The sequence below is a fragment of the Desulfitobacterium sp. LBE genome, assembly GCF_007830365.1.
Lineage (GTDB): Bacteria > Bacillota > Desulfitobacteriia > Desulfitobacteriales > Desulfitobacteriaceae > Desulfitobacterium > Desulfitobacterium hafniense.
The window spans coordinates 2376878-2434548 of sequence record NZ_VLKD01000001.1; the positions used below are offsets into that span (position 1 = coordinate 2376878).

Genomic DNA, 57671 nt, shown 5'->3' on the forward strand with positions numbered 1-57671 from the left:
AAACGCTGGATAATGCGCTTTTGATGTTCAAAGCTTTGCGTTTCCAACAGCATATGAACACGGGCTGAGCGCAGGGGAACGGCTAAATCATAGCGGGAGTGTTCGATGTTGATGATATTGGCCCGTTCCTGGGCTATAAGCTCGATCACTTTTTCCAAGTTGCCGGGTTGATCCGGCAAAAGAAGCTGACAGGCCATGGTACGCCCGGAACGCCTCAGTCCCCGCTCGATAATCTGGGCCAGGAAATTCACGTCAATATTTCCCCCGCTCAGGATGAGAACCGTTTTCTGCTCCTTAAGATCCAGCTTACCCTGAAGCGCCGCCGCTACGGCAACCGCCCCGGCTCCTTCAGCAAGGGTTTTGGTGCGCTCCATCAACAGGAGAATAGCTTGACTAATCTCTTCTTCTTCAACCGTCACCATCTCATCCACATAATGGCGGACTGCTGCGAAGGTTAGATCACCTGCCCTTTTCACCGCAATGCCATCTGCCAAAGTACTGGCCTGTCCTAATGGCTCGGGCCTGCCTATGCTCAGCGCGTGAGCCATGCTTGCCGCTCCGGCCGCTTGGACACCGATCACGCGCACGGAAGGCTTCAGGGATTTCAAAGCCACAGCAATCCCTGCGATCAGCCCTCCTCCCCCGATGGGGACAAGAACCGTATCCACTTCAGGCAGCTCCTCAAAAACTTCCAAGCCGATGGTTCCCTGCCCGGCCATAACTTCCAGATCATCAAAAGCATGGATAAACGTGGCTCCTGTTTCCTTTTGGATCTCTACTGCCTTCTGATAAGCATCATCAAAAACCGCTCCGGACAGAATGACCTGGGCTCCGTACCCTTCCGTAGCGGACACTTTGGCTAGGGGGGCATTTTCCGGCATGACAATTGTTGCGGGAATACCGATACGGGCAGCCGCCATGGCTACCCCTTGGGCATGATTGCCGGCGGAAGCGGCCAGGATTCCTTTTTTCTTCTCCTCTTCAGAAAGCTTCAAGGCTTTATTCATAGCCCCCCGAACTTTAAAGGAACCGGTCTTCTGCAGATTCTCCAGCTTAAGGTAGATCTCCGTCCCGGCCAGGGCGCTTAGATTGCTTGAATGATCCAGAAGTGTCCGGTGAATATAAGGGTGAATGGCCTGTTGTGCCTCTTGAATCTGTTCTAACGTCAGCAGTGTGGACATGATCAACGCTCCTTGATGTTCACAGTATGTAAAAACTTTCTATCATTTAGTTATTATGGCATAAAAAGCAGGGCTGATAAAGCTCTCCCAACAAGTCTTCATTGCCCTCCTTCCTAAACTTAGTATGTGCAGAAAAAGTCTGCCCCACCCATTATCGATCTAAATCGCTGCGTCTTGCCTATAAAAATGACACTCCCGCAAAGGAGTGCCAAATCGTCTGGAGATATTAAGAAAACCTTTAAACAGCTTCTTTCTTAAACGGCTTTTTGCGTACAAGGAGCACTTTTCCCGCCGCTGATGCTGTCCAAAAACATTTGATGAATTCTTCTGTCCCCGTTCAATTCCGGGTGAAAGGAAAGTCCGATTTGATTCTTGTAGCGGACGCCAACGATATCCCCGTTGACCTTAGCAAGAATCTCCACACCCTCTCCTACGGACTCAATATAGGGTGCTCGAATAAAGGTCATCGGCACCTTGCCCAAATCCCCGAACTGCTCCTCGGTGTAAAAGCTGCCCAATTGTCTGCCGTAGGCGTTGCGCTTGACCCTTACCGGTAAGGTGGCAAAGTAACGGGCCGAATCATTGGCAAGCTCCTCAGCAAGAAGAATCAGGCCGGCACAGGTAGCCAAAACGGGAAGACCGGCAGCGATTTTTTCCCGCAGAGGTTCAAACATATCCAGCTCCCTGAGCAGCTTGCCCTGGGTCGTGCTTTCCCCGCCGGGGAGAATCAGCCCCTCAACATCCTGGCGGGCATCTTTGCCGTTGCGCAGCTCAAGGCACTCTACCCCCAGATTCTGCAGGATCTTCTCATGCTCGATAAAGGCTCCTTGCACAGCCAGTACGCCTACCCTCATCTTACTTGCCCCGCTCTGCCATCAGCAGCTCGATTTCCTGTTCGTTAATCCCCACCATGGCTTCACCCAGATCCTCGGAAAGCTCTGCCAACACCTTGGGATCCTGGTAATTGGTCACGGCTTTGACGATGGCTTGGGCTCTTTTTTCCGGATCTCCGGATTTAAAGATGCCGGAGCCTACAAATACTCCTTCAGCACCCAGCTGCATCATCAGGGCCGCATCCCCGGGAGTTGCCACACCACCGGCGGCGAAGTTGACCACCGGCAGGCGTTTGTGTTCATGAACATAAAGCACTAACTCATAGGGAACCTGCAGCTCTTTAGCCTCCTGGAACAGCTCGTCTTCCCGCATACCGGCAAGGCGGCTGATTTGACGATTGATCATCCGCATATGGCGCACCGCTTGAACTATGTCTCCGGTACCCGGCTCCCCTTTAGTACGAATCATGGCAGCCCCTTCATTGATGCGGCGCAAAGCCTCTCCTAAATCCTTCGCTCCACACACGAAAGGCACCTTGAATCTGGTCTTATCGATGTGATAGACATCATCAGCCGGAGAGAGCACTTCACTCTCATCGATATAATCGATTTCAACAGCCTCCAAAATCTGGGCCTCCACAAAATGACCGATGCGGCATTTCGCCATCACGGGAATGGAGACGGCTTCCATGATTCCTTTAATCATTTTCGGATCGCTCATGCGGGAAACTCCGCCGACCGCCCGGATATCCGCCGGAATTCTTTCCAGTGCCATCACCGCACAGGCGCCGGCCGCTTCCGCAATCTTGGCCTGCTCCGGAGTGGTCACATCCATAATTACGCCGCCCTTTAACATCTGAGCCAGCTCTTTGTTCAATTCATATCGTTTACGATCCATTGAAAACCCTCACTTTACAACTAAGATATCATTGAGTATACTCAAAACTGGATATATTAAAATGTTCAATTCAAAAATAAATCATATGACCAATTCCATAAGGAGGAGCCCATTATGCTCACTTATTCCTTTGAAACCATAGGGTCAGAAAGCATGTATGAATATCTCTATCACTGCATCAAAACCGATATTCTGCAAAAAAAATTAAAGGCTGATGAAAAACTTCCCTCCAAACGGGTTTTTGCCAAAAATCTGGGGGTCAGCGTGATCACTGTCGAAAATGCCTACGCCCAGCTTGCTGCCGAGGGCTATATCTATACCCAGCCCAAACGGGGCTATTTCGTTGCCAACCTGGAAAAACAAACCCTCCACCCTTCTCTGGAAACATCGCAGAATGGGCTCCAATCTAAAAAAGAGCCGGCCTATTATGCCGACTTCGTCAAAAATTCCGTAGCCCCGGACTCTTTTCCCTTTTCAGTCTGGGCAAAACTGCTGCGGGATGTGATGGATACGGAAAGCCAGGCTTCCCTGCTTGCCGACACTTCTGTGGGTGGGGTCATGAAACTCAGACAAGCCATTGCCGAGCATCTTTATCAATTCCGGGGTCTGTCGGTAGAGCCGGAGCAAATTATCGTCGGCGCCGGAACCCAGTACCTTTACAGCGTTATTATTCAACTCCTGGGCAGAAAGCTCACCTACGCTGTAGAAGATCCCGGCTATACCCGGCTCTCCAAAATCTATGAAAGCAATGATGTCCAGTGCTGCCATATCCCTATGGATGACTGCGGGGTCATCCCGGAGTCCTTAAAAGAGTGTGGAGCCGATATTCTTCACATCACTCCCTCTCATCACTTCCCCACCGGCATCGTCATGCCGGTCAGCCGGCGCTATGAACTCTTAAGCTGGGCAGCCCAGGAGAACGAGCGCACTATCATTGAAGATGACTATGACTGTGAGTTTCGTCTCTTCGGCAAGCCCATTCCTACTCTGCAGAGCATTGACGTCATGGAGAAAGTCATCTATATCAACACCTTCTCCAAGAGCCTTGCCCCCACCTTCCGGATTAGTTACATGGTCCTTCCCAAGCATCTGGTAAACCGTTTTTATAGCCAGTTAGGCTTTTACTCCTGTACTGTCTCCACCTTTGAACAGTTCACCCTGGCAAGGTTTATTTCCGAAGGGTATTTTGAAAAACATATTAACCGCATGCGAACCTATTACCGCAAGCAGCGGGATGCCATCCTCAAGGCCCTCCGTCAAAGTGAGTTAAACCCCTATATCACCATTCAGGAAGAGGACTCAGGGCTGCATTTTTTAATGGAAGTGGCCACGGATGTGAATGACGCCCGGTTGATCGATGCCGCCAAAAAGTCCGGAGTTCGTATTTCCTGCGTCTCCCAGTATTATCACGGCACACCCGATCATAAAACCCACAAGATCATCATCAATTACTCAGGTTTAGAATCCGCAAAGATTGAAAACGCTATCCAGCGGCTGAGCCAAAGCCTTGTGGAAGGAGTTTTATCCCTCTGACAGCAAAACAGGGGTGGCTGATATTCCGAAACTATCAGCCACCCCCTTAAAATTTGCCTATTGTTATTTAACCTTTTTTCTCTTGCTAAACTCTCCAAAGCTCTATCTATACTTACTCAGCTGTTTATTCATAAACTCAGGAAGAGAAAAACAGCTGGCCATGATTTGCTCATTCACATACAGGGCGTCAAGCTCTTTCATGCGAGCTTCATTTGGTATAACATACCCCTTTGACCCTAAGGTAAAGCTCCACAATCCACCGGGATAGGTAGGCACCACAGCTGTAAACATCTTCGTCTTCGGAAAAATATCATGAACCCGTTCAAAAATCTGTTCCATAACTTCTCCATGAAAAATCGGGGACTGGCTTTGGCAAACCATCAGGCCATCCTCCTCCAGAGCATTGAATATACTCCGGTAAAAGCTCTTTTCAATCAAGACTTCCGCCGGCCCTATGGGATCCGAGGAATCCACAATGACAATATCGTACTTGGTCGGGGAGTTTTGGACATAGTTTACACCATCATCAAAAATGAAGTTCACCCGGGAATCAGCTAACCCTCCGGAGACCTCAGGCAGATGTCTCAGACAAACCTCCACCACCATAGGATCGATTTCCACTACATCAATCTGCTCAACACTGGAATATTTGCACACTTCTTTGGCAACGCCACAATCTCCGCCGCCAATAATCAATACCTTCTTCGGGTTGGGATGAATGCTTAAGGGTACATGGGAAATCGTTTCATTGTAGATATGACCATCCAGAGAAGTCGTTTGCACGGCCCCATCCAATACCAACATGCGCCCGAAACTGTAGGAGTCGAGAATCATTACATGCTGAAGGGTTGATTGGGCTTCAACTATGATCTCTTTAATCCGATAATCAATCTTCAGGTTTTCCCGTTCATCTTCCGTCATCCATAACCCATGCTCGTTTTCAGATAAAAAAGTCGGCAATTTCCTAGTCATTTTTTCCTCCATTCAAAAGAACATCTTATAACAGCCCCTGTTATTCCCTTTATTATACCATGGGACAGGAAAAAACTCGCCCCTTGGCCACTTACGAGATAAGCTTTAAGCCGATAACCGAACCTAAAATCATGGTTATAAACACTACTCTTCGCCAATCCTTTGATTCATGATAACGAATCATGCCAATGAGGGTACCGCCTACCACACCGATACCGGTCCAAACGGCATACGCTGTCCCCATCGGCAGGAATCGCAGTGAATAGCCCAATAAAGCAAGACTCGCCCCAAATCCCATAATCAAGAGGCCCACGGTTTTCCAAGTGCGGCTTATCTGCAATTGATTGATCATAGCCACCCCAAATGCTTCAAGCAAACCTGCTAAACATAAAGTGAACCAAGCCATTACGCATCAACTCCTTCTTTGCTCCGCTCCCCTGTAACCGCTTTTAAACCAAATACCCCTGTTAACAGGATTAAAATCAGCAGGACTTTTGCCCATTGAAAGGGCTCTTCAAAAAAGAAAATTTCCGAAATGACCGTACCGGCTGTGCCCAATCCTACAAAAACAGCGTAGACCGTCCCGGCAGGGAGCACCTGTCCCGCCGTAATCATCAAATAATTGCTCACAATCAGGGCAATCACCGTACCGCTCCATGTCCACACATCATGGGAATGGGCTAAGCCAATCACCCAGAACACTTCCAGGAAAGCAGCAACAAAGACTTTATACCAATGTTTATTCATAGAACATTTCCCTCCACTTTAGGTTTTTTCCAAATTAAAAAGCCCAGGAGATACTGTTCATCAGTCTCTCCCAGGCTTTTATCCCTCCGTGACACAGCCAGGCTGTGAGTTTTCTCTCGGACCAGACCAACAAAGCGTGTTGCGGAACCCTAGAAAACATTTTTTTATAAAATTATGGTGCGCCACCACGGATTCGAACCGTGGACCTGCCGATTAAGAGTCGGATGCTCTACCAGCTGAGCTAGTGGCGCAAGCATTATTATAATATACCCATCGGGAAAGTTTTGCAACAAAAATTTCTACCTGTCACCTTTACTGCGATCTCGATATTCTATAATTAAAGCGGTAATAATACCAAAAAATGCGGCAGCAAAAAGAAATACAGCCAGTATAAATTTCCCCAAATCTTCAAACCCCTCGCCGGCCCGAACAAACCTTGCCAAGTAATAATAGTAAATGGATAAGCAAAGGCATAAAGCCCCTGGCAAATATTTCAGAGATTTAATTCTTGATGCCACTTTTCCCAGCAGAACAGTTATCCCAATTGAAACCAGACCAACAGCCAGTATCATGAGTATTAATCGATCCATAGCAAAACCCTCTCTTTTCTTTCCTTAGTTTATCCGCGCCGGTTTGAAATAATAAGCCATCTCATACTATCACGAATAGCTTAAAAAAACTGACCTCAGTCAAAATTACAAAAAAATATTGGGTTATATTTTATTAATAAGGTACAATATTAAAGAGTAAACCTAATATGCATTAAAAGGAGAGAAAACTATGCTTACTGGTGCTGAAAAAATTACTGATGTTGTAGAGAAATACCCACAGTCGGTAGAAGTCTTCCAAAAATACGGCATGCATTGCTTTGGCTGCATGGCAGCCCGCTTTGAAAACGTTGAACAAGGCGCTATGGCCCATGGAATCGATGTCCCCAGCCTTATCAAGGATTTAAATAAGGCCATCGGAAATCAATCGTAACTTGAAATAAGTGGAGAACACAACGGCTGACACGGTTCATTGGAACGTGTTCAGCCGTTTTTACATTAATGGTTAACCTGTTATACTATTATTGGATTTTTTTTATGATAGCACTCTTTAGATAGCATGTTCATAAAATCATCATAAAATATTCAGCTTCTTTTCAGTTTCTGATCAGGTTTGACTCAGAGTAATGTCTTATACTTAGGTCATTAAGAGAAATCTTTGTTCAACGATTTTATACACAAGGGGGTTCAATCTATGAATGAGATGAATGAGAAAAAAAACCGGCTACTTCCTTTAGCAGCTTTATGTATTATCAGTGCTCTTCTCGGCGGAGTCTCATCTGTATCGCTTCTTCAATATGTCTATCCGGAGACTCTTAGCGCTATCGAGGCGCAAGCCACTCTAAATTCCCCGGGCACCGCCAGCCCCGTGACCCTTCTCGCCAATACCCAAACGGATGAATCCAATTCCCCTGTGGTTCAAGTAGCCAAAGACGTGGGCCCCGCAGTAGTGGGAGTCTCCAATTACCAAAATGTTTCCAATACCTATAGGTACGGATTCGGTTTAGGCTCCAGGAACAATACCCAGAGCTCCGAGTTAGTGGAAGCAGGAACCGGTTCCGGATTTATCATTGACGCTCAGAATGGTTATATCGTGACCAACTACCATGTTATTGAAAACGCCCAAAAAATCACAGTTAGTCTTAGTGATGGTCGCAACCTTGAGGCCAAGCTGATCGGCTCAGACTCCCGCACTGATTTAGCTGTCCTGCAGATCTCGGATACCAGTAATCTCACTGAAGTAAAACTGGGGGACTCTTCCCAAATTGAAGTAGGGGAATTTGTCGTCGCCATCGGGAATCCGGGAGGAAACAAGTTTGCCCGCTCTGTAACAGCAGGCGTTATTTCCGCCACCAATCGTACTCTCCAGATGTCCGGCGAGTCCACCCTTTATAATATGCTGCAAACAGATGCCGCCATCAATCCCGGCAACAGCGGCGGCCCTCTGGTCAATTACTCCGGGGAAATCATCGGCATTAACTCAGCCAAATATGCTGAAAGTGGATTTGAAGGTATGGGCTTTGCTATTCCCATCACTGAAGCCACTTCCATCATCACCCAACTTATTGAAAATGGCGCAGCAAAACATCCTGCTCTCTTAGTCTCGGTCAGCGATCAATACCTTCTTTATGCCAAAGAGCAAAATCTACCCCTGGGGGCCTATATCTATGAAGTCAATCCTGAAGGACCTGCCGGAAAAGCGGGAATCCAGGAAGGCGATGTGATTACTCATGTTAATGATGTCAAAGTGGAAAACTCCACCGAACTGATTGGAGAGATTTATAAGCACAATGTAGGGGATAAAGTGACCCTGACCTTTATTCGCGACGGACAGACAAAAGCGGTACAAGTCACCCTTGGGGAAATAACTACCTAATATAACCTAAACAATATGACCCGAAAAGAGCCCTCTTCAGGAAAAACCTGAAGAGGGCTTTATAAAAGGGTGTTGAAGGCAGGTTATGGTTATTTCATGACAGCCGTTGGCAACATAAGTGAAAGCTCGGGGAATACCACGAGGACAATCAGCATCACAATCATCACTAAGATGAAGGGAAGAACCCCCATGACCACTTCCCCAAGTTTTTCTTTGGCCATAGAGCTCACCACAAAGAGATTGAGGCCGACCGGTGGCGTAATCATTGCCAACTCCATATTCACCGTCATAACAATAGCAAAGTGAATTGGATCGATGCCGATACTTCTCATAATCGGAAGCAAAATAGGCAGGGTGATCAAGATAATGGACACTGCCTCTAAGAAGGTTCCCATAACAAAGAACATTAACTGGGTAAGTAAGAAGAAGACGAAGATATTAACGCTGGATTCACCGATCCAAGCAGCCACCTTATTAGGTACCTGATTATTGGTGAGGAATAGAGCAAAGACCATGGCTGCCGCAATGATCAGGAAAATCATGGAGGTTGTATTGATGGTTTCCACCAAAACCTTGCGAAAATCTTGCGGACGCAATTCCTTATAGACAAAAAGAGAGATGATTAGAGTATAGAAAACTGCCACAACAGCTGCCTCTGTGGGTGTACAAATCCCCGCATAAATACTGCCGAGAATTAAAACAGGCAGAAAACTGGCAGGTATAGCCCTTATCGTGGATTTCCAGCGCTCGCTCCAAGTCGCTTTCTCTGTCTGTCCATAGCCGTGTATTTTGGCATAAACAATGGCTATAATCACCAGAGTAGAAGCGAGGATGAGACCCGGAATGATGCCGGCCATAAATAGCTTGCCGATGGAAGTATCAGAGGTCACCCCGTACACGATCAAAGGGATACTGGGAGGAATGAGGATACCTAAGGTTCCAGAGGCAGCAATCAAGCCCATTGTATAACGCTTAGGATAACCACCCTTTAGCATAGCCGGCAGCATGATAGCTCCAATCGCCGCCGCTGTGGCTGGGCTGGAACCGGAAATCGCGGCGAAAAGGGTACAGGCAAGAATCGTGACCACGGAAAGTCCACCAGGCAAATGACCGATCCAAGCCTTTAAACATTCGATGAGATATTTGGATACCCCTCCCCGGGACATGAGTACTCCCGCCAGTACATATCCGGGTATCGCCATGAGCGGTGCTGTATTGATTCCGGCAAACATTCTTTGGGGTATCATCATGAGATTAAAGTCTGATGTAAGCGTGAAAATGAGAATAGTGGACATGGCCAAGCTAATCGCAATGGGGACATGCAGAAGGAAGAGAACAACGAAGATACTAAACAGTAAAGCTGTGGTCATCAGACTTCACGCTCCTTTCCTGCTCCGTCATCCAGTCCTTGCCGCCATTTTTCAACGTTTCATAAAGTTTAACCACAAAACGCATAGACAAAAGCGTTCCCATCAAAGGTAAGATAAAGTAAACAATATATAAAAATATTCCCGTATCCGTGGACTTCTGCCCTGTTTTGTGTACAAACGCTACCAGCTCAAAACCATAGCGAAGAACAAAGATACCAAAGAGAAGTCCTACCATATGGGCAAAAATAGTGACCATAAATCGGCCCCTTAAGGGTAGACGATCATAAAGCATTTCCACTGATATATGGTGATTATTCCTTAAGGCCACACTGGCTCCAATCAAGGTCCCCCAAATAATTAACCACTGCGAGATTTCATCCACCCAAGGTTGAGGGTCATTAAAAAAATAACGCATGATTACTCCGTAAAAGATGACGGTTACTCCGATGAACAACAATCCACCAGCAAGGATGTCCTCTAAAAAATTAAACGCCCGCCAAAACCGCTTCATTAAAACACCTCTCTTCTCTCTTAATCCATTGTCATTGCTTTATCTGTCATAATTTGCTTAAATTTATTTATTATTGTTTAAATTTGTCTATTAGCGCGATAAAAAAGGGACGGGGTAATCCCGCCCCAATTTTACCCTCTATGAATGTCTATCATTGATTGGCCGCACGAGCAGCGTCTATGATGTCTTTACCAATGACACTTTCAAACTCTGCAACCACAGGCTCCATAATTTTTACGAACTCTGCCCGTTGGGCTTCGTTAAGCTCTACAACCTCCATGCCGGCGTTTTTCAGATTCTCGAAACTCTTCTGATCTAAATCCTCGGCCAATTCAACGGCATAATCAGTAGCTTCAGCCATTGCTTTTTCCAAAGCTTCGCGAATATCGCCGGGCAGCCCATCCCAAAACTTAGTATTAACAATAATACAATAGTCAAGGCGCCCATGGTTAGACACTGTTAAATGCTTTTGGACTTCGGCGTATTTTTGAGTGTCAATATTGTTGAAGGTGTTTTCCGTCGCATCAACAGTACCTTGCTGTAAAGCGGTATAGGTTTCACCAAAGGGGATAGTAGCGGAGCCCGCACCGAGGGCCTTAAATTGAGCTTCCAGAACACTACCGGCTTGGACCCGGAATTTCAGGCCTTTGAAATCTGCCGGGGTCACCAAGGGATACTTTCCGTTGACAAATTGCTTAAAACCGTTAGGCCACATTGCCAACAACCGCACACCATAGTTATCCAAGCTGTTCATCAACTTCTTATTAGCATCACTTTCCCAAAACTTATACACAGCGTCATTATCTTTAAACAAGAAGGGTAAATCCACATATTGGAACTGGGGATTCATCCCTACCAATTTGGTAATAGAAGGAGCAATGATATGGACATTCCCTGCCTGTACTGCTTCTAACTCTTCTTTGTCGCCATAAAGCTGGGAAGAAGGATAGACTTCCACTGTAACCCGCCCATCTGTGTACTTCTCTGCCAGCTCTTTAAACTTCTCTGATGCCAGCCCTTTGGGGGAATCAATAGTGGTAACATGGGAGAATTTAACGATGATAGGATCGGCTTTTTTCTCTCCGCCATCGACAGCAGTAGCAGCGTTACCAGAGTTGCTGCTATTGGATGAAGATGAGCAGCCTGCCAAGGCTAACGCCATAATTAAAGTGATTACCATAAACAAGGTCAGGGATTTGTGATCTTTCTTGAAATAAAACATCATTCCGCCTCCTCAAAATTCTTTGGCCTATTTACTTAGGTTTTATCTCTATGTCTCCTCCTAAACTCTCTACCCCTTTGTAAACTAACCTCTTAGCCCCACCTCCTTTCAGGAATTACGCATTAGATCAACTAATTCAGTACCGATATCCTCAGCCAGCATTTCATAAACCGGTGCTAAGGCCTCTTCTAAAGCCTTCTGTTCCTCAGCATTTAAGTAGTGAATCTTAATCTCTCCCTCTCTTTCTAACGCCGCTAATTGTTGGGCATTGACCTCTGCAGCTTTTTCCCTTTCCCAAAGAGTCACTTCCGCCAAAGCCTCTTCTAAGATTTTGCGGATACCTTCAGGCAATCCTTCCCAAAACTCCTTGTTAACGATGACTATATAACCCAAATATCCGTGGTCACTAATTGTTAAGTATTTTTGGACTTGATCAAAACGCTGCGTGAAAATGTTGGATATGGTATTTTCTTCTCCATCTACTCCACCTGTCTCTAAGGCCGCATGAACATCACTGAAGGCGAGAGGATAAGCGACGGCGCCGAGAACTTCGAATTGGTACTTTAGGGTGTTTGAAAAAGGCATGATGCGAAATTCCAGTCCCCTGTAGTCCTCAGGTCGCTGCAAGGGATGTGAGCTATTGGTCATTTGCTTAAACCCATTATGCCAAACGGCCAACCCCAGCATGCTATGTTCCTCCAGTCGAGCCAATAGCATTTGACCAACTGGCCCATTTACGAAGTGAGGGATATTCTCTAAATTATTAAAAGCATACGGTAAGTCAAAAAGCTGCCACTCGGGGATCATTGCCGATAATTTGGAGGTTGCCGGAGCAATCATTTCTATTGCACCATTTTTTAAGGCATCAAATTCTTCCCCATCTTTATAGAGTTCAGAATTAGGATAGACTTGAACCTCCACGTATCCCCCGGTTCTTCTTCGCACCAGCGAGGCAAACCGCTCTGCCGCCAATCCTTTGGGAGAATTTTCAGCAACCACATGGGAAAACTTAATAACAATCCTTTCATCCTTAGTAACTTGTTGTTGATCAATCACATTTCTTTGGCAGCCAGTAATCCACAAGAGCAAACAACCCAGGATAATAGCATATATTTTTGTACTCATTGACCGCCCTCACCTTGTGATTATTGCAACTAATTATTTATATATTCTGAATATACTGACTTTTTAAGCTATTTTATGTTCTTCTTTACTAATCATCAATAATTTGACCATATTGGTAATAAAGTTCATTTTGGTCATAAACAATACCGTTTATTGACAGGTCGTCCTACCCTATACCTATTGACACTCTTAAAGTATTTGTCGTTCTTTTCCCAGCTATGTTATTTAAATAATTTAGAAAATAAAAAAGGACCCTGAGTAAAACAATAAACTCAAGGGTCCTCTTTTTTGCTTACAGCACATCGTCGCCTTTCTCTCCTGTGCGAATCCGGATTGCTTCTTCCACTGGATAGACAAAAATTTTCCCATCTCCTACTTCGCCGGTACGGGCAGCTTGAGTTATGATGGAAATCACTTGGTCAACATCCTGATCTGTAACAACCACTTCGATCTTCACCTTGGGAAGCAGATATACCTTATACTCTACCCCTCGATAGACCTGAGTATGGCCCTTTTGGTTACCGCATCCCAAAACCTGAGTTACGGTCAATCCACTGACGCCAAAGTCATCCAATGCCGATTGAACATCATCAAGTTTACCTGGGCGAACTATTGCTTCAATTTTCTTCATTAGGATCCCCTCCTTTAGGAATAAGTATTCACTCTGTAACCGTTGAAATCCTTCATATTCAACTTCGTTGAACGAAAATTCCCACAATAGCTAATAATCCCTTCCATCTTATAAGTATAAACACCCCTTCACAGTAGGTTTAGATCGTTTCACAGATTAGAGCTGACCAATTCTTCCCCTGATAAGCATTATAACCTCTGGTATGAGCATAACCATAAATTTTCGTGCTCTTTTGACCGTTATTCTCAAAGAGAAATCCATAGGTCTCTCCGTTAATGGCCCGCCTGGCAGCCTCTAAATGTTTAAGATTATCTTTAAGAACTCCTTTGCGATTACGGCTGGCTATCACATAGCCTTCTTTGTTTAGGACATAAACTTCTCCATTTTTCCCAATCCGGGCACTGTCGATGATATCATAGATAAAATCCCAATTAAAACGGGTGGAGAAATAACCTAAAACCTCTCCCTCGTCACTGACAATCGGGCATGTGTAGGCTACTGTATAGCGGTTTTCCAAAGGGGATAAATAGAGATCGCTTACAGAAATAGCATTGGCTGCCTTGGCTTCAATAAACCAAGGTTTATCGGCGAAATTCTTGCCGATGAGTTCTGTATGGACTCCTGCCGATACAATGGTTCCTTCCGGATCCAATACATAAAGATCTATGTAAACTTCATAAATCTCGACAAGGGATTTCAATAAAGTATTGCATGCGGCGATCCGCTGAGGATCGTCTGCGAGAAAACAATGCTTGACCTTATCAAATCTTGCCCAGGCTTGGGCATCACAATTCCGCTCGAATAGATTGCGATCGATTTTGTCTATGGTATCATAGGCCACATCGGCTGTCCGCACTGCCATAACTTCATTGGCCTTAATCTGGATATTCTCGACGATTTGAGTACTTTCCTTGGTTGAGGCCAAGCTCCGGGTAGCCAGCTTCTTAATCTCATCAGCCACCACACGGAATCCTCGCCCTGCTTCTCCTGCTCTGGCCGCTTCTATGGCAGAATTTAAAGACAGCAGGTTGGTATGCTTAGCAACCTCTTGGATGGATTCGATCACTTTCCCCATGTTTTGGTTTGCTTCTTTCAATTCGACCAACAGAATTGAGGCATCGATGCTTAATTCATTTACTTTCAAAAAATCGCCTCCCTTTGCATATTTTTCCATGCACAAAAGGCGCTTATAAAGATAAAGTCTTTATAAGCGCCTTTGCTTCCCTTATTTAAGTTTATGCATAGTTTTATTTTACACGGTATCGGTAAACTGACAATTGCTTTGTGAATAAAATATTGTATTCATTCTCGATTTTTCCATAGGCATCCCCAGGTACAATGACGGAAATCACCTGCGCGACAGCTTAAACTGAATCAACAAAAAGGAGGCCGGAGAGAACAATCCTCTTCCGGCCTCCGAGCGTTATACTTATAAAACAGTTTCTCCTATCTCACCGGTGCGGATACGGATAGCTCCTTCAACGGGGTAAATAAAGATTTTCCCATCTCCCACTTCGCCGCTGCGGGCCTCATCGGAAATGATTCTGACCACTTCATCCACCGCCTGATCGTTAACTACAACTTCAATCTTTACTTTGGGGAGAAGAAAAACTTTATACTCTACCCCTCTGTAAACCTGGGTATGGCCCTTTTGCTTACCGCAGCCAATGACATGAGTCACAGTCAGCCCGCTTACCCCAAAACGATCCAGAGCACTTTGTACTTCATCCAGTTTGCTCGGTCGGATAATCGCTTCAATCTTTTTCATTGAATTTCCTCCTTTATAATCAGATGCAGCTCAATGCCTATTTTCCCGGCTGACCGCTGGGTGTGGAAACACTGACTGCTTTGGCAGCCGATACAATTGTGGGAAGATAACCACTGCCGATAAAGTCGGGGTAAGCCTCTTCGCCATGGAGGGAGATGTCCAGGCCCATCTCTTCTTCTTCAGCAGTAACCCGCAAGGGTGTGAATATACCGACCAGCTTCATAATTATAAATGTGGCAACGACTGCCAGAACAATAGTTACAGCAACACCGATGGCTTGAATCCCTACCTGAGCTGCATTTCCATACAACAATCCGTCAGTTCCCCCCACAGAAGCCGAAGCGAAGATACCCGTTGCCAGAGCTCCCCAGATTCCACCGATTCCATGACAACCGAAAGCATCCAAAGAATCATCATAGCCAAGTTTTGCCTTAAGAACACTGACTCCGAAGTAGCAAATGGCTCCACCGACGAGGCCAATCACCAGAGAGGACATGGGAGTGACGAAACCTGCTCCTGGGGTAATCGCTACAAGCCCTGCAATGGCACCACTGGCTGCGCCCAAAATGGTGGGCTTACCACGGTGCATCCATTCTGTGGCCATCCAGGCTAAAGCACCGGCGGCAGCTGAAGTATTGGTCGTGACCAGAGCCATGGCGGCTAATCCATTGGCGCCTAAGGCACTGCCGGCATTAAAGCCAAACCAGCCAAACCAGAGCAGACCTGCCCCTAAAACCGTCATAGGCAATTGATGAGGAGCCATAGGTTCTTTGCCATGCCCTTTGCGTTTGCCCAGGATTAAAGCAGCGACTAAACCGGTAACCCCTGAGCTGATATGCACAACAGTTCCGCCTGCAAAATCCAATGCTCCCATTTCACGCAGGAAACCACCCACACCCCATACCGAGTGAGCCAGGGGATAATAGACAACCAACAACCACAGAACCATAAATCCCAGAAAGGCCGGGAACCGCATGCGTTCAGCAACAGAACCCGAGATAATTGCCGGAGTAATGATGGTAAACATCATTTGGAAGGCCATGAATAAGAGGAAGGGGATGGTCGAGGAGTAATCTCCATTAGGTTCCATACCGACACCGCTGAGGCCAATCCACTCTAAACTTCCGATAATACCGGCATGGTCTGTACCAAAGGCCAAGCTAAAGCCGATCAACACCCAAAGTACGGAAGATACACCCATGAGAATAAAACTATGCATCACCGTACTCAGAACATTCTTTTTACGAACCATACCGCCATAGAATAACGCCAGGCCGGGGGTCATGAGAAAAACCAGGGCCGCTGATAAAATAATGAAGCTGGTGTCCCCTGTATCCACCACAGCACCATCTTCCGCCAAAACTGCAACAGGCAGAGCCAACATGCTTATAATCGCTAATAATAATACCCATACTCTTTTCATTTGATATTCCTCCTTGCTATTACTTAAATAATTTTCAAATACAGTGGACGTTCTTCTGGTCCACTCCCCCCTTTCCTTGAAATGATTTTTATTCAGGTAGTAATGATGAACACCGGTTGAAAAAAAGAAGAGAGATCCCCCGGATATACTCCAACCTGGGTTTTCTCTCTTACTCTTACACACTTACCAAGTCCTCGACCTGGCACCCGAAAGCTATGAAATTATAGATGCATATACCCTAAACCCACTCGGCAATGCTCTGACAGAGCATGTATGGATGAACGCCCAAATATGGCGATGGCGATCCAGTCCCGATCACAGGCAATCCCCACTTTCAGGGCATAGCTGGCATTGCTGTTGGTATGAACAAAGATCCCATTGCTTGCTTCTAAGGTCGCATGCACAACAGCGTGTATGGCCTTCGGCTCCTTTTGAATGGCACCTGTGTTGATTGCTGCCGAAATGACAGAGTGGGTTAGCTTCCCGGTGGGTTGTAACGCGGAATACGTTCCTCCTAATTCGGTTACTGCACAATAGACGTTTTGGGAAAGCATCAACTTTTTCAACTCATTCTCTTTTTCACGGGTTTCCGTTAATGCTAAGGCCAGTGCAGTTCGTTCAAGAGAAGGCTTTTCTTGTTTCTGGCTTCTTTCTGGCATCAATAGCCTCCCTCCTTACAAAAAACCTGGCTTCGCCGCAAAGGCACTCACATAGCTGAAACAAGAAAGCGCCGTTGCAAGTAATCTGTCTTAGATTCTTGTAACGGCGCCATTGCCTTATTGATTTGATGTTTATAATTTACAGGAATTCAATCAAAATAACAAGTGTTTTTTCCGAAGAACACTGTATACTTCTTGTTAATTAATCAGAAAAGTTCAGATGGTTCTTTCGTCCCGGCTGAACTTTTATTGCTTGACTAATAGTTCTATTGCAGTTATATCAAGGGTTTCCGACACTCTCTCCGCTCCTTTGCCGCAGTTTAACTTTATGGCTTATCATAACCCAAGCAATCTGATTGTTCGAATTTTGTCCTAAGCATTGCGCAGTTGATTGAGACTTCTCGCCAGACTTAAGACATCTTCGGCCTGCAAAGGAATCTTTTTTATGCTGCTGTGCAGTCTCACCCGGATCAAAAGCTCTGTCAGCTGCTCTTGTGTGTAAGGAACTCGTTCTTCTTCCAGCAGTCTCACGAGCTCCTTTATTCCTGAGTATTTGCCAAAAACCATGGAATGCTTTCTGGAGATGCTTTCAGGCGGAAAAGGCTGATAATTTTCCACGTCCTTGCGAATTCCGTCCAAATGAACCGCCGAAGTATGAGTAAAGACATCGGACCCCACAACGGGCTTGGAACGGGGAACCTCCCGCTGGGTAATGTCACTGACCAAAAGGGAAATATCATTAACCTTCTGGATATCAAAGGCGGTGGGACGCTGCAAGATATGATGAATGGCCACCGAAATTTCTTCCAGAGGAGCATTGCCCGCTCTTTCCCCCAATCCCCCCACGGTGACACTGACAGCTTTGAAACCGATGCGTAGGGCGGTTAAGGCATTGGCCGTAGCCATTCCTAAATCATTGTGCGCATGAAACTCCAGAGGCAGCGCTGTTCTTTGCGGCAGAGGGGCAAAACGCCGCGCCAGCTCAAGGGGATCCAGGATACCCAGAGTATCGGCTAAACGTATCCGATCCGCCCTAAGCCCTTCCGCTACTTTAGCCATCTTAATCATGAAATCCACGTCGGCACGGCTGGCATCTTCAAAACCTACACAAACATATTTCCCTTCCTTTTTAGCCAGTTCAACGGCTTCTCCCATGCTGTCCATGGCCCAGGTCCGGCTTTTTCTGAGCTTGCGCTCTATATGTTGATCGGAAACCGGAATACAAATAGAAACCGCGCCGACACCGGTTCGGAAGCTGGCTTCCAGATCTTCCTTACTGGTGCGGTTCCAGGTGGCCAGACGCACCGGCAACCTTAAATCCACCAAACCCTTGATGATTTCCATCTCATCGGCCCCCACACTGGGAACACCGATCTCAATCTCATCGATTCCTGCTTCAGCCAGGCAAGTAGCGATTCGCGCCTTCTCTTTGAAACGGAAAGCGACTCCCGGGGTTTGTTCCCCATCCCGCAGGGTCGTATCACAAAGCCATACGGAATCTTTCATGCTAGGCTCCTCCCCTCTGAAACTTATTCTCCAACCAATAGGGTGGATTCTTATGGAACATCCGCTGCAGTCGGCAGGCTGCCTCCTCGATCAGTAGATTTTCCTTGGTCTGCATAGGGAAAATATTGTGGTTGATGAGCCTTGCCGCCGCTGGGCTCCCGATCTGGCTGCAATACAATATATCGCAATCCTGAATCGCTTCGATTCGTTCCGCAAGGCGTCTTTCATTGATCGTTTCGGTTTCTTGACCGGTTTGGGACTTAAAGCTTTTCGTTTTAACCCGATGAAATGAAGCAGGCAGGAATTCATAAATGACAATATTGGAACTTAGCGCAAAATGAGCATCGACATGCTGCATATCCTCACTGCAAAAAGCCACCTTAATCACCCTATCTCCCTCCCAACCATAATAATTTCAGATTTAGACATAAGTCCTTAGACAGATCAGCTCCGTAAACTGCCAGGCCATCTTTCTATAGAATGCCAAGGCTCTTGTATTGCTGCGGTCCGCTAAAAGCTGCAGGCGCTTAACGCCTCGTGCCGCCGCCCAGGCCTGAAGGGATAACAGCAATGCCCTGCCTGTTCCCTGCCCCTGATAAGGTTCCTCAACGACGAGATCCTCGACCCAGGCGGATAGTCCCCCTTCTGCCGTGGATACCAGCAGCTGCGATGTGACCATGCCGATCACCCGTCCGTTTTGCTCCGCCACCATCATGCACCGCCAGGCACCATCTTCCAGCATCATCTCAAGACCCCGGCGCTGTTTTGTCTCATCATAGGAGAAATCCGCCTCCAGAGAAAATAAGGTTTTCAGCAGCTTAGCCATGTCGGTGATGTCTGCCGGCACTGCTTCTCTGATTACAGGTTTCATCAGAACACTCCGATGGCATCGGCGCGGCATTGCTGACAATGGGTCATCTGGGGCAGGAGGGAGCTTAAACTGCTGCGTCTAACGGCAAGCTGCTCCCGGGAGGGCGGTATGATATGAGCTAATTTCCCCTGGGGAATGACCGGCATAATATTATGAAGATGTGCTCCCCTTTTCTTGATTTCCACAGCTAAGTCATTTAGGCCATGGTCATTGATGCCAGGCATCAGCACCGTATTTATTTTCACTGTCATCCCCGCCTTCGCGGCCATTTCCAGCCCGCTCAGCTGATTATGGAGCAGGGTTCTTGCCGCTTCAGCTCCGATCAAGGTTTGCCCCTTCCAGCGCACATAACTGTAGATTTGGGCACCAACCTGCTCCTCCAGGGTATTGATGGTAATAGTAATGTGAGATACTCCGATATCCGTCAATTCCTCCATCTTCTCCGGCAAGAGCAGGCCATTGCTGCTCAGGCACAGAATCATCTCCGGGAAATCCCGTTTTACCCCTCTCAGCGTTGTAAAGGTCCCCTCATTGGCTAAGGGCTCCCCGGGACCGGCAATGCCGACCACCACAAATTTATCTCCTTTACCGGAAGCTTTGACTTTCCGCACCGTTGCCAGTGCTTCTTCAGGGGTTTGCACCTTACTGGCTACACCTGGACGGGATTCATTGGCACAATCAAATTTGCGTACACAATAATTGCACGAGATATTGCAGCCGGGAGCTACGGCTAAATGGATGCGTCCCGTATTGCCATGTCCTTTGGTGGAAAAACAGGGATGTCCGAGATTCAGGCGGGGAGTATTCATATTTCCTTGTGTACATGTACATGCTTTATGCATATCAATCCCTCCAATCATTCTAATTTGAAAAAGGCTCTTTTTATGATTTGCTCTTAAAGGTGTAGCAGCGCCGCACACAGATGCTTCCACAGGATTGGCAGCCAATACAATGATCCTTATTGTCGATCTTGGCAATTTGGCGCTCAGTTCCTTCATCATCCTCATAGGTTTCCACGCCCAGAACTTTCTGCACACAGAGTTTAATACAGCGGCCACAACCAAGACATTTGTTCTTATCAAAGGTATCCACATACATGGGCGTCCAAGGGGAACCGCCAAAGGTTTCAAAAACTACGCTCATTTCCATCCTCCCCCAGTTTTTTATAGGTTGCTTAGTTCATTATTGCCGGCCTTTAATTCCCCTCTTGATTCAGCTTCTTTTTCAGCCAAGGCGGCAGCTTTTGAGAAGACAGCAGCTGATCCAAGCGTCTCACTTCATCGGCAATTGGGGTTCCTTCCGGTACTTTGATCGGGTGAATACCGCTCTGAACGAGGCGGGCTGCCGCCGGGCCGCCAATCTGAGTGCAATAGACAATAGCACACTCTTTGAGAATCTGAATCCGGGCATCCACCTTATCTTCGGATTCTGCCGGACCTTTGGCCCCCTGGGAATCCTGGTAAACTCCTTGGCTGTCCATGGTAAATACATACCTCTCGAAACCCGGGGCTGAGGCAAAATGGGAATCAATGGTCAATCCATCACTGCTGGCAAAGCCTACAAGCATGCTGTTCACTCCTAACTTACTGCATTTAACGTGGCAAAGAGGAAGCGCTGTGTCCCTTCATAGCCGATCCAACAGGTCTGGGGATAACCCGCCCGGTCAAAAACCGGCAGCCCTGCCCTCAGATGGGGCAGCTTAAGCTGTCCCGCCGCCTGACGGCCATTGGAGTTGGCAATGATGAGCTTGCTTTGGCCGGCCCGCTTCTCAAGGGTTTCCAAATCTCCTACCTCCATGGGGACAGGCAGGGACAAGCGGTCGGTACCTGCCTGGGATGCTGCCAAAGCCACCGTCAGCTCCGCTCCAACCTCCACCAGACTGGACCCTAAGCTATAGAGGAGATCCGTTTCCAAGGCGATGGCTACCCTAAGCTTACCCAGTTGATCATGATAATCGGCCAGGGTATCCAGCAAGCGGTTTCTTTGCCGGAGCTGCTTTTCCGGGATAGTTTTACCGGACAGCTTAGCCAAGGTCAATATCAAGCCATCGGTGGCCGTAAGTCCGCTTAAAGAAGGAAAATTATAGTGAGGAATATGATAGGCCTCCTTAAGGGTTTCCCCTGCTTTCTCCATGCTCAGGCCAAAGGATAAGCACGCCCTGGACCTGGGCAGAAGCTGAAAATCCTCCAACAAGGTGCCTCCCTGAACCACGGGGGCGGCCTCCAGCTCCGCATGGCCATCCAGAGAAACTGAGAGATCCGGCAGGGTAATGGGCCTGAAGCCGAAATCCCTGACAATCTCTTTCAGTTCATCCACATCAGCCGGAGTCAGATGACAGCCGGGCAATAAAGCGAGATAAGGAGCTTCCTGAATATCTGTCTTTAAAGCTGACGCTGGAGAATGATGATTTAAACCGATAAGGGCATCCACCAAGGCCTCGACAGTCCGTTGATACCCGTCCTGCATGGACCCTATATAGTCCGGGGTACTGGCCAATACCACAGGCAGATCCTCCAGGTCCGGTCTTTCCGAGTACAGGCTGGCTAAAGCGCTGGCCATATCATCCCCATAAGTTTCCGTGAGACCTGAGCTCATAACGCCGATGATTTGGGGCTTGTATTTATCCGCTGCCACGGCAATCCCTTTCTTCAAATGCTCCCATCCGCCGAAAATGACCGAGTCCTCCAGCAAAGCGGTGGAATTAAGAGGGATGGACTCTTTAAAATGCCGGTTCAGCTGCAGGCGGATAAAGGAGGAGCAGCCTTGGGAACCGTGCAGCAGGGCCAGCAGTCCGTTGATTCCCAGATAAGCCAGGGTGGCGCCCAGAGCCGGGCTGTTTTTTTGCGGATTTCCCTCATAATGCCGATGTTTCATCATCTCATCCCTCCTCTCGCGGGGGAAATTCCTGTTTTAAAAGTTCCCAAACCGGACTGTTCACCGTCCGGGCCAGGCTCCCGGCAAAGGTGACCATCCCCTCGTAACCTGCATAAGGCAGTTTCCGGCCGTGATTAATATCTAAAAAAGGAGTTCTTGTTTTGTGGGCCAGGTACTTTGTCTTCCCCCCGGCGACGATAAGATCGGGCTTTTTCTCAGCAATAATTTTAAGGAATCCCGCCGGACTGGTATCCTCAATGATCTGAGCCGTAGGATCCATCAGTGCTTTCATCCGTTGAAAATCATCGGGAGTGGAGTTTTGCGTCCCTCCCGCCAGAATGTTGATCCCCAGTTCAGCCAGTGTGGAGACCATGGACCAGGTTTTTACTCCCCCTGTAAACAAGATGGCCTGTTTATGCTCCAGGCATTTTTTATAGCCGGCAATCATCTCCCGTGTTTCCTCTTCCTTCTTTTGTACATAGGTTTTTGTTCTCTTCAGTAAATCAAGGTCTCCCAAGGCTTTGGCAATATTGATTAAAGTCTCCGAGGTGTCGTGGATTCCATAAAAGGAGCCCTCCATAAAGGGGATGTCGTATTTTTCTTCCATCTTGCGGGCCAGATTGGTCAGGCTTTTGGAACAAATCAGCACATTGAGACAAGCCCGGTGAGCGGAAGCGATGTCCTCGAATTTGGCATCACCCGTAATTGTTGCCTGCACCGTGATTCCCAGGTTCTCAAAATCCGGCAGGATACCCCAGAGATCACCGGCAATGTTATACTCTCCGATCAGGTTTACGGAAAGGGGCACCTTTTCATCCGGTCCTTCCCCGGTGCCGATGACCCGGTCGAAGAGAACTTCCCCGGCAATCCGGTTGCCGATGTTTTTATCGCCCAAAAAACCCGGGCAATTGACGGCGATGACGGGAATGGTCAATTCCTGCTCCGCTTGTTCACAGATTGCGCTGACATCATCGCCGATCAGGGCGGATACACAGGTGGCATAGACAAAAATGGCTTGGGGACGATGATGGGCGGCGATTTCCAGGATCGCCTCCTTGAGCTTCCGTTCACCGCCATAAACTACATCATTCTCCATCAGATCCGTGGTCAGCCCCCGGCGGAAAAGCTGGGAACCGGAGGAGCGGGCTCCCCGGTTATCCCAAGAGTTCCCTGCACAGGCAATCGGTCCGTGGACGAGGTGGGCCACATCGGTAATCGGCATCAGCACAACCCGCGCTCCGTCATAGGCGCAGCTGCGTTCTGCCCCTTCACCGGGCAGGGCCTTCATGCACAATTGGGGAGAACCTGCTCCCGCTGGGCACCCTTGATCTTTAAGATCCAGTTTGGTGAGATTGGTAAACATGGAGTCCCCTCCCTTCTTTAGCGAAGTTATTAACGCAGCAATTCGAAATAGGCATCGGTGGAAGCCCTGTCTTTCTCCTCCAAAAAGGTATTGACGATCATGGTGATCAGGTTGATTACCCCTGAATAACCGACAATCGGATAACGGTGGAGATTCACACGATCATAAAAGGGGAACCCTACTCTGACCAGGGGAATACCGGCGTCACGGGCTGCCCACTTGCCATGGGAATCGCCAATGAGCATATCCACCGGTTCGGTGACTAAAAGTGACCGCAGATGCCAAAGGTCCTTGTTGGGGTATAGGGTGGCGTCCTGACCATAAGGGCTGGAGGCAAGGAGCCTTTCCATGTCCTTTTTGAACAAAGGGGTGGAATTGGAGCAGACAATATGCACGGGTTCCCCTCCCATTTCCAGCAGGAAGGAGACTAAGCCCAGCAGGAGATCCGGGTCACCGAAGAGGGCAAATTTCCGGCCATGCATATATTGATGGGCATCGGTCATGGCATCCACGGCCAGTCCCCGTTCATAGGTGATTTCTTCGGAGACCTCTTTCCCTGTTAATTTCGCCGCGGCTTCGATGAATCGGTCCGTGCCCGCCATGCCGATGGGCATAGGGATCGCTTCCACCGGAATCGATTCACCTGTCAAATACTTTTTGGTATTTGAAGTTGAATAGGTCTGACATAACAGATAGCCCAACCCATTTAAAGCTTCCTTCATTTCCACAAGAGGGGTCCCGCCGGGATATAATTCGTATTTACCCAAATTCGGAGTATCCACCACATTGCTGTAGTCCGGCAGAAGGGTATAAGGTACATTCATCATGTTCAGCAGCCGCTTATACTCGCGAAGATTGGCCGGGTAGGTATCAAAACCCGGCACAACATATAGCCGCTCGTTGATTTGATCTTCCTGCCTCGGAGTTGCCAGGCACTCAATCAGTCCCTTGAGCATGATGTCATACCCGGCAATATGGGACATCTTGAAGCTGGGAGTATTGGCCAGGGCAACGGGAAAATCCATGGGGACCGCCCCCTGGTCCTTGGCATTGCCTAAAAAGGAGCTGATATCATCACCGATGACTTCCGCCATACAGCTGGTGTAAACGGCAATCACCTTAGGGTTATATACCGTATAGGCATTTTTCAGCCCTTCGATAAAATTTGCCTGACCGCCAAATACGGCCGAATCCTCGGTCATGGAATCGGAGACTGAGGCTACCGGCTCCCGGAAATGCCGGGATAAGGTGCTGCGGAAATAAGCGGTGCACCCCTGGGAGCCATGGGTAAAGGGCAGGCATCCTTCAATTCCTAAGGCACAAAGCAAGGCACCCAGAGGTTGGCAGGCTTTAGCGGGATTGATGACCAGCTTTTCACGGGCAAAATTCTTTTCACGGTATTCAACACTATTCAGCCATTCTTTGGTGGCTTTCGTACAACTCTCCATGTGCGTCATCCTTTCTGCCTGATTTTTATTTCATCCAAGGAGCTTTAATGGACTTCCAGGTGGGACTGTTCACCGCCATATCCATATCCCGGGCAAAAATGGGGAATCCATCATAACCGTGATAAGGTCCGGAGTAATCCCAGGAGTGCATCTGGCGGAAAGGCAGGCCCATTTTTTCAAAGACATACTTTTCCTTAATTCCCGAGCCCACCAGATCCGGCTTAAGATCCTTAACAAACTCTTCCAGTTCCAAAGCGGATACATCATCGTAAATAAGGGTTCCTTCCTTCAACTGGGGGTAAGTCCGTTCGTAATCCTCCTTATGGGCAAACTCATAGCCCGTACCGATAATCTCCATGCCCAAATCTTCATAAGCGCCCACCACATGCCGGGGGCGAAGGCCGCCTACATACAGCATGACCTTTTTGCCGGCCAAACGGGGCCGGTAAATGTCGATGACTTTTTGCATCTCGGCTTCATATTTGGCAATGACTCTTTGGGTGTTCTCCCTAATGGAGTCGTCAAAATGAGCGGCAATTTTCAGAAGTGATTCTTTAATCTTCGTGGGTCCGAAGAAATTAAACTCCAGCCAGGGGGTTCCGTAGGTTTCCTCCATATAGTTGGCCATATAGTTCATACTCCGGTAGCAATGGATTAAGTTCAGTTTGACCAGATGCCCGTTCTGAAGCATTTCCAGAGTAGAATCACCGGTCCAGATATTCACCACATTCAAGCCGATTTCTTCCAGGATTTTTTTGCTGGCCCAGGCATCACCACCGATATTGTAATCCCCGATAATCCCAATATCGTAGGGTCCGATTTCCCGCTCCGGCCCCTTGCCGATGATATGATCGCGAATTGCATCATTGGCAATATGGTGACCGAGGGACTGACTAATTCCCCTGAACCCTTCGCAGCGCACCGGCACCACAGGGCGCTGGGTTTTCTCCGTCATCCGGCGGGCGACACTTTCGATATCGTCTCCGATCAGCCCCACAGGGCATTCGGACAGTACGGAAACTCCTTTGGCATTGGGGAACAGTTCGACGACCTCTTCAATGATCTTCTCCAGTTTTTTGTCCCCGCCGTAGATGATATCGCTCTCCTGGAAGTCCGAGGTGAATTGGAAGGGTACGAAATTGTCTATGCCCACTTCACCTTCTGCCAGGTTCCGGCGGTTAGCCCAGGAATAAAACCCGCACCCCACCGGCCCGTGGGAAATATGCACGATATCCTTGACCGGCCCCCACACAACCCCTTTGGCTCCGGCGTAAGCGCAGCCCCGGGCGGTCATGATTCCCGGTACGGTTTTCCCATTGGACTTAACAGCGCAGCTTGAGCAATCACTTTCTTTGACAGAAAGATGCTGCCTGCGGTTTTTCTTAGCCTTTTCCGGATAGACTTCCAACACTTGATTGACCAGTTCTTTTCTGGCCTGGACCATTTCACTGATGCTCATAACGCTGTCCTCCTTCTTTCCTGCCTTAACTGAATTTGCTGAATTCACTGCATTTGCTGCATTGGCTACATCTCCATAATCCCATATTCCATCAGCAGTTCTTCCAGCTGCTCCATTTCCATCGGTGTGGGTATGGTCATCATAGTGTTGGCTTCAATCTTACGGGCCAGTGCTCTGTACTCATCCGCTTGAGAATGAGTGGGATTATACTGGATCACGGTTTGTTTGCGCAATTCCGCCCGCTGTACTTCATTATCCCGGGGCATGAAGTGAATCATTTGCGTATTGAGCGCTTTGGCCAGAGCCGAGATCAATTCGTATTCTTTATCCGTCTGCCGGCTGTTGCAGATGAGCCCGCCCAGACGGACCGTCCCCGTGTTGGCATACTTTAAGATCCCTTTGGAGATGTTGTTGGCCGCATACATGGCCATCATTTCACCGGAGGTGACGATATAGATTTCCTTGGCTTTGTTCTCACGGATCGGCATGGCAAATCCCCCGCAGACTACATCACCCAGAACATCATAGAAGACATAATCTGTATCCTCGGTGTAAGCACCGTTTTCCTCAAGAAAGTTAATGGCGGTGATCACACCCCGTCCGGCACAGCCCACACCCGGTTCCGGGCCGCCGGACTCCGCACAGCGCACCCCCAGATGACCTTCCACCAACACATCTTCCAGTTCCAGATCCTCCACCGTTCCCCGTTCACGAGCCAGGTCCATAACCGTGGTTTGGGCTTTACTGTTCAGAATCAGGCGGGTGGAGTCTGCCTTGGGATCGCAGCCCACAATGGTCACTTTTCTTCCCATCTCCGCCAGGGCAACCACTGTATTCTGAGTTGTCGTGGATTTACCGATTCCGCCTTTACCATATATCGCGATTTGTCTCATTTCTTACATCCCCCTATCTAGTCTCGATCTTTTCTGCCGTTATAGGACAGCTTCTTTGCCCACTTCACCTGTCCTAACCCGGACCACTTCATGCAAAGGGCATACAAAGATTTTTCCATCTCCGCAATGTCCCGTTTTATTGATTGCCGTAATAGTCTTGACCGCTGCTTCCACCTCCTGGTCCTGCACGATTAAAGTCAGCATCCGTTTGGGAATCCAGTTGATCCGTGACTCTGTGACTTGCTGAGGTCTGAGGACCTTATTGAGTTCCGGGTCAACCTCTGCTTCCCACCCCCCAATACCATATTGCTTTCCCCGTCCTTCGATGCTCTGAATCGTCAGGGCCGGGAAACCCGCTTCTTCAAGGGCGTTTTTGGTGGCGGGAACCTGGTGCCTGCGGATACAGGCGATAATTTCTTTCATGCCGACAACTCCTTTCTTATGAGCCTTTGTCAGGCCCGCTTATAAGCCTTTGGTTCCTGAGCTTATGGTATAAGCCTCTTCCACTTCGGTAATAAAGATTTTCCCGTCCCCCATGGTCCCGGTCTTGGACTTTTCCAGGATGATCTGGATGGCTTTTTCTAAGTTCTCATCTGGCACAACCATCAGAAGCAAGGTTTTCGGGAATTCATCATAAACCACATCACCGATGCGGATGCCTTTGGTACGGCCCCGTCCAAAAACATGCATTTTGGTTAAAGATGTCAGGCCTGCGTCTGCCAAAGCTTCGGCGACAACTTCAGCCTTTTCCGGTCGGATAATCGAGCGTATCATTTTCATTTCACAATTCCTCCTTAAATTTTCTGAGAGTGCTTTCCTCACTGACCCATCCATGCCTAGCGAAAGACTTCGCATCACCACCCTTCCCAAAAGAATGTAAAATAAAAAGAGAGCCCACAGCCTGATCGGTTATTCGATCAATGGGGGCTCTCTTATCCTCTTAAACACTCCAGATTGAAATCAATCCGGTGCCCATTTTTATTTAATTGGCGGATTATGATGGAATCTAATTTTAAAATAGCTTGCACACTAATTGCCATGAAAGATAGACTTAGATTCATTCTTAAAACATAGGTTAAAATAAAAGAGAGAGCTCTGTTTTTTCTTAGGCTCTCTCTATCACTTCACCGCTCAAGTCCTTTGGACCTGTGCCTTATATGTCACGAAAATCGTGAGTTTGTCTAGAAATACTGTTTATATAGATTTACCCTCTGATCCACTACCACTAACTAAATCACTGCTGTTTCAATGAGCTTTACTTGTTTATATTATAGAGTACTTCGCTCCAAGCGTCCAGCGATTCAGGTCAAGAACACTGTATACATAGAAGCCTTGATTGACAAAGGAATGATTACCCTGGGATAGAGAGCCCGGTACGAATTTAATTCTCTTCTTTTTGCTGTATAATAGCACTATACAGCGATGGCTTGGAGGGAGAATAATGGGACAACCTCAAACAATCAGTACCGGCTTTCCTTCTTTAGATGACGTGATCCAGTTTCTGTGGATGGGCGATAACGTAGTTTTCCAAGTTAAAGATATTGAGGTCTATCAGCGTTTCGTCCAGGGGTTTATCCATAAAAATGCCGGACCCCACCGTAAAATGATTTATATTCGTTTTGCACAGCATCCTCCTCTAATCACCTGCCATGAGCATATAGAACTATTTCCGGTGAATGCCGAGAGGGGCTTTGAAGAATTCTGCACCCAGATTCATGAGAAGATCACTCTGGAGGGCCGGGATGTCTTCTATATCTTTGACTGCCTATCCGAGCTTTTGGACCGTTGGGCAACAGATACCATGATCGGCAATTTCTTCAAGGTGACCTGCCCTTATCTTTTCGAGTTGAACACCATCGCCTATTTCGCCACCTACAAAAACCGCAACTCCTTCCACACCACTGCCGTCATCCGGGATACGACTCAAGTTCTGATCGACATTTTTGAAGCAGAGGGCCAGACTTATATCCACCCTATAAAAATGTGGAAACGCTATACGCCCACCCTCTTCTTCCCCCATATCGAAGAGGGAGATGCGTTCCTCCCCGTCACCAGCAGCGCCGAAGTGGCTTTTCTCAATGCCCAATTGGGGGAATATGATGATAATCCGGAACGGGATTTGGATTATTGGGATCGCCTTTTTTTGAAAGCCGGGCAGCTCCTGGCCGCTAAGGCTTTAACTCATAGCGAAGAAAAGAACCATATCCGGCATTTGGCGCGGATTTTCTTAAGCCGGGATGAAGGGATCCTCCAGCTCATCGATGAACATTTTTCCCTGCAGGATATCCTCTCCATCAAATCCCGCTTAATCGGTTCCGGCTTTATCGGTGGGAAATCCGTGGGGATGCTGCTGGCGCGCAAAATTTTGGTTCAGGATTCTGATGACTGGCGCAAGATTCTTGAACCTCATGACTCTTTCTACATCGGTTCTGATGTTTTCTACTCCTACCTGATCGATAATAACCTTTGGCAACTGAAAATGGAGCAAAGGCGAGCTAAAGAGGATGCTTTGGCCAAAGCAGCTCAGTTGCAGGAAAAAATCCTCAAAGGGCAATTCAATGACTTCATCCGCAATAAATTTTTAAGAATGCTGGAATATTTCGGACAGTCCCCCATTATCGTCCGCTCCAGCAGCTTGCTTGAAGATGGCTTCGGCAATGCTTTCCCTGGAAAATATGAAAGCGTGTTCTGCATCAATCAGGGCACCCTGGAAGAGCGCTACCATATGTTTACTCAGGCCATTCGCGAAATCTATGCCAGCACTCTCAGTGAAGAAGCTCTTGCTTACCGGGAGAAACACAATCTCAGCGATACGGAGGAGCAGATGGCCCTCCTGGTTCAAAGAGTGTCCGGGTCCAATAAAGGGGAGTATTTTTTCCCGGATCTGGCCGGTGTAGGCTTCTCCTATAACACCTATGTCTGGGATAACCGGATCGACCCTCAGGCAGGGATGATCCGCCTGGTTCTGGGATTGGGAACCCGCGCCGTTGACCGGTTAGAAGGAGACTATGCCCGCATCGCTGCCCTGGACCGCCCCCTTTCCGTTCCCTATGACGGGTTGGAGAATTTTAAGGCCTTTACCCAATCCAAAATCGATGTGCTCAATATCCGGGCAAATAGTCAAGAGACGGTTTCTATTCAGGATTTGCTCCAAAAGTCTCTTGAGCTTTATCAGACGCAATTTGCAGAGCGGGATTGGGCAACAGAGCAAAGACTGCGGGACCTGGGCCGAGCTCCCCAGGAACTTTGGTTCTTTACCTTTAATCCCTTATTCGCCAATACCAACATCGCCCAGATTTTTTCCAAACTCATGAAAACCCTGGAGAACGCCTATCGTCATCCGGTGGATATCGAGTTTACCCTTAACCTGCGTCGCAATGGAGATTATTTCATCAACCTCCTTCAATGCCGGCCCCTGCAGATTCGAGGTTCAAAACATCAAGTCCATGTTCCTGAAGAGATCCCTCTGTCCCATACGATCTTCAATGGGGTGGGAAATTTTATGGGAGGCAGCCTCTCCACAAGAGTGCATAAGATCATTTTTGTGGAGCCTTTAGCCTACAGTAATCTCACCCAAAGTCAAAAATATGAAGTCGCGCGAACTATCGGTAAGCTCAACCGGCAGATTGATAAGGAATCCACCACCACCCTTTTATTAGGTCCGGGACGATGGGGATCCCGGCTGCCCGCCTTGGGAGTTCCCGTATCTTTTGCTGAGATTAACCGCATCTCGCTCCTCGGTGAGATCGGCTATCAGCAAACAGGATTTCTTCCTGATGTTTCTTTTGGAACTCATTTCTTTCAAGACCTGGTCGAAAGCGGGATCTTCTACCTGGCCCTCTTCCCGGAAAAAAAAGAAACTGTTTACCAACTGGAATCTTTAGAAAACTATACGGAACCGCTGCCTGAAGAATGTTTTGATAAACCATATCTTCAAAAAACCCTTCAGGTCTATGGCTTCCCGGCTGAGATCAATCTGCAGTTCGTTTCCGATGTAGCCAGTCAGAGGTTTCTCCTCTTTTTACCCATACAATAACCTTGCCTCTGCAGGAGGGCATACAATAAAAGGCTCCAGAAAAAGCGCTTTGTTCTCTGGAGCCAACCATTTAATAGCTCTGCATTGCCGACCTGGCCTGCTGATTGCGGGCTATTACAGATAGTGCATAGTTCAGGACAAAATAGGTCAGGGCAATCATGCCGAAGAGGGTAAAGACTTGGGGCGTAGAGCCAAATTGACCCATGATGATCAAGCCCTTTCCGGTCAGTTCCTCAATCCCCACTGCCCAGACATAAGAGGTGTCTTTGACGACCGTTATGAACTGGGAAACCAGCGGCGGAATCATTTTCCGCAAAGCCTGGGGAAGGATAATATAGCGAAGAATCTGCACATAGGAAAGTCCCTGAGATTTTGCGGCCTCCCACTGACCTTTATCAATGGAGTTCAGACCGCCCCGCACCACCTCGGCGATAATCGCTGAAGTGAATACCGTCATCGCCAGAATACCCGCGTTGACAGGTTCCAACCTCGTCATAAACCGGAACATAAGAATAAACAGGAGCAAAGGAATATTGCGGACAACTTCAATATAGATTGCGGCTAAAGGTGCCAATACAAGATTCTTCGAATAGCGGGCGATGCCGAGAACCGTTCCGATTATGAAGCTGAGGACGATCGTCATGCCTGCAATATACAGCGTTGTCATTAACCCCTCAGCCAGGAAACGAAAGACATAAGGTTGAAAAATTTCTGCCATTATGCCGACACCTCCATCTTACGCTCCAGGTACTGAGCCAGCTGGGCTAAGGGGAAGCACAACAGCAGGTAAAGCAATCCGGCGGTGACATAGGCGGGACCATAATAAATATTTCCTGCCGACCAGGAATCGGCACGATACATCAGATCACCACCGGCAATCATGGCCAATACGGAAGTGTTTTTGATTAGGCTCACCGCTTGATTGGTGAGAGGGGGCAATACGACCCGAGCGGCTTGGGGTAAAATGACATGCCGCATAGCGCCCCAATATGAGAACCCTTGGGATAGTGCAGCCTCCATCTGCCCTCGATGAATCGCCTGAATACCGGCCCGCACAACCTCAGCGATATAAGCACCATGGTATACCCCAACACCCAATACTCCCACACTAAAGACAGGGAGCATGAGCCCAATATGAGGTAGCCCATTATAGACAAAGAAGACCTGGATTACCAAGGGAGTATTTTGAATAAACTCAACGTATACACGATTTATGGCTCGAAAAAGCTTCAGATGGGTACTCCCCAGAACCCCAAAAACTACTCCCAGGGCTAAAGCCAGGCATAATCCCAGCACAGAAACCATGACTGTAGTCAGGAATCCCTCGGCAAATATTGTCCAGTCGCTGAATAGTGCTTGCCACTTAAACCAGGCAAATGGTCCCGTCACTGCTACAGACCCCACTTCTCAATTAATTTGTCAAGCTCTCCATTGCCTTTCATTTCGGCGATCTTATCATTAACCAGTTTGGCTAAGCCATCGTTTCCTAATTTGCTGGCCACGCCATACTCTTGAGGACTGAATTTATCATCCAGGAGCATCGTCGAGTCATCGATATAGCCTAAGAGAATAGAACGGTCAACGGAGAAGGCATCTACCCGGCCGGAATCAAGAGCTGCTTTAATTTCGGGATAGGTAGCGAACTCCTGGAACTTCACTTTGACACCCAGTTTGTCTGCTTCGGCTTGAACGGCTGTTTTGCTGGTCGCACTTTGAGCAACACCAATGTTTTTGCCGTCTAAGTCTTTTAAGCTCTTATACCCGGGAGCTTTCTTGACCAACAAACCAACACCGTCTATATAATAGGGGTCGGAGAAGTTATAGCTCTTTTTCCGGTCTTCTGTAATGGTAAAGGTCGCAACAACCATATCCACATCCCCGCTGTCCAAAAGAGGTCCACGGGTTTTAGCCGTCACAGCTTGCAGCTTGATTTTGCTGGGATCCCCAAAAATCTCTTCGGCCAAGGCCTTAACCAGATCAATTTCGAACCCGTCGATCACATTGGTCTTAGGGTCTTTGTACCCGAACCCAGGCACATCTACTTTAACTCCTACACTTAAGGCACCACGATCTTTAATGGCCTGAACATCTGCAGGCGCACCGGATTCACTTCCTCCGCCGGATTGGGCCGGTTGTTGTGCTGTGCTTGAACCACAGCCCGCGAGTAAGCTTCCGACAAGGAAAACGCCCGCTAAAAGAATACCTAATTTTTTCACAAAATTCCCTCCTACTTTTTTATATATTTTTGGGGAAAATTAACGCAGAATGCGGCTGAGGAAAAGTTTTGTCCTTTCGTGGGTAGGATTAGTAAAGAAATGTTCAGGAGTGCCTGTCTCAAGGACCTCCCCCTCATCCATAAACAAGACCCGATCCGCTACCTGACGGGCAAAGCCCATCTCGTGAGTAACAACAACCATGGTAATTCCTTCATGAGCTAGATCCACCATCACATCGAGAACCTCTTGGATCATTTCCGGATCCAAAGCTGATGTGGGTTCATCAAACAGCATGATCTTCGGTTTCATATTCAGGGCCCTGGCGATAGCGACCCGTTGTTGCTGCCCTCCTGACAATTGAGAGGGATAAGCGTTGGCCTTAACCTTTAAGCCTACACGCTCAAGAATGGCCATTCCCGACACTTCTGCCTCTTCTTTAGAGACTCCTTTAATCAAGGTTGGCGCAAGGGTTAAATTCTCCAGAACCGTCTTATGGGGATATAAATTAAACTGTTGGAAAACCATGGCCACAGATTGCCGAACCTTGGCGACAGGCGCTTTATGGGCGGTGATCTCAACCCCATCCACAACGACTTTACCGGAGGAAGGCTTCTCAAGAAGATTCATACAGCGAATCAAGGTACTCTTACCTGATCCGCTGGGACCAATAACAACCAGCTTCTCTCCGGCTTTAACCTGTAGATCAATCCCCTTTAGAACATGCAAATGTCCAAAGTGCTTATGTAGTCCTTCCAGTAGAATCACTTTATGTCCCCCTATAATTTTTAATGACCTCAAAAGAAGCAACGTTATTTTTCTTGAAGATGTCTATACTATTAGTTATAATATTTATAATATTATCATTCGGTTGAGAATAATGGCAATAGTCGGAATATAATGTATTCTGTATACATATACTTCGAAAAACGTACGAAGTCTCTTTTCAGCCACTATTTATTACTTAGATCTTAACTACCTGCTCATCCCCGCTCTCCCCCAATTGGCATTCTTCTATTTAAGAATAGGAAAAGAGGACCACAAGGAGCCTTTAGGCTGCTGTGGTCCTCTTATGTTACTCACTATCTTCAGCATATCTTTAAATATGATTAAGAGACTATTACAGAGCTTTTTTAACTACCGCGACAGCTAGGCTAACCAAGCTCTCCCGCGATTTCCTGGAGTCGGCAGAAACCATTCCTGCCACGAAGCTGATCAGTGTACATTGCCAAAGATTATCGGTTATGATCCGTTTAGGTTGAAACTTTGCCACGGACTGTTTAAATTGCTGCTTTGCTTCAGCAACAGTTAAGCCATTGTTTTCTTTGCGCAAAGAACCAACCCCCCTCCCAGGATAATCGCTACCAGGGCCACTGCAAATGCAGCAAGGTAAGACGGCATAAGCACACTTAAACCGAGGAAAACACCGTACACAAACATGATAAAAGCGGTGATCGCCAATACTAAAGCGACGACAATTAGCCCAACCGCAATCAGTATCTTAAACAATTTTCCCCGGAAATCTGCAAACTGTGCTTCAAGTAAGTCCAGGAATTTTACGACAATATCTGCTAGTGCTTCCATAGACTATTTCCTCTTCAGCAATTTTACGACGAGGAAACCCAATCCAAAGGCAATCAGAAGGGTTGCTAACGGATGTTCCTTTGCTGCTCCTACCCCTTTTTCGACAACTTTTTTCCCTTCTTCACAGGCCTTTTTAGCAACATCCTCACCGGTTTCGATGGGCTTTTGGGCGACTTCTTTAATGACTTCGTATCCGAGGTCAACCGCCATCAGAAGCGCTGCTTTAACATCGGATAAATCAATGGGGTTTGCTTGAGTAGTCGTCGTTTCATTGGATTGCATCTTTTTCTACCTCCTCTATTTTGCTTACCTGGGGCACCTTTTTGAGTCAATCAGGGTGGCTGTCCAAGCTTTGAGAAGGACTTAGCACCTCTCAAGCCAACTAACTGTCAGACCGCTTGTCCATCTGATTCATTCAAAAATTTTCCCTCTTAGCGAATTCGGATTTCAAAAATCTATTATCTTCCGCCTCTCCGATAGCTTCGCATGACATTATTTTAGCAAAAATTCATATTATTTTCTACACTATCTATAAATTCTATTTAGAATATATTGACAAAACTTTTATTTCTTGTTCGGGGAACTGAGTCCGGCAACCGCATCCAGACACTCCTCCACCTCTTGGCTGGTATTAAAGTACCCTAAGCTTAAACGAACTGTTCCTTGTTGGAAGGTACCAAGGGTTTTGTGGGCATCGGGGGCACAATGCAAGCCCGGTCTTGACGCGATTCCATAAAGCTTATCCAAGAGATAGGAAACTTCCGAAGGTTCCCTTCCCTCCAAGTTAATAGACACGACAGGCGCCCTTTCTACAGAAGGGCCAGGGCCATAAAGAATGACGCCGGGTATTGCGCTTAAGCCCAGCATCAACTGGCGGGTGAGGGTTCTTTCCTTTTCCCGTATCTTCTCTATTCCTTCCTGCTTGATGAATTCTATACCTGCTCCCAGACCTGCAATTCCCGGTGTATTGAGGGTTCCGCTCTCATAACGCTCCGGGCTCTCTTCCGGCTGGAAGGGTTCCTCTGAATTCGCTCCGGTTCCTCCTTCCTTCAGGGTATCGAGACGCAAATCTTCGCGAAGATACAAGCCGCCTGTTCCTTGAGGCCCCAATAACCCTTTATGTCCGGCAAAGACCAAAAGGTCGATGCCCATAGCCTGAACATCGATGGGAATGGAACCTGCAGTCTGGGCAGAATCCACCATAAAAAGGACACCCTTTTCCCCGGCAATTCTGCCGATCTCACCAATGGGCTGAATTAACCCCATCACATTGGAAGCATGGCTGAGGACAATGAGCTTGGTATTGCTCTGAATAGCTGCTTCCACTTGCTCAGGATGCAATCCCTCCTGCACAGAGGTCGGCAGCTTGGTTACCTCTACACCCTGGCTGCGCAGTTTTTCCAGAGGGCGGGTGACGGCATTATGTTCAAGAGAGCTGGTAATCGCATGATCTCCCGGTTTCAACAACCCCTTCAAACCGATATTAAGAGCTTCCGTGGCATTGGGAGTAAACACCACTTGTAAGGGGTCGGAGATATTAAAAAACTCGGCGATTTGTACCCGGGCATTGAGGACAATCTGCCCGGCAAGCAAGGCCATAAAATGACCGGAGCGGCTGGGATTCGCTCCTTTGTTGCGCAGGCACTGATCCACTGCCTCATAAACGCATTCCGGTTTGGGCCAAGTTGTTGCAGCATTATCAAAGTAAATCATACTATCTTCTACCACCTTTTCGGGTTCATTGCCTAGACTTTTAAAGTATAAACTCTATCCTTATCTTTATCTTTATCTATATAGTAATACGTTTTCTTATAGAATGATACTGTCCATAAAGAAACTCCGGGCAATTTAGAAACAACTAGTTTTAAGGTGTTCCTGTCCCGAATCAGAATAAACCTATCGTAGACAAAAAATCGTGATTCTGGGAAGAGTGTTTTTAGCTCTTCCCAGAATCACGATTTTTTTGCACTTATATTGTAATCTTAGGCTAGATGTAACGGTTTACCCAGGATTCCATGTGCTGATTCCATTATTGCTTCAGGCAATGTGGGATGAGCATGGATCGTCTTTGCTAATACTTCGGCGTTCAGGCCTTTTTCCACACCCAACACCAGTTCTTGAATTAAACTACTCGCTTGAGGACCCATGATGCTGGAACCGAGGATCACCCCTTCTTCATTAGCCAAAATTTTTACAGTTCCCATTGTTTCCCCTAACACTAAAGCTTTTCCATTGGCACTAAAAGGGAATTTGCTAACTTTGTACTTAACACCTGCAGTTCTAAGCTCCTGCTCTGTTGCACCGACTGCTGCAATCTCGGGATGAGTGAATATTACGCTGGGTACTGCTCGGTAACTCATTTCAACCTGATGACCGGCGATATGCTCAGCTGCTACCATACCTTGTGCCGAAGCCACATGAGCCAGCATCGCTTTTCCGGTAACATCGCCAATTGCATAAATATTAGGCACTGATGTTCTCATCTGAGAATCAACAACAATACTTCCTCCCTCTAGTTGCAAGCCCAATCGTTGAGCGTTTACTCCGCACAAATTTGTTTTGCGTCCAGTTGCTAACAGAACCCGGTCTGAAAAAATTTCCTGTATACCTTTTGCATTCTCCACAACAGTAATCAGCCGATTTTCTGCGGATTTGATCTCTTTAACCATGGTTTTTGTGAAAATGTCTATGCCTCTTTTCTTCAATACTGAAGTCAAGCGCCTCGGGATTTCATCATCACTATTAGCCAACAAAGAAGGGAGCATTTCAACAACAGTAACCTTTACGCCCAATGCCTGAAAAGCAGAGGCGAATTCCAAGCCAATAACACCGCCACCGATGATTACCAACTTTTCCGGCAAAGTTTTCTCATCTAAAATATGATCACTGGTCATAACACCATCAAGATTCGCCCCAGGAACCGGAATACGAAAGGGAGTTGAGCCTGTTGCCACAACAAGATTTTCAACTTTAAGGCTGACTTGACCGGTTTCAGTTTCGACGTTAATCCTGCCTGCTTCGGTAATTTCACCCCAACCTTTGATTACGGGGATTTTAGCCGTTCGAAATAATTGTTCGACTCCCAAAACCAGATTATGGACTATGCGATCCTTGCGTTCTATCATCTTTGCAAAATCAAATGAACTTTCTCCTGCCCGGATTCCAAATTCCTCAGCTTGTTGAAGCTCTCTCCAAAAATCAGCAGACTTAATCAAAGCTTTAGTTGGAATACACCCTCGGTTAAGACAAGTTCCGCCTAGGCGGTCACCTTCGACAAGAACAACGCTTAATCCCAACTGCGCTGCTCTGAGAGCACATACATAACCCCCCGGCCCTCCACCAAGAATACCTACCTGATACTGTTCCACAACCTGTTCCTCCCCATAAACCTATGCTGACATAGCTATTATCTGCTGCCTATATTCCAACTTGGATAGGAGCCCCTCTATTTCGTCTGAATCGCTGTATTCAACCACAATCATCCAACCCTGATCATACGGTTCCTCATTCACATATTCAGCTGAATCTTCTATTAAGTTATTGATCTCGACAATTGAACCACTCAAAGGCATATAAAGCTGAGAAACGCTTTTTGCTGATTCAGCTTGACCAAAGGTATCATTTTTCTTATAAGTATCTCCAACAGCGGGCAATTCAACAAAGAGGATTTCTCCAAGCTGATCCTGTGCGAAATCAGTAATACCAATTTTCACAAATTTACCTTCAATCTTTGCCCAGGTGTGCTTGCCTGAATAAAAAAGATCATCTCTAAAGATTAATTCCGTAATTGCCTTGGCCATTCCCTATTCCTCCTGTTTTTTACAACAACCACTGACTCGCTCAGAAGGCTTTTGCTTCTATATATGAACATTTTATTTTATCGCTTCTCTAAAGAGAGTAATCTATACCATTTAAGTTATAACTCATTTTGATAGGACAGGATTCTTTGATCATATTGGCTACAGAGCAATAATCCTCCCCTAATCTTAGAGCTTTTTCTAATTTCTCTTTAAATAAATTGTTGCACTTAACAATAAATCTTAACGAAATACTCGTAAAGACTTGTGGCACTGTATCCGCTCTCTCTCCTTCTACTTCCACATCAAACTGCTCATAAGAGATCCGCATTTTATTCAAAACGTTTCCAATTTCGATTGAAGCACAACCTCCAAGGGTGATCAGCAAAAGCTCCATCGGTCTTATTCCTTTATCTGATCCACCATAAATTGCTGATGCATCCATTAATACATCTCTCTGCCCTGAATCGTATCCTCTAAAATTCATATTTTCTTCCCATTTAACAACGACTTTAGCCATACCCATACCTCCCATACATCAATTATCACAATCACATCTGCACATGCAATTGGGATAATTTCTCTATTCAGCATAGCTAAAAACAACTCAAACTAAAAATAACCCCGGTTATATCAATCACAATAATTAGGCCCTACGCATTTAACCTATAAGATTTAAGAGTAAGTCATGTTTCGTATCTCCCGAGCATACTCTTTTAGTTTATTTTCATCAAGGATAGTCAGCCCGTTTTTGCATCGAACAATAACTTTTTCGTCAATTAAACACTTAATAATTCTGGCAGAAGTAACCGGATGAATACCCAAGAATTTACTTATTTCTACATTTGTACACGCCTTTCGAACGGCTAATTTGCCATTTACGACGTTGGCCTGTTCCAACAAGAATTGGCACAATCGATTCACAGCCTTCTTTTGTTGTTTATTTTGAATTAATACAATTGTGGAATTATAGAAATTCATAGCAATATTTATTAGTTCACGCAAGATATCTGGCTTATCTGATATAAACTTCCATATAACTTCTTTGGGAATCTTATAACAAGTACAATGAGTTTTAGCAATAAAATTCGTGTAGCTCACGCCATTATCAAAGAGATACAATAATCCTAACAGCGATTTTAACTGATTATCGCCGGATTTTGTATCATAGATTGTTTCATCACCTTTTTCTGATAGAACAGTGCGATAAATTAATCCATCCACAAGATAGAAGACAAAGTCTACTTTATCATCTTGCTTTATGATGATATCTCCTTTTTCAAAATAACATACTTTAGAACCTTTCAAATTCAATATAAAATCTTTAAGTTCCTGAAACTCCGCTACCATAATACTCCTCCCTTGGAAAATGTATTTTGAAACAAGATTAAGCGCCCTATCGCAACAAATAATTTTACAAGCAGATTATAATTTAAAAAAGCTTCAAGCCGTATAACCCCAGTTATAAAATCGATTGTGTTAATGAAAACTTTCATAAAATCTTTGGGATGTATAACCTCAGTTATACTTCAGCTTCCTTGACCTCTGCTAAAATTCAACTTGTCAAAAGTCTTTTTTATTACACTATTGACAAATTGTATTGCTGCACCAATACAAATCCATCTCGAAGGGAATGGTTATTTATGGTGTATTCACAACTTAATAGTAAATCACTTATCAAATGGCTTATAACCTTTTTCGTCCCGATTATAGTATATCTCATTCCAACTACAGAACTCTACACAGCTCCCCTGAAGATCTTTTTCGTGATCACTACTTTTATTATTATTGTTATGGCCTTTGAATTTTTTGATCCGATTATTCCTGCAATAATGCTGCCTACATTGTATATGATTAGTGGCATCGTTAATCCGGCAACAGCTTTTGGCTCATGGACCAGCACTACAGTATGGATGATTTTTGGCGCTATGCTGCTTGCTAATGTTCTCGATGAATGTGGGTTACTGCCAAGAATTGCCTACTGGTGCATCTATAAATGTGGTGGTAATTTTACAGGCATTATGTTTGGCGTATTTTTCGCAGGCGTTGCCTTAAATTTCGTGACTTTTTGCCAAGCTTTTATTATCATGATGGTCTTTGGGTATGGCATTGTCAAAGCTCTGAACCTTGATTTATCGAAAGAAAGTGCATTGCTCTGTTTTGCCGCAATGTTAGGCGGTGAAGGGGCTCCCAGCAGCTTCATGTATAATCCCGGGTATCTGGGCTTAGCTGAAGAAGGCATACGCCAAGTAGTTCCTGGTTTTTTTGCTAAATGGTATGAAATGATAATTTATAATGGCCCCATTCTTCTGTTCTTCATCCTATTCCTCTTTATCCTGGCTAAAGCATTTAACACGAAATCTATTAAGCTCGAAGGCGGGAAAGAATACTTCCAGGCTAAATATCAGTCATTAGGCCCTATTACCAATAGTGAGAAAAAAGCACTTGCTGTCTTGATCGTATTAATGGTTTATCTCTTTACTAATCCCATTCATAAATACCCGGCAGCTTACGGTTTTATGCTGTTGCCCTATGTGCTTTTCTTACCTAAAATCAATGTGGGAACAAAGGAATCGATCAAAAAGATTAACTTTAGCATCTTTTTCTTCATTGCCGGTTGCCTTGGCATTGGTGTAGTGGGTGGAGCATTGGGATTTGGTAAGCTGATATCTGGTATGGTCACTCCCATGTTACAGGATTCAACTCCTCTTTTTGCTTTACTTGTCATGATGTTTTTCGGCATGATTGGCAACCTTTTCATGACACCTTATGCAATGATGGCCGGATTATCATTGCCTTTTGCCCAAATAGCTGTCGATCTCGGTATGAACCCGATGGCCACAGTCATGACATTAGTTATCTCCACCGATATGATCTTTTTCCCCTACGAAGTTGCCCCCTATCTTCTAATGTTTGGCTTTGGCAGAATTTCAATGGGGCATTTTATAAAGATAAATGCTGCCAAAACACTTTTAACCTTTGTCTTTTTTGCGGCAATACTTTACCCTTACTGGAATTTGCTCAATCTCATAAAATAAATCTTCCCTTTCTGAGAAGCACCCAGGTGAGCGGAAGTGTCAAAGAACTCAAAAAGCAGCAATAAAAGCTTACGAAACTTTTGTTGCTGCTTTTAAGTTCCCCAAAGGAGTCCATCGACATGTCTACAACTACGATGAAGAAAACTTCTTGCCCACAGCTACTTGACACCGACAAAAAACTCTTGTCCTACTTGCTGCGGGAAAATTGTGTGGTATAGTAAGTCTTGGAGGTTGATACACAATGAATAATCGAGTGATTCCTTTTTCACCACCTGATATAACCGACCTGGAAATCAACGCTGTGGTCGAAGTCCTCAAATCCGGCTGGATCACCAGCGGCCCGAAGGTTCATTTACTGGAGGAGAAGCTCCAGGAGTATTGTCAGGCAGATCATGCTGTTGCCCTTGCCAGCAATTCTCAGGGGCTGGATCTCATACTTAAAGTACTCAATATTTCGGGCGAGGCTGAAATTTTAACGACTCCCTATACTTATGTGGCTACGGCCAATGCCGCCCTCCATCGCGGCATTAGACCTACCTTTATCGATCTGAAGAAAGACAGCTTCTTTATGGATGAGGAAAAGCTGTACGATGCCATCACCGATAAGACCAAGGTCATCCTCACCGTGGATATCGGCGGTGTTCCCATGGATTATGACGTGGTCAAAAATATTTTAAGGGAAAAGAATCGGGAGGATATCCTGCTGATATCCGATTCCGCCCACTCCATTGGCGCTGCCTACAAGGGAGCTCCCGTGGGAACGCAATTTGATTTTCATGTCTTCTCCTTCCATGCTGTTAAGAACTTGACCACAGCCGAAGGGGGAGCCATTACCTTTAACGGTGATCGGGAAAATTTAGTCCAGGTCTTCAAGTACAGTTCCTTGAATGGGCAAACCAAGGATGCCCTATCCAAGATGAAGGCGGGAGCATGGCGTTACGATATCTTAACTGACGGATTGAAGTGCAATATGACCGATATCGGGGCTGCCATTGGCCTGGTTCAACTGGATCGCTATGATAAAATTCTCGGCCAGCGAAAGAAGCTCTCCCACATCTATCATTCCATCCTCTCGGAAAAAGAGTGGGCACTCTTACCCTTATTGGAAAATGATATCATGGAAAGCTCCTATCATCTCTATCCTTTGCGAATCCAAGGGTTCACCGAGGAACAACGGGATCGGGTGATTCAAGAGCTGGCCGAAATGGGCATAGCCACCAATGTTCACTATATTCCCATCCCCATGTTTACTTATTACAAAGAGTTGGGCTATGATATTCAGGATTACCCCAATACCTATGCCCAGTATGCCAATGAAATCACCCTACCCCTCTATTCCATCCTGACCTCCGCTGATTGTGAATACGTGGCGGAGAACGTGATTAAAGCTGTTGAAAAACATAGGAAATAAAATAGTACAGCCAGCAAATCTTTAATCGATCCGCTGGCTGTACTATTTTTGACTATCTATTAAGCTCCCGCATTTAGTATTGACTTTTCGCTTTAACCCTCAACTAATTTGACCGTCACAAAATCCCCAGCCTCTATAGAATCTTCCGTGACCTCGCAGTCCAGAGCGAGAATTTTTACTCCCTGCTTTTCAGCCTGAATCAATGCATCCCCAAAGGCTTGGTGGGTCTTGATGTTGGGGGTGAAATAGTGAATATCTTTCATTTGAATGATGAACACCACATAGGCTTCATACCCTGCAGCCACAGCCTGGCTCAACTCGCGCAGGTGCTTAACCCCCCGTTCTGTGGGGGCATCGGGAAAGAGCGCAACTCCCTCTTCCTCTAAGGTTACCCCTTTCACTTCAACAAAGATTTTTCTCTGTCCTGCCTCCAGATAAAAATCAAAGCGCGAATTTCGAAAGGTCTGCTCCTGCTTAATATGCTGAAGCTCCTGAAAATACCCTTTCTCCAACCATTCACGAAACACCTTGTTCGGCACTTGACTGTCCATGTTAATCAGCCTATTCCCTTTGCGAACTCCGATCAGGTCGTATTTTGTTTTCCGATGCTCAAAATCCGCTTCTTGAAGGAAAACCGTCACTCCCGGTATTAATAATTCCCTGCAGCGGCCTGTATTTTTAACATGACAGATTTCCTCTTTACCGTCGATTTCCACCTTAGCAATGAACCGATTGGGACGAGAAAGAAATTGTCCTTCTCTGATATTGGTGTACTTCATAATCCTCCTAATTGGATACCGTTGATATTTTTGAACTTTTTGTGAATATTCTTTATCTTTCTTCAATTCTACTACTTGTCTACTACAATAATTTCTCAAAATCAGTTATAATGTCCCTAACAAAATTATATGTTGGGGGAGGAATCTTTTTGGCTGATTTAGGTTCGGCAATCCGTTTTATGCGCAAAAACCAAAAACTAAGTCTAAAAGATGTTGCTGAGAAGACAGAACTAACGATAAGTCATTTAAGTCAAATTGAAAGGAACCTGGCTAGCCCCTCCCTGATCACCTTAGAAAAAATAGCCTCTGCTTTAGGATACCCCATCTCTTCCTTTTTCGTAAACCCCCAATTCACCTCAACTCATATTCCTGCGGAAGCTCAGAGAACCATTCAAATTAATCCAGGAATGACTCTTCGTTTTTTAATCAATAATGTCGGTCAAAGGAATCAGCTCGGTGCCTATATCGCTGAAGTTGCCGATCTCTCAGAAGAGATTATTATTCACCACGGAACTAAATTAATCTATGTCTTAGAAGGAGAAATGCACTTCAATGTAGCTCAAAAGGAATTTTACCTTACTGAAGGAGATTCCCTCTTCTTTAATGGCAATGTTCCTCACTGGATAAGCCGCAAATCCAAGTCAAAACTTAAACTTTTCGTGGCCACAACTCCACCTGAAATTTTCTAAGGGGGCGGTAATTCTTGATTGAGGTCGGTGAATTCATACGCGCCATACGAAAAAGGCGCAACCTTACAACCACCCAATTGGCGGATCAATTGGATTTGAGCAACGGCTATATCAGCTTGATTGAGAGGAACATCGTCAGCCCTTCCCTGGCCACTCTTAAAAGAATTGCCCAAGCGCTCAGTGTCCCTCTGGAGTCCTTCTTCTTGGATCCGGATACAGAAATTATTTATAGTTATCTTAAGAAAGATGAACAGCAGTACATTCCTGCTGAAGGCAGAAATTGGCACTTACTGATTGATCATTCTAAAACCAATCTTATGGGTGCCTTTGTTGTGGACTCAACGGCTGTGGATAAAAACGTCTATTCCCACCAAGGTGTGGAATTAATCTATGTTCTGGAAGGCGAAACTTCGCTTAACATAAGTAAAGAGGACTATCAGCTAAAGGCTGGGGATTCTTTATATTTCGATGCCTCGATTATGCACTGGGATAATAAAAAACCCGATGTGCCACTGAAACTTATCGTAATAGCCACCCCGCCGGAAGGATTCCATTTTTAGTTCTCAGTATTTTATAGAAATATGAAGGCTCTAAAAGCATTACGAAGCTTTTAGAGCCTTCTAAACATGTGCCAAGGATTAACAGCCTTTAATCCGCTCAGAGTGAGTGTAGATATTCATGCGGTTTTCCCGGACAAATCCGAGCACAGTGACTCCCAGTTCCTCCGCAAGCTTAAGGGCCAGATCGGTAGGGGCTGATACCCCAATGAGGATAGGGCAGCCCATCTTGGCTGCCTTGATCAGGATCTCCGAAGAAATCCGGCCACTAAAGACAATTACTTTTTGGGAAATATCCGTTCCATTGAGAAAAGCATGTCCATACAATTTATCCAGGACATTGTGCCTGCCGATATCCACGGCACAATAATCCAAGGAACCTTGGGAAGCTAAAGCCCCCCCATGAACTCCTCCGGTAAGATGAAACAGTTCCGAATTGTCTTCCAACAAATTGATATAGTGGCTGACTTCCTGGGCGGTAATGGTGTGCCGGCTCTCTACTTTCTGAGCCAATCGGGCATCATTAGCAAAATAAAAGGCACTTTTCCCTTTGCCACAGCAAGAAGTGAGATAACGTTTCAGAAAAAGGTCTTCACTAAGGGTTTGTTCCACTGACGTTTCCACCCACACAAGTCCTTCCCTTTTATCCAAGGTAATCTTCTTTATCTGATCAGGATCTTCGATGATCCCTTCCGAACCGAGAAAGCCTATGACCAATTCCTTCTCTTGAGTGGGCGTACAAACCATGGTCGCAAATTCTTTACCATTAATAAAGACTGTGAGGGCCTTTTCGATGGCAACCAGTTCTTTGACCACTTCTTTATCGGTTCCTATAATTTTGATGACCTGAGTTTCTGTAGTGCTAGCTAAATGGCCGCTCATGTCATTCTCCCCCCTGCAAAAATCTTTCCACCCTTGCTTAGGTCATCTTCTATTCTATTATACGACCTAACGGACAACTTTACCTTTTTGCACTTTTATTCTTTTGCGGTAATCTTTCAACTTCTCTGAAAAATGAAGGAGAGTTATTTCCTTGTTTCCAAATCGCCTCATTTCTTCTTGTCAAAATCATGGTATACTAGTACTAAATTCAGACAAAATATGTTCCAAGGTAATCACAAGGGGGTATTGGCAATGAAGGTTCAGGATATTATGCAGACCAATGTTATTACAATTTCGCCGAATACGGAAATTAGGGAAATCGCTAAGCTGCTGTGTGACCATCATATTTCCGGAGTCCCGGTCATCGACCTTTTCGGCAATTTAATCGGTATTGTCAGCGAAGGGGATCTGCTGCATAAGGAGACTCATCCCCGGGTTCCTGAAGCGGTAGGATTCCTGGGTGCTCTGATCTATTACCGCGGTGTCAAGCAATATGAATCCGATCTAAAGAAACTGGTTGCCCTTAAGGCCTCGGAAATAATGACTCATGAGGTTATAACTCTTGATAAAGACGCCTCCATTGAGGAAGCCGCCTCTCTCATGATCAATCACAATGTGAAACGGTTGCCCATCATGGAAAACGGCAAAATGGTCGGAATCATCACCAGAAAAGATGTCATTAAGGTTCTTATCGAGGAGTAGCCGTTCTTTGCCAAATTACATAGCCCACACAACAAGCAGCCCGCCGCTTCCTTTTGGGACCCGGCGGGCTGACTTTATCAATGAAAGAAGTCATGGATTAACCAATTCATAATAATGCTTCCCCTCGGAGTTCACCCGCTGGGCCTCTCCTTTGTACACCAGATGCTCCAGATGAGCCATAGCTTCACCTGAGGCAAACCACTTCTGGGTAAGGGGAAAATCATTCCAGCTCTTATAGCTCAAATCCCAATGCATTCTTGCCGCTGTCTCTATGACTGATTTTTGGCCATCACGCAGAATCCCGGTGATTTCCTCAAGTCGTTCCTGATGATGAATGATCAATTCATCAATCCGTTGCCGATGGTCTTGAATAAGACTGCGATGAGACGGAAACACCCAGTCAATTTCAAACCGGCGAATTTTGTTCAGGCTCTCCATGAAATTTCCCAGGCTATCGATTTTGTAATGCCAAAAAGTAATATTCGGGGTAATTTCATTCAGGATATGATCCCCGCCCAAAAACAGCTTATGCTTTCTTTCGTATAAACCGATATGTCCGGGGCTATGGCCTGGAATATCGATCACTTCGAACCGATAGGGACCCACTTCTAAGCAATCCCCTTCTTGCAATGGGGTGTATGCAAAGGGTTCCTTAGGGGCTATGTCGAAAGCCTCAATCTCTTTCATGCCGATTCCCTGGTTCAAATTAAGACCCTCACTCAAATGCCCCAGCACCTGTTCAGGAGAGGTTCTGAAATTATTGAGCAGAATACCGTCTTTCTTTCCGATATAGACCTTACACCCTTGTTTCCACAGATAGTCAGCCAGCCCGGAATGGTCCACATGCATATGGGTCAGCACCAAATCTGTCCGTTTCAGGTCGATGCCTGACGCTCTGATTCCTTCCATCAGAGCATTCCTACACTCTTCCCTATTAAACCCTGTATCCAAAATCAAGGAACGGCCTTGAGAGGGGATAATATAGCTATTTAATGCCTTCAGTGGATTTTTTGGCAAGGGTATTTCATTTAAGTAAATCTGGGGGTAGACTTCCCGAATCATTCTTTTCACCTCAATATTTAAAAAATTAACTATTCCGATTATTCTAACACAACTATCCTGTGATTCATAGACATACGCTCTACTCTACCACGACAAACGCATGAAAAATATCATTAATAAAAAGCAAAAAGCATGGTAAGATCTTCCTAAGGAATAGGAGGAGATTGCCATGAAGGAACTATTCAAAAGAATAGAACAGATCAACGACCCAAGGCAGGCCCACAAAACAAAGCACAAACTCATGGACATCGTGGTTATCGTCTTATTTGGAATGCTGGGGAATGCGGATACATGGGAAGAAATACAGATTTTTGCAGTATCCCATGAGGAGCTATTACGTAACTATTTAGACATCCCTCATGGAATACCGTCCCACGACACACTACAGCGAGTGATGGGCTTAATTACTCCAGAGACCATGGGGGGAATACAAGCAGCATGGAATGACATGTTAAGCCGCGGGGAAGGAGAAAAGCTCAAGAAAATCATTAATATCGACGGAAAAACCATGCGCGGAAGTAGGGTCAATGAAACACGGGCTCTGCATGTCGTGTCTGCATGGTCCAAAGACGACGGAGTATGTTTTGGACAAAAAACAATCCAAGAAAAAGAAAATGAAATCCTAGCCATCCCGGAATTGCTCAAGACTCTAAGCCTAAAGAACAGCGTGATCACGATAGATGCCATGGGAACTCAAACCAAGATTGCAGAACAAATCGTAAACCAAAAAGCGGATTATGTCTTAGCGGTCAAAGAAAACCAGGCCAATTTATATAAGGACATCGCGCTTTACTTTGAGGAAGAAGAGTTTAAAAAAGGGTCAGGACATACAAGAACCCTAGAAAAAGCCCGGAGTCAGATGGAAAAGCGGGACTATTATCAAAGTGAAGATGTTTCATGGCTAGCGGACAAAGAACGATGGAAAGGGCTCAAGAGCATAGGAATGGTCGTCAAAACCATCGAAAAACAGGGAAAAGTCACAGAGGAAAAGCGATATTATATCAGCAGCCTGCCTGTCCAGCCAGAACTCTTTGCCAAAGCAGTGCGAGGACATTGGGCCATAGAAAGTATGCACTGGCAGTTGGACGTAACCTTTCGAGAGGATAACAACACAACCTTGGATAAAAATGCAGCATTAAATCTGAATATATTGCGGAAAATGTGTTTGCCTATCTTGAAGCTATTAGATATAGGAATGAGAGCTTCATTGAAAAGTAAGCGGTATGCCTTTTGTTCCAATCCTGCCAAATATATGGGTCAAATTCTCAGTATGTAATTTTTTAATGGGCATACATGGAGCTATGTGGATAAAGATTTTCATGCGTTTGTCGTGTCTACTCTACCCTCTTAAAAATTCTCCAACTGTTAGGGGAGAAGATGTTGTGAAGCTAAAACTTAGCCCTTATAATAGAATGGATGATAAAGCCTTAAATATTTCGATACTTAAAATAGCATAGCCTGTACTTTAGTGATTCGACAATAGCAAACCTGGCGAAAGCCAGGGACGCAAAGCTATGGGTCTTCCTGGATACACTCCTGATGATCGCCAAGCTACCGAAGCCTTAAGCTTTAAACACCTTTGTCGCCAGTTCACATGGCGACTTTAATTTTATACTGTTTTTATAATTTTTATTAAGATGATTTTGAAAGGAAGAACGTTCAATGCGTCAGTTAAGCATAAACAGGCTTAAGGAAGGGGATATTCTAGGGCGAACAATCTATGCCAATGATGGCCGTGTACTCCTGGGGAAAGGGATGGCTCTGACCAAATCCTATATAGACCGTTTAAAAACCCTTGGCATCAACATTCTCTATATTGACGATGAGGTAAGCAAGGATATCATCGTAGAGGATATTATCTCTGAAGAGCACCGGCGGGAGGCCATGGCGTCCCTGGATAATGCTGTGCAGGCTGTGAAAGTGGGAAAAGACTTTGACGGTTTTAATGTCAAAAGGAACATTGACAATATTATTCAGGATATCCTTTTCCAAAAGGATATCTTCATCGGGTTAACAGATATGAGAACTTACGATAATCAGATTTTTGCCCATTCCGTCAATGTTTGCGTTCTTTCCATCGTACTGGGTAAGGCCCTGGGCCTGGATCGGGAAAATCTTGAAGGGCTGGCCATCGGTGCCTTGTTCCATGATATTGGCACTGTGAAATTGCCCAAGAAGCTCCTAAGCAAGCGAGAACCCTTTACTCCCAAGGAAGCGGCTCTTTACCAAACTCACACCAATCACGGTTTCGATATCCTCCGGACAAAACGGGAGCTGAATTTGTTGAGTGCCCATATTGCCTTCCAGCACCATGAGCGTCTCAATGGCAACGGCTATCCTCGTAAGCTCGAGGGAGATGCCATTCACCAGTGGGCTCAGATTGTCGGCATTGCTAATTTCTATGATAATTTAGTGAATGACGGTCCAGGACATACCCGCATTCCGCCTTATGAGGCCTGCGAAATTCTTATGGGCAGTGCTGAGAAGTTTTTCCCTAAGGATCTCGTGATTACTTTTCTTAAGCATATTGCCGCGTATCCCACAGGCTGTACCGTAAAACTGAGTACCGGAGAAACAGGTATTGTCGTCGAGCAAAATAAGAGCCTGCCTATGCGCCCCATCATCAGGGTTTTAGTAGCCGATCAAACCCTCTCCCGTGTCCAAGCGAAAGAATACAATCTCGTCGAGGAACGGACCCTTTTTATCGAATCCATTCTGGAGTAATACTCCTCCGGTGTTTTAGCGTTACCGTTATCACATTGCCATGTCCTCTATCAGCATCTGTCCGAAAGAAACGACCGTTTCCCGGTGGAATACCGGGAAACGGTCTCATTTGCATTAAACCAGAGCAGGATAAAGAAAACTTGGACGGTTCCAGAATCTCTGCTTGGCCATGGCCTTGATAAATCTGCTTGCAAACTCCGGACCTGAATCCGTTACGATCCCCTCATCAGCCAATAAGCCCAGCGGTTTCAGTACAGCATCACCCTTTTGAATGATGCCGATGGGTTTGAAATGGTTGTAGATATCCGTTGTAAATTTCTGTGCTGTATACGTAAAATAGGGGGTGATATTGCCGCTTCCCACGATAAGTATCCCGTCATAGACAAGTGGGGAACCCGTTAAAAAGCTGTCATGGACTTCATAGGTTACCCCCTCGGTTCCACTGACCGTCCCCAAGGTATCGTGGACAATGACCACTCTTAATTTGGCGGCCGCCAAAGTTTCCAACACTTTGCTTACACCGGGGCCATCGAAGCCTTGAGCGAGGAAAACCGCGACGCGCAATGTATCCGGCACAAAAATCGTATTCTGCAGGCTAAGGGCCGGAGAGGACTTCGTCACCGGAGATTCCTCGACATCTGCCGGCACAGTTGTGCCTAATTCCTTGGAGACGCTCTTGGCCAATTCGGTGCTGATATGAGCAAGCACATTAACCCATTCCTGCCGGACAAAGGGTCCGCATTTGCCAAGTTCAAAGCAGTAAGCGCCGATAATCTGACGCTTTTCAACCTCACTCATACTATTCCAGAACATTTTTGCCTGAGAGTAATGATCCTTAAAGGAAGGAGCTGTTGATCTTACCTTATGTCCTTCTACGGTGTATGGATACGTGACAAACCCGCCTTGGGTGCCTGGTACCGTATACGGGCTATTATTCGCAAGCCCATTGCGATGATAAGCAACTTTTCCGCGATCAATAACCAGCCTCGAAGCGCCGTCACGCTGATTATTGGCAAATGGGCATACTGGACGATTGATCGGCAGTTGTTGATGATTGGGACCAAGCCGTGCCTGCTGGGCATCGGTATAGGAGAACAATCTCCCTTGCAGGAGCGGATCATTGGAAAAGTCAATCCCTCTCACAATATTCCCAGGGTGAAAGGCGCTTTGTTCGGTTTCAGCAAAAGCATTTTCCACATTGCGGTTAAGGATTATCTTGCCGATTCTGCGTAAAGGAATCTCTTCTTCCGGCCACAATTTCGTCGGATCTAACAGATCAAAATCATAGGCAAACTCATCTTCCTCTTTAATGACCTGAATAGCCATCTCATACTCCGGATAGTTGCCAATCTCTATATTTTCCCATAAGTCTCTGCGGTGAAAGTCAGCATCTGAACCAAGACGCTGGGCTTCATCCCAGATTAATGAATGGACGCCCAGCAAGGGCTTGATATGAAATTTAACAAAGTGGGATTTTCCATCCTTATTCACTAAACGGAAGGTATGTACCCCAAATCCCTCCATGGTTCTAAAGCTTTTGGGAAAGGCGCGATTCGAGGCAATCCATAAAGACATATGGGCAGTTTCTTTGTTGTTCGCCATAAAGTCCCAGAAGGTGTTGTGGTCTGTCTGACCTTGTGGATATTCATTGTCCGGCTCTGGTTTCACCGCATGGATTAAGTCAGGGAACTTAATCGCATCCTGAATAAAGAACACCGGCATGTTAATGGCAATCAAGTCGAAATTGCCCTCATCGGTATAAAACTTAATGGAAAAACCCCGGACATCCCGATTGGTCTCATTACAGCCTTTGGAGCCAACGACTTGTGAGAAGCGGACAAACAAGGGTGTTTTTTTATTGGGGTCCTGCAAAAAATCAGCCATCGTTAAATCTGCTAAGGATTCATAGGGCTGGAACTCTCCATGTGCCCCGTATCCTCTGGCATGGACGACACGTTCAGGAATACGTTCACGATCAAAGTGGGCTAGTTTTTCCCGGGAAAGAAAATCTTCAATAAGTGTTGGCCCGCGCTCGCCGGCCGTCAATGTGTTTTCATCATCAGAAATCGTGATTCCTTCATTCGATGTCATTTTCTTTCCTTCTGATTCGTGAATAAACGGCTCTAATTGCTCACGCTTTTTATTGGGCTTGTTATCCTTCAATCTGACTCACCTCATTTTCATATATGTAGGTTCTCGGAATTAAAATTCCGGCTTTCCTCGGTCTACGCGATTCGAAAATCATTATGCCCGCCCAGACGAGCTTATATGCAAGATCAAAGCAGATAGACACTGCCTACTACGCCAGCTTTCTACCGGCGTGTTTAGAAGTAAGAAGCTGAAGCAAAAAAGAGGCTTGAAACCCATTGTGCGGTTAAGCCTCTCTTTTATTGCCTTCTCAATTCAATAGAAATTCACCCGTATCTAAACTCCACACCTAAGGTCCCCAGAGGAAATTCCCATTTATCCAAAAGGGTTTTACCGCAAAGCACCCGGCAGGTGCCGCACTCCAGACACCCGGCGTAGTCAAATTGAATGTCGCCGCTGTCATTAATTTTATATAACCCTGCCGGACAGGCCAGAACCAATTTTTGATATTCCGCCCGATCGATATTCCCCTCTTTCATGACAATATGGGCGTTTTCTTCATCCACATGGAACTTATTGACCCCAAGCTTCTGATCGACATTGACCTGACTCATAGTGAACGCACCCCCTTCCAGCCGTCTTTGATAATGTTCAGCAATGCTATCTTGTTCACATGCTGCATGATGGTTTTTCTTAAGGGCTGGGCCGGTTCTCCCTTGACCACAAACATGTCTGTCAGCAGATCATCCGCCATTTTAGGATACTCATTGAAAATTCTCGGGGTTTCCTCCAGGAAGTGGGGGAAATCTTTATATCGTTTTAAATCCTGCATAACGAAGCTCTGCTCCAATAACCCCTGGTAGCAATGAAGGTATCCCTCGCTGAAATCCTGCGCTTCTTTGGCTTTAAGTACTGCTTTAGCCGCACATTCGGCCGATGCCACCGCAAAGTCCATCCCCCGTACCATATAGCCTAAATTGATGCAGAATCCGGCGGCATCGCCGACGACCAAAACTCCATTGCCTACAATCTTGGGGATCATGGCTAATCCGGCTTCAGGTACAAGATGACCGGAGTATTCAATCATCTTGCCATCCTTAATAAGCGGCTGGACAGCCGGATGCTGTTTAAAATCTTCCAACATCTGAGGTACGGTTTTGCTTCCTTTGATCACATCACTTAAGGTCGTGACTACTCCCAGGGAAATGCTCGATTTATTCGTATACAGGAATCCACCTCCCACACGCCCGTCAGAGGGATACCCGGCAAATAGCCAGGCCGTTCCTTCATTGCCATTGCAGTTAAAACGGTCTTCAATAACTTGGGGTGGCAATTCAATGATTTCTTTCGCTCCCACGGCCACATGGTGGGCTGCCAACTCTCCCCTAAATCCCAATTTCTGAGCCAGGAGCGAATTGACACCATCGGCGAGAATTGTGATATCGGCTTCCAGCTCATCCTCTCCTGCCACCACACCGCAGACTTTTCCTTCCCGAATAATTAGGTCATCGACCCGGATCCCCGGTATAATCTGTACACCGGCCTCCTCAGCCTTTTCAGCCAGCCACTGATCGAAGACCCCTCTCAAAACGGAATAAGAATCACTGCCCTGCACACCCAGCTTGGAAGAATAAAAATCCAAAGTAACATTGCTTTCATTGGTCATTAAGCTGATCTTTTCTCTGGTAATTCGGCGTTCGACAGGGGCTTCCCGGGCAAAATCCGGCATGATCTTCTCCAGGCTATGGCTATAGATCCGCCCGCCTGTCATATTCTTGCTCCCTGCATAATTGCCCCGTTCCACAAGGATGACTTCCAAGCCCTCCTTAGCCAGCAAATAAGCGGCTACTGTTCCGGCGATTCCGCCCCCGACGACTATTGCATCGAATTTATCCTCCGACATTGCTTACACCCCTTTGCATCTGACTTTCGTCACCGGTATCTCTCCGCAGATACTTTTCAATCCATCAGTGATGCCGCCAAGCAACATGAAAGTCTGGCATCAATAATCTCCTAGATATTATTTAAATAATCCCTTTGAGTTAAGATCTTTTTCCCGTATAACTCCTTAATCTGTTCTTCAGTTAATCCCAGTTCTGTGAGAATGTCTTCGTTATCCATGCCGATATTGGGGGCTCCCCTCCAGATCTGTGCCGGGTAGTTCTTGAATTTGGGGAAAATGTTGACTCCTTTTACAGACTCCCCATTGACTTTCTTCCATTCGGTAAACACTTCCCGGGCTACATACTGGGGGTCCTTAAGGCAATCGTTGTAATCCATAATTCTGGAACAAGGCACCCCATGGGCTAAGAAGGCTTTCTCGACCTCTTCTGCTGTATGGGACTGACAGAAAGCTTTAATCCTCTCCTCTAAAAGCTGTCCCTCAGGGGAAGAAAGGTAGAGCAGATTGGTGCCGGGCGGAATTTTTTCCGTACCGAACTCGATGCCCATAAAAGGCAGACCTCTTTTCAGCACTCCCGCACCCAAATAAAGCATATAGACTTCTTTTTCGTCCTGACAGCTATAGGTCCCATAGCCGGCAAAATAAGCACTATGACTGCCCTCTTTGACAAAAGGAATCCCCTGTTCCAGAAAATCCATGGGATAGCGGGACTGGGTGCGCATCAGGACTTCATATTGAGCCAAATCAATGCTTTCCCCCCGGCTTGTTTCCCTGCCTTTCATGACTGCCGCTACGGAAGTTCCGAAAGCGAACAAAGCGCTCATATAATCGGCAGTTAAAGGATTCGTGGGCATGGAAGGCATCCCTGGAAATCCATTCATCGCCATATAGCCGCCAAAGGCCTGGGCGATGGGATCATAACTGGGCCGGTTCATATAGTCCGGCAGCCCGGTTTGCCCGAAACCGGAAATCTTTACAATCACCAGGCGGGGATTTCGCTCCCAGAGCACTTCATCTCCCAGGCCCAGTTTCTCGTACTGCCCGCCCCTGGCTGCTGAAATAAAAACATCCGTATCTTCCATCAACTTCAGAAATATCTCTTTTCCTTCAGGGAGGGATATATCAATAGAAAGATTCCGCTGATTGCGGCGGTCCTGCTGCCAGGCGTTGCCGGTGGCTACACGGCTCATACAGGGAACCTTGGCATTTTCGATCCAAATGACATCTGCCCCATATTCGGCATAGAGCTCCGCCGCAAAAGGGCCGGCAATCGAAACGGTATTGTGCACGACTTTCACTCCGGATAACAGACCGAACTGAGGAATTTCTGCTCTTCTTACCATGATCATAACCTCACTTTATTATCGCTCTCTGATCAGCAATCCCTCCCGGCTGGGGGTTGGTTCCGGAAACCGGCGGCAGATCAGGATAACTGTTTTCCATGGGTTTCAATAAGATAGCTGTAGATTTCCCGGTATTTTTTTCTGAGCTTGAATTTCTGAATCTTGCCGGCACTATCCACGGGAAACTCATCGAGAAACTCCACATAGCGCGGCTTTTTATAGCTGGATAAATCCCTTTTGCAGTGTTCCTGGATGTCTGCCGCCGCAGCGGTGTATCCCGCCCTGAGTTTGACGACGGCCATGACGGCCTCCCCAAAGGCTTGGTCAGGCACCCCAATCACCGAGCAATCCAAAACCGCAGGGTGTTTGCGGATGACGGCTTCCACTTCCTGGGCGAAAACATTCTCCCCCCCGGTTTTTATCATGTCTTTTTTCCGATCCACCATATAGTAGAGGCCTTCCTCGTCCTGCCTCATCATATCCCCGGTACGTGTCCAGCCATCAGCGATGGTCTCATCCGTTAATTCCGATTGCTTATAGTAGCCTGAGAAAATAGCCGGTCCTTTGGCAATCCCTTCCCCCACCTCACCCAGAGGAACATCCTTTCCTGCCTCATCCACAATTCTCAGTTGGAAAAAGGGCATCGGCCTGCCTATGCTTTGGGTCTTCTCCGGGTGATGCAAGGCCATTTCCCTGGTGATCCGGTGAACGGTCCCCGCTCCTGTCTCGGTTTGCCCCCAGCCGTAATACACTTCACAGTTGGGAAAAGCCTCAGCCATCTTCTGGATAATGGCCGGAGAGGTACCCCCTGCGGAAGTGTGGACGACCTTGACTGAGCTTACATCATAATCTCTAAAAACCGGCGCATCGATTAAGCGTAGATAGGTGCTCGGCGGCAGCAACAGCATATAGGTTACCCGTTCCTGCTCAATCTGCCTCAGAATTTCTACCGGATCAAATCCGTCGCAAATAACAAATTGCGCGCCGGTAACCATAACGCAAAGCATCCAGGTTATCCCGCCCTGATGATGCAGAGGGGACTGGGTCAGCACTACCTCATCCGGGCTGGCTCCCATTTTATTGGAAGTCATAACCCCAATTGTCTGGAAGAGGTCAGCCTCGTGGGTGCGCATCACTCCTTTGGAACGCCCC

At 46.4% G+C, this 57671-nt stretch carries 59 protein-coding genes, 1 tRNA gene, 1 pseudogene and 2 riboswitches (2 of these 63 running past the window's edge); of the genes and pseudogenes, 11 read left to right on the forward strand and 50 right to left on the reverse strand.

Annotated elements, in window-relative coordinates:
• The 3 genes from ilvA to pdxS form a co-directional block, all read right to left on the reverse strand.
• On the reverse strand, positions 1-1181 hold the 5' portion of the coding sequence (gene ilvA, locus DESLBE_RS11265; RefSeq protein WP_144676857.1) for a threonine ammonia-lyase. It extends 34 nt beyond the left edge of the window; the window shows 1181 of its 1215 coding nt (coding positions 1-1181); its start codon is at positions 1179-1181; its stop codon lies off the left edge, out of view.
• Between the two features lie 254 nt (positions 1182-1435).
• On the reverse strand, positions 1436-2035 hold the full coding sequence (gene pdxT / locus DESLBE_RS11270) for a pyridoxal 5'-phosphate synthase glutaminase subunit PdxT (RefSeq protein ID WP_144676859.1): 600 nt from the start codon (positions 2033-2035) through the stop codon (positions 1436-1438).
• Position 2036: 1 nt separating this feature from the next.
• Positions 2037-2912: a pyridoxal 5'-phosphate synthase lyase subunit PdxS gene (gene pdxS / locus DESLBE_RS11275; RefSeq protein WP_144676861.1), complete on the reverse strand. Its 876-nt coding sequence runs from the start codon at positions 2910-2912 to the stop codon at positions 2037-2039.
• A gap of 114 nt (positions 2913-3026) precedes the next feature.
• Between pdxS and DESLBE_RS11280 the strand changes: the two genes are divergently transcribed.
• Complete coding sequence (locus DESLBE_RS11280; protein ID WP_018306273.1) at positions 3027-4445, forward strand: PLP-dependent aminotransferase family protein; 1419 nt, start codon at positions 3027-3029, stop codon at positions 4443-4445.
• A 102-nt stretch (positions 4446-4547) separates the two neighbouring features.
• On the opposite strand, the gene speE is transcribed toward DESLBE_RS11280, so the two are convergent.
• From speE to DESLBE_RS11305, 5 genes are all read right to left on the reverse strand, one after another.
• Complete coding sequence (gene speE, locus DESLBE_RS11285) at positions 4548-5417, reverse strand: polyamine aminopropyltransferase (RefSeq protein ID WP_018306272.1); 870 nt, start codon at positions 5415-5417, stop codon at positions 4548-4550.
• 91 nt (positions 5418-5508) lie between these two features.
• The gene (locus tag DESLBE_RS11290; protein ID WP_005813576.1) at positions 5509-5823 is read right to left on the reverse strand and encodes a multidrug efflux SMR transporter; all 315 of its coding nucleotides are present in this window, start codon (positions 5821-5823) and stop codon (positions 5509-5511) included.
• Positions 5823-6164: an SMR family transporter gene (locus tag DESLBE_RS11295; protein ID WP_005813573.1), complete on the reverse strand. Its 342-nt coding sequence runs from the start codon at positions 6162-6164 to the stop codon at positions 5823-5825. The genes DESLBE_RS11290 and DESLBE_RS11295 overlap by 1 nt, the downstream gene beginning before the upstream one ends.
• A gap of 65 nt (positions 6165-6229) precedes the next feature.
• Positions 6230-6328, reverse strand: a riboswitch (guanidine-I (ykkC/yxkD leader).
• Positions 6329-6339: 11 nt separating this feature from the next.
• A tRNA-Lys gene (locus tag DESLBE_RS11300) sits at positions 6340-6415 on the reverse strand.
• 48 nt (positions 6416-6463) lie between these two features.
• Complete coding sequence (locus DESLBE_RS11305) at positions 6464-6754, reverse strand: hypothetical protein (RefSeq protein ID WP_018214033.1); 291 nt, start codon at positions 6752-6754, stop codon at positions 6464-6466.
• Between the two features lie 190 nt (positions 6755-6944).
• Here DESLBE_RS11305 and DESLBE_RS11310 point away from each other — a divergent pair, with 190 nt between their 5' ends.
• Together DESLBE_RS11310 and DESLBE_RS11315 are read left to right on the forward strand one after the other, a co-directional pair.
• On the forward strand, positions 6945-7145 hold the full coding sequence (locus DESLBE_RS11310; protein WP_005813569.1) for a DUF1858 domain-containing protein: 201 nt from the start codon (positions 6945-6947) through the stop codon (positions 7143-7145).
• A gap of 261 nt (positions 7146-7406) precedes the next feature.
• Positions 7407-8588, forward strand: coding sequence for a trypsin-like peptidase domain-containing protein (locus DESLBE_RS11315; protein WP_005813567.1), 1182 nt, complete (start codon positions 7407-7409; stop codon positions 8586-8588).
• A gap of 89 nt (positions 8589-8677) precedes the next feature.
• On the opposite strand, the gene DESLBE_RS11320 is transcribed toward DESLBE_RS11315, so the two are convergent.
• From DESLBE_RS11320 to DESLBE_RS11425, 22 genes and pseudogenes are all read right to left on the reverse strand, one after another.
• On the reverse strand, positions 8678-9958 hold the full coding sequence (locus DESLBE_RS11320; RefSeq protein WP_005813565.1) for a TRAP transporter large permease subunit: 1281 nt from the start codon (positions 9956-9958) through the stop codon (positions 8678-8680).
• A complete protein-coding gene (locus DESLBE_RS11325) occupies positions 9936-10469 on the reverse strand; it encodes a TRAP transporter small permease (protein WP_018306270.1) in 534 nt (177 codons plus the stop codon). Before DESLBE_RS11325 ends, DESLBE_RS11320 begins: the two co-directional genes overlap by 23 nt.
• A gap of 151 nt (positions 10470-10620) precedes the next feature.
• Complete coding sequence (locus DESLBE_RS11330) at positions 10621-11694, reverse strand: TRAP transporter substrate-binding protein (RefSeq protein WP_005813561.1); 1074 nt, start codon at positions 11692-11694, stop codon at positions 10621-10623.
• Between the two features lie 105 nt (positions 11695-11799).
• Positions 11800-12816 carry a DctP family TRAP transporter solute-binding subunit gene (locus DESLBE_RS11335; RefSeq protein ID WP_005813559.1) on the reverse strand — a complete coding sequence of 339 codons (1017 nt, stop codon included), beginning with the start codon at positions 12814-12816 and terminating at the stop codon, positions 11800-11802.
• 292 nt (positions 12817-13108) lie between these two features.
• Positions 13109-13447, reverse strand: coding sequence for a P-II family nitrogen regulator (locus DESLBE_RS11340; RefSeq protein ID WP_011461711.1), 339 nt, complete (start codon positions 13445-13447; stop codon positions 13109-13111).
• 139 nt (positions 13448-13586) lie between these two features.
• A complete protein-coding gene (locus tag DESLBE_RS11345; RefSeq protein ID WP_005813556.1) occupies positions 13587-14621 on the reverse strand; it encodes a methyl-accepting chemotaxis protein in 1035 nt (344 codons plus the stop codon).
• A 255-nt stretch (positions 14622-14876) separates the two neighbouring features.
• Entirely contained in the window at positions 14877-15215 is a 339-nt protein-coding gene (locus DESLBE_RS11350) for a P-II family nitrogen regulator (protein ID WP_005813552.1), read from the reverse strand.
• A 37-nt stretch (positions 15216-15252) separates the two neighbouring features.
• Positions 15253-16638 (reverse strand): ammonium transporter, encoded by a 1386-nt coding sequence (locus DESLBE_RS11355; protein ID WP_011461712.1) that lies wholly within the window; start codon positions 16636-16638, stop codon positions 15253-15255.
• A gap of 221 nt (positions 16639-16859) precedes the next feature.
• Positions 16860-17297, reverse strand: a complete 438-nt coding sequence (locus tag DESLBE_RS11360; RefSeq protein WP_005813550.1) for a HutP family protein — start codon at positions 17295-17297, stop codon at positions 16860-16862.
• 372 nt (positions 17298-17669) lie between these two features.
• Positions 17670-18803 (reverse strand): citramalate synthase, encoded by a 1134-nt coding sequence (locus DESLBE_RS11365; RefSeq protein WP_144676863.1) that lies wholly within the window; start codon positions 18801-18803, stop codon positions 17670-17672.
• A gap of 1 nt (position 18804) precedes the next feature.
• Positions 18805-19191 (reverse strand): NifB/NifX family molybdenum-iron cluster-binding protein, encoded by a 387-nt coding sequence (locus DESLBE_RS11370; RefSeq protein WP_018306268.1) that lies wholly within the window; start codon positions 19189-19191, stop codon positions 18805-18807.
• A gap of 33 nt (positions 19192-19224) precedes the next feature.
• A complete protein-coding gene (locus tag DESLBE_RS11375) occupies positions 19225-19674 on the reverse strand; it encodes a GNAT family N-acetyltransferase (protein WP_051085544.1) in 450 nt (149 codons plus the stop codon).
• Positions 19674-20516: a radical SAM protein gene (locus DESLBE_RS11380; protein WP_026198848.1), complete on the reverse strand. Its 843-nt coding sequence runs from the start codon at positions 20514-20516 to the stop codon at positions 19674-19676. Before DESLBE_RS11380 ends, DESLBE_RS11375 begins: the two co-directional genes overlap by 1 nt.
• Before the next feature lie 40 nt (positions 20517-20556).
• Entirely contained in the window at positions 20557-20817 is a 261-nt protein-coding gene (gene fdxB / locus DESLBE_RS27025) for a ferredoxin III, nif-specific (protein ID WP_005813539.1), read from the reverse strand.
• Positions 20818-20869: 52 nt separating this feature from the next.
• Positions 20870-21241: a NifB/NifX family molybdenum-iron cluster-binding protein gene (locus DESLBE_RS11390; protein WP_015943172.1), complete on the reverse strand. Its 372-nt coding sequence runs from the start codon at positions 21239-21241 to the stop codon at positions 20870-20872.
• A gap of 11 nt (positions 21242-21252) precedes the next feature.
• Positions 21253-22551: a nitrogenase iron-molybdenum cofactor biosynthesis protein NifN gene (gene nifN / locus DESLBE_RS11395; protein ID WP_018306265.1), complete on the reverse strand. Its 1299-nt coding sequence runs from the start codon at positions 22549-22551 to the stop codon at positions 21253-21255.
• 1 nt (position 22552) lies between these two features.
• Positions 22553-23911, reverse strand: coding sequence for a nitrogenase iron-molybdenum cofactor biosynthesis protein NifE (nifE, locus tag DESLBE_RS11400; RefSeq protein ID WP_015943170.1), 1359 nt, complete (start codon positions 23909-23911; stop codon positions 22553-22555).
• 29 nt (positions 23912-23940) lie between these two features.
• Positions 23941-25371: pseudogene (gene nifK, locus DESLBE_RS11405) on the reverse strand (nitrogenase molybdenum-iron protein subunit beta); the annotation flags it as partial.
• 13 nt (positions 25372-25384) lie between these two features.
• Positions 25385-26818 (reverse strand): nitrogenase molybdenum-iron protein alpha chain, encoded by a 1434-nt coding sequence (gene nifD, locus DESLBE_RS11410; protein WP_172625420.1) that lies wholly within the window; start codon positions 26816-26818, stop codon positions 25385-25387.
• Between the two features lie 65 nt (positions 26819-26883).
• On the reverse strand, positions 26884-27711 hold the full coding sequence (nifH, locus tag DESLBE_RS11415) for a nitrogenase iron protein (protein WP_005813529.1): 828 nt from the start codon (positions 27709-27711) through the stop codon (positions 26884-26886).
• A 39-nt stretch (positions 27712-27750) separates the two neighbouring features.
• Complete coding sequence (locus DESLBE_RS11420; RefSeq protein WP_011461721.1) at positions 27751-28134, reverse strand: P-II family nitrogen regulator; 384 nt, start codon at positions 28132-28134, stop codon at positions 27751-27753.
• A 39-nt stretch (positions 28135-28173) separates the two neighbouring features.
• Positions 28174-28491, reverse strand: coding sequence for a P-II family nitrogen regulator (locus tag DESLBE_RS11425; protein WP_026198846.1), 318 nt, complete (start codon positions 28489-28491; stop codon positions 28174-28176).
• A 661-nt stretch (positions 28492-29152) separates the two neighbouring features.
• Between DESLBE_RS11425 and DESLBE_RS11430 the strand changes: the two genes are divergently transcribed.
• A complete protein-coding gene (locus DESLBE_RS11430) occupies positions 29153-31747 on the forward strand; it encodes a PEP/pyruvate-binding domain-containing protein (protein ID WP_144676867.1) in 2595 nt (864 codons plus the stop codon).
• Between the two features lie 70 nt (positions 31748-31817).
• On the opposite strand, the gene DESLBE_RS11435 is transcribed toward DESLBE_RS11430, so the two are convergent.
• From DESLBE_RS11435 to DESLBE_RS11490, 12 genes are all read right to left on the reverse strand, one after another.
• Positions 31818-32465 carry an amino acid ABC transporter permease gene (locus DESLBE_RS11435; protein ID WP_144676869.1) on the reverse strand — a complete coding sequence of 216 codons (648 nt, stop codon included), beginning with the start codon at positions 32463-32465 and terminating at the stop codon, positions 31818-31820.
• On the reverse strand, positions 32465-33136 hold the full coding sequence (locus tag DESLBE_RS11440; RefSeq protein ID WP_011461724.1) for an amino acid ABC transporter permease: 672 nt from the start codon (positions 33134-33136) through the stop codon (positions 32465-32467). The genes DESLBE_RS11435 and DESLBE_RS11440 overlap by 1 nt, the downstream gene beginning before the upstream one ends.
• 2 nt (positions 33137-33138) lie before the next feature.
• Positions 33139-33963: a transporter substrate-binding domain-containing protein gene (locus DESLBE_RS11445; RefSeq protein WP_144676871.1), complete on the reverse strand. Its 825-nt coding sequence runs from the start codon at positions 33961-33963 to the stop codon at positions 33139-33141.
• Between the two features lie 39 nt (positions 33964-34002).
• Positions 34003-34728, reverse strand: a complete 726-nt coding sequence (locus DESLBE_RS11450; RefSeq protein WP_035214247.1) for an amino acid ABC transporter ATP-binding protein — start codon at positions 34726-34728, stop codon at positions 34003-34005.
• A gap of 352 nt (positions 34729-35080) precedes the next feature.
• The gene (locus DESLBE_RS11455; protein WP_015943165.1) at positions 35081-35293 is read right to left on the reverse strand and encodes a hypothetical protein; all 213 of its coding nucleotides are present in this window, start codon (positions 35291-35293) and stop codon (positions 35081-35083) included.
• Positions 35269-35544: a phage holin family protein gene (locus tag DESLBE_RS11460; protein ID WP_005813510.1), complete on the reverse strand. Its 276-nt coding sequence runs from the start codon at positions 35542-35544 to the stop codon at positions 35269-35271. Before DESLBE_RS11460 ends, DESLBE_RS11455 begins: the two co-directional genes overlap by 25 nt.
• 3 nt (positions 35545-35547) lie before the next feature.
• On the reverse strand, positions 35548-35826 hold the full coding sequence (locus DESLBE_RS11465; RefSeq protein ID WP_005813508.1) for a hypothetical protein: 279 nt from the start codon (positions 35824-35826) through the stop codon (positions 35548-35550).
• A gap of 282 nt (positions 35827-36108) precedes the next feature.
• Positions 36109-37257, reverse strand: a complete 1149-nt coding sequence (locus DESLBE_RS11470; protein ID WP_144676873.1) for an aminotransferase class V-fold PLP-dependent enzyme — start codon at positions 37255-37257, stop codon at positions 36109-36111.
• Between the two features lie 269 nt (positions 37258-37526).
• Entirely contained in the window at positions 37527-38912 is a 1386-nt protein-coding gene (lpdA, locus tag DESLBE_RS11475) for a dihydrolipoyl dehydrogenase (protein ID WP_144676875.1), read from the reverse strand.
• Between the two features lie 21 nt (positions 38913-38933).
• Positions 38934-39344 carry a glycine cleavage system protein GcvH gene (gene gcvH / locus DESLBE_RS11480; protein ID WP_144676877.1) on the reverse strand — a complete coding sequence of 137 codons (411 nt, stop codon included), beginning with the start codon at positions 39342-39344 and terminating at the stop codon, positions 38934-38936.
• Between the two features lie 88 nt (positions 39345-39432).
• Positions 39433-39861: an OsmC family protein gene (locus DESLBE_RS11485; RefSeq protein ID WP_011461731.1), complete on the reverse strand. Its 429-nt coding sequence runs from the start codon at positions 39859-39861 to the stop codon at positions 39433-39435.
• Positions 39862-40016: 155 nt separating this feature from the next.
• Positions 40017-40691 carry a Crp/Fnr family transcriptional regulator gene (locus tag DESLBE_RS11490; protein ID WP_005813498.1) on the reverse strand — a complete coding sequence of 225 codons (675 nt, stop codon included), beginning with the start codon at positions 40689-40691 and terminating at the stop codon, positions 40017-40019.
• 293 nt (positions 40692-40984) lie between these two features.
• Here DESLBE_RS11490 and DESLBE_RS11495 point away from each other — a divergent pair, with 293 nt between their 5' ends.
• Together DESLBE_RS11495 and DESLBE_RS11500 are read left to right on the forward strand one after the other, a co-directional pair.
• Positions 40985-42379 (forward strand): SLC13 family permease, encoded by a 1395-nt coding sequence (locus DESLBE_RS11495; protein ID WP_243131292.1) that lies wholly within the window; start codon positions 40985-40987, stop codon positions 42377-42379.
• Positions 42380-42620: 241 nt separating this feature from the next.
• A complete protein-coding gene (locus tag DESLBE_RS11500; RefSeq protein WP_144676881.1) occupies positions 42621-43790 on the forward strand; it encodes a DegT/DnrJ/EryC1/StrS aminotransferase family protein in 1170 nt (389 codons plus the stop codon).
• A gap of 92 nt (positions 43791-43882) precedes the next feature.
• Here DESLBE_RS11500 and sfsA read toward each other — a convergent pair whose 3' ends face one another.
• Positions 43883-44569 (reverse strand): DNA/RNA nuclease SfsA, encoded by a 687-nt coding sequence (gene sfsA / locus DESLBE_RS11505; RefSeq protein WP_144676883.1) that lies wholly within the window; start codon positions 44567-44569, stop codon positions 43883-43885.
• A gap of 149 nt (positions 44570-44718) precedes the next feature.
• Here sfsA and DESLBE_RS11510 point away from each other — a divergent pair, with 149 nt between their 5' ends.
• Together DESLBE_RS11510 and DESLBE_RS11515 are read left to right on the forward strand one after the other, a co-directional pair.
• Complete coding sequence (locus DESLBE_RS11510) at positions 44719-45258, forward strand: helix-turn-helix domain-containing protein (RefSeq protein ID WP_015943161.1); 540 nt, start codon at positions 44719-44721, stop codon at positions 45256-45258.
• Positions 45259-45272: 14 nt separating this feature from the next.
• Positions 45273-45818, forward strand: a complete 546-nt coding sequence (locus DESLBE_RS11515) for a helix-turn-helix domain-containing protein (RefSeq protein ID WP_144676885.1) — start codon at positions 45273-45275, stop codon at positions 45816-45818.
• 78 nt (positions 45819-45896) lie between these two features.
• Here the strand turns inward: DESLBE_RS11515 and fdhD are convergent, their stop codons facing one another.
• A complete protein-coding gene (fdhD, locus tag DESLBE_RS11520) occupies positions 45897-46697 on the reverse strand; it encodes a formate dehydrogenase accessory sulfurtransferase FdhD (RefSeq protein ID WP_005813485.1) in 801 nt (266 codons plus the stop codon).
• A 252-nt stretch (positions 46698-46949) separates the two neighbouring features.
• Between fdhD and DESLBE_RS11525 the strand changes: the two genes are divergently transcribed.
• A complete protein-coding gene (locus DESLBE_RS11525; protein WP_026198843.1) occupies positions 46950-47399 on the forward strand; it encodes a CBS domain-containing protein in 450 nt (149 codons plus the stop codon).
• A 90-nt stretch (positions 47400-47489) separates the two neighbouring features.
• Here the strand turns inward: DESLBE_RS11525 and DESLBE_RS11530 are convergent, their stop codons facing one another.
• Complete coding sequence (locus DESLBE_RS11530; protein ID WP_144676887.1) at positions 47490-48461, reverse strand: MBL fold metallo-hydrolase; 972 nt, start codon at positions 48459-48461, stop codon at positions 47490-47492.
• Between the two features lie 169 nt (positions 48462-48630).
• On the opposite strand from DESLBE_RS11530, the gene DESLBE_RS11535 reads away from it, so the two are divergent.
• Positions 48631-49737, forward strand: a complete 1107-nt coding sequence (locus DESLBE_RS11535) for an ISAs1 family transposase (protein WP_144676889.1) — start codon at positions 48631-48633, stop codon at positions 49735-49737.
• 195 nt (positions 49738-49932) lie between these two features.
• Positions 49933-50020: riboswitch (cyclic di-GMP riboswitch) on the forward strand.
• A 103-nt stretch (positions 50021-50123) separates the two neighbouring features.
• Positions 50124-51185, forward strand: coding sequence for an HD-GYP domain-containing protein (locus tag DESLBE_RS11540; protein ID WP_011461739.1), 1062 nt, complete (start codon positions 50124-50126; stop codon positions 51183-51185).
• 114 nt (positions 51186-51299) lie between these two features.
• Here DESLBE_RS11540 and DESLBE_RS11545 read toward each other — a convergent pair whose 3' ends face one another.
• The 5 genes from DESLBE_RS11545 to DESLBE_RS11565 form a co-directional block, all read right to left on the reverse strand.
• Complete coding sequence (locus tag DESLBE_RS11545; protein ID WP_243131293.1) at positions 51300-53276, reverse strand: catalase; 1977 nt, start codon at positions 53274-53276, stop codon at positions 51300-51302.
• A 323-nt stretch (positions 53277-53599) separates the two neighbouring features.
• Positions 53600-53887 (reverse strand): 4Fe-4S dicluster domain-containing protein, encoded by a 288-nt coding sequence (locus DESLBE_RS11550; RefSeq protein ID WP_011461741.1) that lies wholly within the window; start codon positions 53885-53887, stop codon positions 53600-53602.
• A complete protein-coding gene (locus DESLBE_RS11555; RefSeq protein ID WP_144676893.1) occupies positions 53884-55176 on the reverse strand; it encodes an FAD-dependent oxidoreductase in 1293 nt (430 codons plus the stop codon). The genes DESLBE_RS11550 and DESLBE_RS11555 overlap by 4 nt, the downstream gene beginning before the upstream one ends.
• A gap of 110 nt (positions 55177-55286) precedes the next feature.
• On the reverse strand, positions 55287-56525 hold the full coding sequence (gene caiB, locus DESLBE_RS11560) for an L-carnitine CoA-transferase (protein ID WP_172625421.1): 1239 nt from the start codon (positions 56523-56525) through the stop codon (positions 55287-55289).
• Between the two features lie 74 nt (positions 56526-56599).
• Positions 56600-57671 carry the 3' portion of a class I adenylate-forming enzyme family protein gene (locus tag DESLBE_RS11565; protein ID WP_144676897.1) on the reverse strand. It continues 515 nt past the right edge of the window, so the window shows 1072 of its 1587 coding nt (coding positions 516-1587); its start codon lies off the right edge, out of view; its stop codon occupies positions 56600-56602.

Excerpts from the sequence above, each read along its gene's own strand:
- pdxT (WP_144676859.1), bottom strand. The coding sequence starts at position 2,035 with ATGAGGGTAGGCGTACTGGCTGTGCAAGGAGCCTTTATCGAGCATGAG.
- pdxS (WP_144676861.1), bottom strand. The coding sequence starts at position 2,912 with ATGGATCGTAAACGATATGAATTGAACAAAGAGCTGGCTCAGATGTTA.
- DESLBE_RS11280 (WP_018306273.1), top strand. The coding sequence starts at position 3,027 with ATGCTCACTTATTCCTTTGAAACCATAGGGTCAGAAAGCATGTATGAA.
- speE (WP_018306272.1), bottom strand. The coding sequence starts at position 5,417 with ATGACTAGGAAATTGCCGACTTTTTTATCTGAAAACGAGCATGGGTTA.
- DESLBE_RS11290 (WP_005813576.1), bottom strand. The coding sequence starts at position 5,823 with ATGGCTTGGTTCACTTTATGTTTAGCAGGTTTGCTTGAAGCATTTGGG.
- DESLBE_RS11295 (WP_005813573.1), bottom strand. The coding sequence starts at position 6,164 with ATGAATAAACATTGGTATAAAGTCTTTGTTGCTGCTTTCCTGGAAGTG.
- DESLBE_RS11305 (WP_018214033.1), bottom strand. The coding sequence starts at position 6,754 with ATGGATCGATTAATACTCATGATACTGGCTGTTGGTCTGGTTTCAATT.
- DESLBE_RS11310 (WP_005813569.1), top strand. The coding sequence starts at position 6,945 with ATGCTTACTGGTGCTGAAAAAATTACTGATGTTGTAGAGAAATACCCA.
- DESLBE_RS11315 (WP_005813567.1), top strand. The coding sequence starts at position 7,407 with ATGAATGAGATGAATGAGAAAAAAAACCGGCTACTTCCTTTAGCAGCT.
- DESLBE_RS11320 (WP_005813565.1), bottom strand. The coding sequence starts at position 9,958 with ATGACCACAGCTTTACTGTTTAGTATCTTCGTTGTTCTCTTCCTTCTG.
- DESLBE_RS11325 (WP_018306270.1), bottom strand. The coding sequence starts at position 10,469 with ATGAAGCGGTTTTGGCGGGCGTTTAATTTTTTAGAGGACATCCTTGCT.
- DESLBE_RS11330 (WP_005813561.1), bottom strand. The coding sequence starts at position 11,694 with ATGATGTTTTATTTCAAGAAAGATCACAAATCCCTGACCTTGTTTATG.
- DESLBE_RS11335 (WP_005813559.1), bottom strand. The coding sequence starts at position 12,816 with ATGAGTACAAAAATATATGCTATTATCCTGGGTTGTTTGCTCTTGTGG.
- DESLBE_RS11340 (WP_011461711.1), bottom strand. The coding sequence starts at position 13,447 with ATGAAGAAAATTGAAGCAATAGTTCGCCCAGGTAAACTTGATGATGTT.
- DESLBE_RS11345 (WP_005813556.1), bottom strand. The coding sequence starts at position 14,621 with ATGGAAAAATATGCAAAGGGAGGCGATTTTTTGAAAGTAAATGAATTA.
- DESLBE_RS11350 (WP_005813552.1), bottom strand. The coding sequence starts at position 15,215 with ATGAAAAAGATTGAAGCGATTATCCGACCGAGCAAACTGGATGAAGTA.
- DESLBE_RS11355 (WP_011461712.1), bottom strand. The coding sequence starts at position 16,638 with ATGAAAAGAGTATGGGTATTATTATTAGCGATTATAAGCATGTTGGCT.
- DESLBE_RS11360 (WP_005813550.1), bottom strand. The coding sequence starts at position 17,297 with ATGCCAGAAAGAAGCCAGAAACAAGAAAAGCCTTCTCTTGAACGAACT.
- DESLBE_RS11365 (WP_144676863.1), bottom strand. The coding sequence starts at position 18,803 with ATGAAAGATTCCGTATGGCTTTGTGATACGACCCTGCGGGATGGGGAA.
- DESLBE_RS11375 (WP_051085544.1), bottom strand. The coding sequence starts at position 19,674 with ATGAAACCTGTAATCAGAGAAGCAGTGCCGGCAGACATCACCGACATG.
- DESLBE_RS11380 (WP_026198848.1), bottom strand. The coding sequence starts at position 20,516 with ATGCATAAAGCATGTACATGTACACAAGGAAATATGAATACTCCCCGC.
- fdxB (WP_005813539.1), bottom strand. The coding sequence starts at position 20,817 with ATGAGCGTAGTTTTTGAAACCTTTGGCGGTTCCCCTTGGACGCCCATG.
- DESLBE_RS11390 (WP_015943172.1), bottom strand. The coding sequence starts at position 21,241 with ATGCTTGTAGGCTTTGCCAGCAGTGATGGATTGACCATTGATTCCCAT.
- nifN (WP_018306265.1), bottom strand. The coding sequence starts at position 22,551 with ATGATGAAACATCGGCATTATGAGGGAAATCCGCAAAAAAACAGCCCG.
- nifE (WP_015943170.1), bottom strand. The coding sequence starts at position 23,911 with ATGTTTACCAATCTCACCAAACTGGATCTTAAAGATCAAGGGTGCCCA.
- nifD (WP_172625420.1), bottom strand. The coding sequence starts at position 26,818 with ATGAGCATCAGTGAAATGGTCCAGGCCAGAAAAGAACTGGTCAATCAA.
- nifH (WP_005813529.1), bottom strand. The coding sequence starts at position 27,711 with ATGAGACAAATCGCGATATATGGTAAAGGCGGAATCGGTAAATCCACG.
- DESLBE_RS11420 (WP_011461721.1), bottom strand. The coding sequence starts at position 28,134 with ATGAAAGAAATTATCGCCTGTATCCGCAGGCACCAGGTTCCCGCCACC.
- DESLBE_RS11425 (WP_026198846.1), bottom strand. The coding sequence starts at position 28,491 with ATGAAAATGATACGCTCGATTATCCGACCGGAAAAGGCTGAAGTTGTC.
- DESLBE_RS11430 (WP_144676867.1), top strand. The coding sequence starts at position 29,153 with ATGGGACAACCTCAAACAATCAGTACCGGCTTTCCTTCTTTAGATGAC.
- DESLBE_RS11435 (WP_144676869.1), bottom strand. The coding sequence starts at position 32,465 with ATGGCAGAAATTTTTCAACCTTATGTCTTTCGTTTCCTGGCTGAGGGG.
- DESLBE_RS11460 (WP_005813510.1), bottom strand. The coding sequence starts at position 35,544 with ATGGAAGCACTAGCAGATATTGTCGTAAAATTCCTGGACTTACTTGAA.
- DESLBE_RS11465 (WP_005813508.1), bottom strand. The coding sequence starts at position 35,826 with ATGCAATCCAATGAAACGACGACTACTCAAGCAAACCCCATTGATTTA.
- DESLBE_RS11470 (WP_144676873.1), bottom strand. The coding sequence starts at position 37,257 with ATGATTTACTTTGATAATGCTGCAACAACTTGGCCCAAACCGGAATGC.
- gcvH (WP_144676877.1), bottom strand. The coding sequence starts at position 39,344 with ATGGCCAAGGCAATTACGGAATTAATCTTTAGAGATGATCTTTTTTAT.
- DESLBE_RS11485 (WP_011461731.1), bottom strand. The coding sequence starts at position 39,861 with ATGGCTAAAGTCGTTGTTAAATGGGAAGAAAATATGAATTTTAGAGGA.
- DESLBE_RS11490 (WP_005813498.1), bottom strand. The coding sequence starts at position 40,691 with ATGGTAGCGGAGTTTCAGGAACTTAAAGATTTTATATTGAATTTGAAA.
- DESLBE_RS11495 (WP_243131292.1), top strand. The coding sequence starts at position 40,985 with ATGGTGTATTCACAACTTAATAGTAAATCACTTATCAAATGGCTTATA.
- DESLBE_RS11500 (WP_144676881.1), top strand. The coding sequence starts at position 42,621 with ATGAATAATCGAGTGATTCCTTTTTCACCACCTGATATAACCGACCTG.
- sfsA (WP_144676883.1), bottom strand. The coding sequence starts at position 44,569 with ATGAAGTACACCAATATCAGAGAAGGACAATTTCTTTCTCGTCCCAAT.
- fdhD (WP_005813485.1), bottom strand. The coding sequence starts at position 46,697 with ATGAGCGGCCATTTAGCTAGCACTACAGAAACTCAGGTCATCAAAATT.
- DESLBE_RS11525 (WP_026198843.1), top strand. The coding sequence starts at position 46,950 with ATGAAGGTTCAGGATATTATGCAGACCAATGTTATTACAATTTCGCCG.
- DESLBE_RS11530 (WP_144676887.1), bottom strand. The coding sequence starts at position 48,461 with ATGATTCGGGAAGTCTACCCCCAGATTTACTTAAATGAAATACCCTTG.
- DESLBE_RS11535 (WP_144676889.1), top strand. The coding sequence starts at position 48,631 with ATGAAGGAACTATTCAAAAGAATAGAACAGATCAACGACCCAAGGCAG.
- DESLBE_RS11540 (WP_011461739.1), top strand. The coding sequence starts at position 50,124 with ATGCGTCAGTTAAGCATAAACAGGCTTAAGGAAGGGGATATTCTAGGG.
- DESLBE_RS11545 (WP_243131293.1), bottom strand. The coding sequence starts at position 53,276 with ATGACATCGAATGAAGGAATCACGATTTCTGATGATGAAAACACATTG.
- DESLBE_RS11550 (WP_011461741.1), bottom strand. The coding sequence starts at position 53,887 with ATGAGTCAGGTCAATGTCGATCAGAAGCTTGGGGTCAATAAGTTCCAT.
- DESLBE_RS11555 (WP_144676893.1), bottom strand. The coding sequence starts at position 55,176 with ATGTCGGAGGATAAATTCGATGCAATAGTCGTCGGGGGCGGAATCGCC.
- caiB (WP_172625421.1), bottom strand. The coding sequence starts at position 56,525 with ATGATCATGGTAAGAAGAGCAGAAATTCCTCAGTTCGGTCTGTTATCC.